Here is a 57,671-nt window from a genome sequence, read left to right on the forward strand (position 1 = left end):
AATTTGTGCAATTTATAATTTTGAACTATAGGTTATCGAACAGATCTAATGAAAATAATAATATTTATAAAATAAAAGAACATACAGAATAAATCTATTGATGAAGAGCTATGCTTTTTATCAGTTCATCTGTAAGTGATTTTATAGTATCACATAACTTGTCAACTACAGCATTTAATGTCTTGAATATCCTGTTATCAGACCTCCTTTTTTCTTATTTCAGATTTGTTCAATGGTATGTGCTATTATAATGTTTCTGGTGTTTTTAAATCTTTTGATTTATGCCAGGCCGCTCCATCACAGACTATACTGTAGATTTCAGATAGTTAATTCACAAAAACGTTAATATTATCTGTATTGCAGTTGGGTATAACTAAAGCATATCTGTCCTTATATAATGGTAGGGAATGCTAGGTCTGAACTTGTTGCTGCACCAGACTGGTAACTTTGTTTAGACTGCTCAATCACTTTATCATCTATTTTCTTTGGATATCTGCTTCTAGGATTAAAAACTCTGTGTATCCGTCAATGCTATGCCTAACTAGTTGAATATATGCCTATGCCTCCTTTATTTCATTTGTGCTTAACAATTTACCTTTTTCTTTCTATTCTTCGAACTGTTTCAGATATTTAAATGTCATATTTTTATATTTTCACTCTTTGGCTTGTTCACAAGCTCCTTGTATTCTTTGATCTGAAAATATACTTATCCATTTGTTCACAACTTTATGATGGAAATCTAAAATTTAAGCTATTTCCTTATTCTTTTAATTGTCCATATCTCTTATATCTTCATTTTTTTATAATTATTCTTATTTCATATGCTTTTGCCATTTTCATCACTCTATTATTTTATACCTCATTATTTTTAGTTAGTTTAATGGAGTTTAATACAAAGGACTTAGTATTCACATAATTTTCTTAGAATTTCTCTCACATTTTTCCTGTTTTGACTATGTATAATTCTATATTTAGGCGTAAATACCATATGATACTTACACCTCTATTTAATATGAGAAAAGCTGTTAGTTTTATTAGTCATATAAATACTTTCCTTTTATTAATAGCAGCTTGAACAACTGTATTATAAAGGATGGTGTATTTTGTTACAACATATTATACAATCTATATTGTCAAAGAAAAAATCTAATTTTGCACTTATTTAAATACGTGATATAATAACAATATATATTCCAAGAATTGGGAGGGAAAATGAATAAAATACTGGAAGAAGAAAATGAAAATTATGAAATAAAGGCTATTCATAAGGATATTGTGGAAAAGGTCGAAAAAATGATGCCAGAAGAGGAAGTTGTATATGATTTGGCTGATTTTTTTAAGATACTAGGAGATACAACTAGAATGCGAATATTAAGTGCCTTATTTCAAGAAGAAATGTGTGTATATGATATTGCAAATCTTTTGAAAATGACTCAATCTGCTATTTCGCATCAGCTAAGAGTTTTAAAGCAGGGAAGATTTGTTAAGTATAGAAAAGAAGGAAAAATTGTGTATTACTCGCTGGAAGACGATCATATAAAGCATATCGTGGAACAGGGGATGACACATATTTTAGAAAAGAAATAAATTTATTTGTAAATCAAATAATTTTTCTATACAAACAATTTTAAATGTGTTATAATTACAAAAAGTAGACAATTGTAAATATAAAAATTGTAATTAAATTATTTTAAAAAACAAATTCTTCAATTATAGTTATTTTATTTAAATCTTATTTTTATATGAAGTTGTAGTATTTTAGTTTTTTAAGTAATGAGAAGTTATTTACAAATATTTACAATTAGCAAAATTATAATTAAAATGAAGGAGAAGGAATAATGGTAGAAATAAAAAATAAAGTAACATTCAAGGGAAATCCTGTAACTCTTGTGGGAACCGAAGTAAAAGCTGGAGAAACAGCACCAGATTTTACAGTTTTATCACCAGAATTAAAGGAAGTAAAATTAAGTGATTATAAAGGAAAGGTTGTTGTAATAGCAGTATTTCCATCAGTTGATACTGGAGTATGTGCTTTACAGCTGGCTAGATTTAATCAGGAAGCAGCAAGTTTTGGAGATGATGTTCAACTACTTACAATCTCGGCTGACCTACCATTTGCATTAGGAAGATATTGTGCAGACAAAGGAATTAAAAACGCTTTAACGGCTTCAGACCATAAAGAGTTAGATTTTGGAACAAAATATGGATTTGTAATAAAAGAATTAAGATTATTGTCAAGAGGAACTGTTATTGTAGATAAAGACGGAATTATTAAATATGTAGAATATGTAAAAGAAGTTGGAGAACATCCAGATTACGAAAAAGCGTTGGAAGTAATAAAAGAGCTAACTAAATAAAAAAATAAATGGAGCTAAACTTATAATAAAGAGTTTTCTCCATTTTTTATTGCTTTAATTTTATAAAAAAATATCCCAATCAATGACTGGAATACTTCTTTCACCTTTTTTATTATCTTCCAAGTTGCTGCTGTCTTTGCTGTATAATACGTTGCTGCTCAATCGCACTAGGAGTTTTTACGAGCGTTACTGCCACCTCTGTTGGCTGTCCATTTCTATATACAGTTAATTTTATATTTTGTCCAACTTTTTTAGCGGCAATTTCTCCAACAAATGCACCCGCAGAGTTTACTTCTTTTCCATCAACAGCTGTAATAACATCATTTTTAGCTATTCCTGCCGCCGCGGCTGGACTATTTGGCACAACATCGACTATGAATACTCCATTTGAAGATTTCAGATTAAGGGCTTTTATTTTGTCTTGATTTAAATTTCCCATAGACACGCCAATGTATGGTTTTTCAAATTTACCATTTGCGATAATTGAATCTTTGACTGTCATTGCCAAGTTTGCCGGAATAGCAAATCCGATTCCTACACTTCCTCCACTTTGTGAATAAATCGCAGTATTTACTCCGATAACTTTTCCTGTTATGTCAATTAACGGGCCTCCACTATTTCCCTGATTGATAGCAGCATCTGTTTGAATAAAGTTTTCTATTTCTTCAATTCCAAGCGAGCTACGTCCTGCAGCACTTACAATTCCAACTGTCATCGAGTCGTTCAATCCCAATGGATTTCCAAAGGCTATTGACCACTGTCCGATTTGGATTTGATCTGAATTTGCGAATTCTAACGGTTTAAAAGTCTCGTTTGAATCAATTTTCAGTACAGCGATATCAACTTCTGGTGAAGTTCCTACAAGTTTTGTACGGTATTCACGTCCATTTGAGAATTTTACATAAATTTCATCTGCACCGTCAATAACATGATTATTTGTAACAACATATCCATCCTTTGAAACAACGAATCCTGAACCTAGTGACCCTGATTCACGTTTTTCCTGTCCTCCAGAACGTCCAAAAAGCATTTCTTCCAGCGGATTATACGTATTTACTATAACAGTTTTTTTAGTTCTGATATTTACAATTGAATCCTTAACGCTGTTATGTACACTTACAAAAGCATCCTGTGTCTGTACGGCATTTTTAGTGTACTTTTGCAAATCTTCCTGAGAAATTGTCTTTTGCTGCTCAGTATCCGCTGTATTATTTTTATTTTCTACGTTATTTCCAGTCTTGTTGGAACAGCTTAAAATTAGAAATAACATTGAAAATAAAGCAAATTTTTTATTTCCCTTTTTTATAAAATTTATTTTTTTCATATTTATTTACCTCATTTCTAGTTTTACAATAAACTTATTTTTAAAATTTTTTTAGAATTAATCTCAAACTCTTGACTCTTCCAGTTTTTATGAGTTTGCTTACTACAGGGCTGGGTATATTTTAGTGAATAAAAATTTATTATTCTTATGATTTTTATTTGAATTTCATTTATTAAACCATATTTTTTGCAAATTCATAAATAACCTGCTATGCTTATTGTCTTTTTCCCTATAATATGTTATCCTATACTCAGTAAAAATTAAATAAAATATATAAAATCAAGGAGAAAAATTAATAATGTTCAATAATTTAGGAGACAGATTTAAGGATATATTCAAAAAAGTCAGCGGACAGGGAAAATTGACGGAAAACAATATGAAGGATGCTTTGAGAGAAGTAAGACTGGCATTGCTTGAAGCGGATGTAAATTACAGCGTGGCTAAGAACTTTGTGGCAAAGATTCGGGAAAAGGCATTGGGAGAACAGGTTATTAGCGGGGTTAATCCTACACAGCAATTTATCAAGATTGTAAATGATGAACTTGTGGAAGTGCTTGGAGGTTCAAATGTCTCGATTGCTAAAGCTGATAAAAATCCTACTATTGTAATGCTTTCTGGACTTCAAGGAGCTGGGAAAACTACGTTTTCTGGAAAATTGGCAAAGCATTTGAAATCGAAAGGGGAAAAGCCATTTCTGATTGGAGCAGATGTTTATAGACCTGCTGCGAAAAAGCAATTGAAGGTATTAGGAGAGCAAGTGAAAGTTCCTGTATTTACGATTGATGAAAGTACAGATGCGGTGGAGATTGTAAAACAGGGAATTGAGGCTTCAAAAAATGAGCATGCCACTTATGTGATTATTGATACAGCGGGAAGACTGCACATTGATGAACAGCTTATGAATGAACTGCGAGATATAAAGGACAGTTTTAATCCTAATGAAATTCTGTTAGTAGTTGATGGAATGACTGGACAGGATGCGGTTAACGTGGCAAAAGAGTTTAATGAACAGCTTGATATTACTGGGGTTGTGCTTACAAAACTGGATGGAGATACTCGTGGAGGGGCTGCCCTTTCAGTAAAGGAAGTTGCAGGAAAGCCAATTAAATTTATAAGTGAAGGGGAAAAACTGGATGATATCGCACCATTTCACCCAGACAGGCTTGCCTCACGTATTCTTGGAATGGGAGATGTTGTTTCACTTGTAGAAAAGGCGCAGGAAGCCATTGATGAAAAAGAAGCCAAGAAAATGGAAGAGAAATTTAGAAAGAACCAGTTTGACTTTGAAGATTTTTTAAAGCAGTTTAAAATGATAAGAAAAATGGGATCAATTGCTGGAATTATGAAAATGATACCAGGAGTTGACACTAGCATGATTGACATGGGAATGGCTGAAAAGGAAATGAAAAAGGTCGAAGCAATCATTTTTTCAATGACAGTTCAGGAAAGACGTGATCCAAAACTTCTAAAAAATGGAAGCCGTAAAATGAGAATTGCCAAAGGAAGCGGAGTTCAGGTAAATGATGTAAATAAATTGATAAAGCAGTTTGAACAAATGAAACAAATGATGAAAATGTTCAACAGTGGCGGTATTCCAGGACTTGGTGGAGGATTTATGAAGGGAAGAAGAAGATAGAAATATAATATCAACTAAAATTCTTTATAAAACTGAAAAAAATAAAAAAGGAGAGACACAAATGAAAAAGTTAATTTTAGCACTATTTATTATTTTTGGAACACTTTCGTTTTCAGCTTTTGACAAAGTTGTAATTGGAGTTATTAATGACAATTATGAAAGTCCAATAATATCAGGAACAATAAATAGAGGAGGACTTGCAAATCTTCTTTTTGGAATGAAAAAGGATGGAGATTTTGCAAAACAGATGTATCAAAACCTTTCAGGAGCAGATAAAGTTGAGTTTATTATAGAAAAGCACGATGAATCTGCACTTGTAAGTATTTTGAAGTTATTTGAAAAAAACAAATACAAAGGACAGGTAGAAGTTACAGAAGTAGCGGCATCAGAAAATAAAAATATTCGTCAAATTACTACAAAGAATGGATGGAATTATAACATTTATACTTTTACAAGAGAAATTCCAGGAACTATAAAAATTTCAGATAATGATATAAATAAAGGGGAATTTATAGAAGATTTATTCCAAAAAGCAAAGAAAGAATTAAAATAGAGTATTTAATGATTTAAAAAAGAGCAAGATTTCTATAGATGCTCTTTTTTATTATAAAATTTTATTTATAAATTTAAAAAAATACTTGACCTTTTTACGTTATGTGATATACTGTAATTATAAAAGGTATAAGAAATAAAAAAGGAGCTGATTGGTATGAAAAAATTAATTTTAGTAGGATTTTTAGCATTTGGAGTATTAGGATTCTCAAGATTTGTTAAAGAGTGTCATGTTACAAGCAAAACAAGTAAATCTGTAACTTGTAAAAGCAATGAATCAGAAAAAACATTTCAATTTACAAGTGGTAGATTATCTTCTGTTTCAAGTGGTTATACTTATAAAATTTATTTTCAAGGTAATGGATATAGAGGATTACGTTTAACTAGTGCAAAACTTCTTGCAGATTAAAAATAAACTATAAAAATTTTAAATCAAACTCAAAAGCTATTATGACAGTATCCGTCAAGCCCTAATTAGTTTAGTCTTCATTTTTTAATTTTATAGGGTTTGAGAATAGAATAAAAACTCTAAGTATTTTATGAACTTGGAGTTTTTTATTTGTAAAAAACAAATCTGAAAAAGGCGTCCTATTCTATCCAAATATTAATTTCTTTAAATTTTGAAAAAGTTTGAAAATATATAAAAAAGTGTTGGATTATTCTAACTTTTTTAGTATAATAAATTTGTATAATTTTAGTAAAAAAGGAAAATATAATGAAAAAAGGTATCGGAAAATCACATAGTAAAATCATATTAATTGGAGAACATTCTGTCGTTTATGGTTATCCTGCCATTGCTATCCCACTAAAAAAGATTGAAATTGAATGTGTAGTTGAAGAAGCAAAAACTAGCTTTTTTTATAACAAGACAGACACTCTTTCAGTTGCAGTTTTTACTGCATTAAGACATTTAAAAAAAGAAAATGCAAAAATAAAATACAAAGTAGTTTCCCAAATTCCACCCAAACGTGGTATGGGATCTTCAGCTGCAGTCAGTATTGCTGCAATCAGAGCAGTATTTGACTATTTTGAGGAAAATCTGGATGATGAATTACTGGAAAAACTAGTTCATACGGCTGAAATTGTGGCTCATAAAACTCCAAGCGGGCTAGATGCCAAAACGTGCCTAAGCGATAAAGCCATAAAATTCATAAAAAATAAGGGATTTTCTTACATTGACTTAAATCTTGATGCATATCTTGTAATTGCAGATACGGGCATTTATGGAAATACTGGTGAGGCAATTCAGAATGTGAAAAATTTAGGAAATAAAGCTGATATTTCTTTAAAGAAACTAGGTGAATTGACAGATGAAATAACTAAAATCTTAACTAAAAATATTGAATCCAAAGAAGAAAAAGTTGATAAAATAGGAAAAATTATGACAAAAGCGAATACAGAACTCGGAAACTTGAATATAACCATTGAAAAAACAGATTTATTTGTAAAAACAGCAATCGAAAATGGAGCAAGTGGAGCTAAAATTTCTGGTGGAGGATTAGGAGGCTGTGTAATTGCACTTGCTAAAAATCTGGAAATTGTAGAAAAAATAAAAGATGAATTGTTAAAATGTGGAGCAGAGAATATTTGGGTGGAGAAAATTTAATAAAAAAAAGGAGTAAAAATGGTAAAAGTCAAATCTTATGCTAATATTGCGATTGTAAAATATTGGGGAAAAAAAGATGCAGAAAAAATGATACCTTCCACAAGCAGCATCTCTCTTACCCTTAACGATATGTTTACAGAAACAGAGATGGAATTTATAAATGATGAAGATATTAAAATTGCAGTTGAAAAAGAGATAAAAAGTGAAAATTGTAAAGATAAATTTGGGGATATGACAGATTTGTTTTATTTGAATGGAGAATTGCAGGATAGTGTACATACAGAAAAGATTAGTAAAGTTGTGGATTTATTCAGGAAAAATAGAAGTCAGAAGGTAAAAATTTCTACAACAAATAATATGCCGACAGCTGCTGGCCTTTCTTCCAGTTCGAGTGGTTTATCGGCTGTAATAAAGGCTTGTAATGAACTTTTTGGAAAAAGCTATACGCAATCTGAACTTGCACAGATTTCAAAATTTGGTTCTGGTTCATCTTCGAGAAGCTTTTTTGGACCTGTTGCGGCTTGGGATAAGGATACTGGAGAAATTTATGAGGTAAAGACAGATTTGAAACTGGCAATGATTGTGCTTGTGCTGAATGAAAATAAAAAGGAAATTTCAAGCCGAAATGGAATGGAACTTTGTGCAAAAACTTCGACATATTTTGACGAGTGGGTAAAACAGTCTGAAATTGACTTTATAAATATGAAAAAATATCTTGCTGAAAATGATTTTGAAAAAGTAGGAACTTTGACAGAAGAGAATGCTCTTAGAATGCACAAGACAACTGAAACTGCAAATCCTCCGTTTACATATTTTAATCAAAAAACTTATGAAGCAATGGATTTTGTAAAAAATTTGAGAAATAATGGGGAGAAATGTTATTTTACAATGGATGCGGGGCCTAATGTGAAGGTACTTTGTCTGGAAGAGGATTTGGAAAAATTAGCAGGAATTTTTGAAGAAAAGTATAAGATTATTGTGAGTAAGACTGTGAAATTATAATTGTGAAAATTATAGTAAAACTGCTTTAAAACAAAACTCAAAAGTTATGACTATTTTACTCAAACCCTAAATTTTATATAATTTTTAGTAGTTTAATTTTAAGTAGGTTTGAGTATAATTTGAAATTGAAAATAAAAAAATTATGATAATTCCTAAAATTGTTTGATTTTATCAGTTTAATATTGAAAGAGTTAAGATATATTTTGGAAAGGATTTTGAATAATGGATAAATCAAGAAAATTTGATATAGTTATAGGCATATTATTTGGAATTATGACAATAATTTTAATTTATTTATTTTTTAGTAATAATATATTTTTTATGTGGGCATTTCAGCGGCACCGTAATATACTAAGCTGGTATATTAGACCACTATTTATTATTCCAATAATCTGGAGTGCATACAAAAAGAGGTTTTCAGGAATTTCAATTTCTATTTTTGGTCTGTCTACGAGTATGTTCTGGTTTCCAAAGCCAAATATAACTAATCCTGAAATTGTAAAATTTTTAAATTTTGAAGCAAATTATTTGAAAAGTGGATGGACAATAGATAAAATTGTCCTACTTTTTACTGTTATAATTTTTTTTGTTTTTATAATAGTTTCAACTTGGACAAAAAACTGGAAATTACTTTTATTAATTTTAATAGCAACTGCAATTCTTAAAATATTTAACAGCTACCTTTTAACTGGCAATAGTGCATTGTCAATGTTAAAGCCTGCAGTTGTTGGATTAATTGTCTGTGTGATAGCTGTATTTGTCTTAAAAAAGAAAAACTAATGAAAAAGGAGGAGAAATTGTGGGATATATAAAAATACTTGATGAAAAAGTATCAAATATTATTGCCGCTGGGGAAGTTGTGGAAAATCCTGCTTCAATGATTAAGGAGATGATTGAGAACTCGCTGGATGCGAAGGCTACAATGATAAAAATTGAGGTTTTTAAAGCTGGAACAGATGTTAAAGTGAGTGATAACGGGATTGGGATGGATAAGGACGATACACTTTTGTCAGTGGAGCGGCATGCTACTTCTAAGATTAAGGAAAAGGAAGATGTTTTTAACTTAAATACTTATGGATTTCGTGGAGAGGCTCTGTCATCTATTGCGGCGGTGTCTAAGCTTATGATTACTACACGTTCTGAAAATAGTCCTGTAGGATATAAGATTGGCTGTTATGGCGGAGTTGTAAGAAAATTTGAGGAAGTTTCGAGAAATGTCGGGACAGAGATGGAAGTCAGGGATTTATTTTATAATACGCCTGCCAGACGGAAATTTTTACGAAAAATGTCAACAGAATATGGTAAAATCAGGGATATTGTACTAAAGGAAGCACTTTCAAATAGTAATGTGGCATTTTCGCTGGAACTAGATGGAAAAAGTACGATAAAAACAAGTGGAAAAGGTATTGAGAATGCAATCCTCGAATTATTTGGAAAGTCAGTTTTGAGAAATTTGAAAAAATTTGAATATGGATATTTAGGTAACGTAGAAATTTTACGAAGTTCAAAGGACTTTATGTTTACTTTTGTAAATAACCGATATGTAAAGTCAGCAACTATTGAGCGTGCTGTTATAGACGGCTATTACACTAAACTAATGAAGGGAAAATACCCATTTGCAATTATTTTTTACAATACTGATCCAAAGGAAATAGATGTAAACGTTCATCCATCCAAAAAGATAATAAAATTCTCAAATGATAAAATCGTTTATAATGAAATAAAATCAGCAATTGATGACTTTTTTTACTACAATGACAGGGAAAACTGGCAGCCCAATATTGACCTGATAAAGAAAAATATTAACATTAACGAGAATGTCTCTGTGGAAAAGGATGATTTGTTTTCTGATGACGTTTTGAAGGGGGAAAATCAAAAAGTTATAAGTTTGGAAACTTTTGACGGAAAGGTTTTAGAAAATACTAAAAATTTAAATGAGGAAGATAATTTTTCAGTAGATAATTTTAATGAAAATGATAAAAATTCTGAGTTTTTTGATAGTTCTAAAAATATGAGTAATGATAGTTTTTCAAAAGGTGAAAACTTTACAAAAAACAAAAATGAAAATGATTTAAGTGTTGATGAAATATGGAATAAGATGAATGATAATTCAAAAATGACTGTGGAAAACAATGTGGAAAACTTTAAGAAAAAAGATGAATATTATACTGAAACATGGGATAAAAGAAGTGATTTTGAGAATTATAAAAATACTAGTGAATATAGAAATTTTGATACTATAAATGAAAATACTGAAAATGAATCCCGTTATAAAGTCGGAACGTTTGAAAAACATATCGGAAAGCAGTTTCATTATGATATTCTAGGGCAGATTTTTGACACATATATTCTTGTTCGCAGAGATGATGAATTGGAAATTTATGATCAGCATATTATTCATGAAAGAATTTTGTATGAAGAGCTAAAGGATAAGTTTTATAATAAGAAAATTGAATCACAGCATTTATTATTGCCGCTAAAAATGGAAGTTACACAAATTGAAAAAAATATTATTTTTGAAAATGTTGAAATTTTTAGAGATTTTGGATTTGACATTGATGAATTTTCAGAAGATGAAGTTGTCATTCGTGCCGTGCCTGCCTTTGATTTTCGAGATAGCATTGAAAATGTATTTTTACAGTTACTTATGGATTTGAAAAATGAAGTTGAAATAAAGGATTTGCGGGAAAATATCATTATTTCGATGTCGTGCAAAGGAGCCGTGAAGGCTGGACAAAAACTTGATATGTTTGAAATGCAGAATATGGTTCGAAGGATTCACGAAGTTGGCAAATATACGTGTCCGCATGGACGTCCAATTATTGTAAAACTTTCTAGAAATGATTTGGATAAAATGTTTGGAAGAAGAAAATAAAGGTAAAAATTGAGAAATTTAGTAAAAAAATGAAAAAACTTTTGACAATAAGGAAAAAATATGATAAGAATTAATGTAGTGTGTATTGGAAAAATAAAAGAAAAATATATAAAAGAGGGAATAAATGAATTTTTAAAAAGGTTATCAAAGTACATTAAACTCGAAATTATAGAACTTGCTGAAGAAGATGATAACAAAGGTATTGAAAATGCAATAAATTCTGAGACTGAAAGAATAATAAATGCAATCTCAAAAAAAAGTTATTCATACAATATTTTACTTGATTTAAAAGGAAAAATGTTTGATTCAGAAGAAATGGCACAAAAAATTGAAGAAATTTCTATGATAAGCAGTGAAATTAATTTTATAATAGGCGGTTCAAATGGTGTAAATGATAATTTACGAAAAATTGTGGATTTCAGATTATGTTTTTCGCCAATGACTTTTCCACATCAACTTATGCGATTAATTTTAACAGAGCAACTATACAGATGGGTTTCAATTAATAATAATATAAAATATCATAAATAACGGAGGGAGATTATGTATTCTGCTGGGGAAGAATTTGAAAAAATCAATAATGAGGGTGACGTTGAAGGATATACGTGCCTTTCAAATATTACGGTAGGAGATAAGGAATATTTAGTTTGTGACGATGAAACAGGGGAAAAAAAGGTTTTTTACTATGACAGTATCGAAGAGGAACTGTATGATTTGGATGAAGATGAGGAAGATCAAGTTCTTGAAATATGGAATGATGAATATTATGGATCTGACAAGGATTACATGTATTGGAACGAAGATTTTGGAGAATATGATAAAAATGAAAATGTGGATGGAGAATTTGATGAAAGAAATTTTGATTCACTAAATGATGATAATGATGAAAATGAATTTTTTGACAATGAAGACGAAGATGATGAGGATTTATCTGAATTTTTAGATGATTTTTTTGATGATGAAGATGAAAATGAATAAAAACCAAATATTTAAGGAAAAAAATGAAAATAAAAATAAAAAGTTTGGATAAATTTAAAGAAAATTATGAAAAGTTATTTGAACTGGAAAAAATAATAATTGTTGATGAAAAAAAAGAATATCATTACAAAGATGAATATGGAAAATGTAAGATTGTTGATAAAATTGATTCCATTGAAATTTACCGACACGGTGAAATCAATTTCAAGCAGATATTCAAAAAAGATAAAAATACTTCGTTTACTTTCATTACAACAAAATTTCGTGGGAAATATGAAATTTTTACAAAAAAATTTGAAAAAGAAAATGGAAAAATAATGCTGGAATATGATATAATAGACGGTAATGAGGTGATAAATAGTATAAATTTAGAAATACAAATGTTAGATAATTAAAAAGCAGAAAGGAAAAATAGATGAGCAATCAAAACCACAATGATAATGGTATTATAAAAGAAAAATTAAAAAAAGTAGAAGAACTGAAAGAAATAGGAATTGAACCGTATGGACGAAAATATGAAAAATTAAATGATATTGCAGAAATAAATCAATATGATGAAACTTGTGATAAAGTATTTAAAACAGCCGGAAGAATCGTTGCCTTTAGAAGAATGGGAAAAAATGGATTTGGACAAATTCAGGATCCAACTGGAAAAATTCAATACTATGTAAAAAAAGATGAAGTTGGCGAAGAACAGTATGAAATTTATAAAAAAATGGGACTTGGGGATTTTATTGGACTTGAAGGGAAACTTTTTAGAACTAATACTGGAGAATTGACTTTAAGGGTAGATTCTTTTGAGGTATTATCTAAAAATGTACGTCCGCTTCCAGAAAAATTTCATGGGTTAACTAACATCGAAACTCGTTACAGACAAAGATATGTGGATCTTGTAATGAACAGGGAAGTTATGGATACTATGAAAAAAAGATTCCAAATTATAAGATTTTTTAGAAGTTATCTTGAAAAACAAGGATTTACAGAAGTGGAAACTCCAATGATGCACCCAGTTGCTGGAGGGGCTACAGCAAGACCATTTGTAACACACCATAATGCACTTGATATGGAGCTGTTTTTGAGAATAGCACCTGAATTATACTTAAAAAGACTGCTTGTAGGTGGATTTGAAAAAGTATTCGAAATAAACAGAAGTTTTAGAAATGAAGGAATTTCAATAAAACACAATCCAGAATTTACAATGATGGAACTGTATCAGGCTTATGCTGATTTTAATGATATGATGGACTTGACAGAAGATTTGATTTCAAGCTTGACATTTGAGCTTCATGGTAAATATGAGATTGAATATGAAGATAAGACTATTAATATGGCAAAGCCTTGGAGACGTGTTACAATGAAGGACATTGTAAAAGAAACAACTGGATTTGATTTTGATACAGTTAGCAGCGATGAAGATGCTATAAATAAAGCAAAAGAAATGAATATTCCGCTAGAAAAAGACAAAACTTATACAAAATATGGAATTTTAAACTTGATATTTGAAGAAAAAGTCGAGGGAACTTTATTAAATCCGACTTTTATTACTGAATATCCAAAAGAAATTTCTCCACTTTCAAAAAACCAAAAAGGTGAAACTGAATGGGTAGACAGATTTGAGTTATTTATTTCAGGAAGAGAGTTTGCTAATGCTTATTCAGAATTGAATGATCCAAGAGATCAGAAGGAAAGATTTGAAGAACAGGTCAAATTAAAAGAAGCTGGAGATGATGAAGCACAAGGAATGGATTTAGACTATATCCGTGCCTTAGAATACGGAATGCCGCCAGCAGGAGGACTTGGAATAGGAATCGACAGATTAGTTATGCTACAGACAAATTCTGCTTCAATTAGAGATGTTATTTTATTCCCAACTTTAAGAAAAGAAGATATTGAATTATAATTTAAATAAAGTAAACAAAAAAACTCTAGGTTTAAAAAACTTAGAGTCTTTTTATTATAATCTATTAAAGAGATAATTAATTAGTCATCTCCTTCAGAATCATCATAATCTGAAGAATCGTCTTCAGAAGAAACAAGAGTAGCCTTAGTTAGACGTAACCCTTTGTATCCATTTCCTTCAAAATAAATTTTGTAAGTAGATCCTTTTGAAATTGAAGATAATTTACCACTTGTAAATTGAAAAGTTTTTCCAGATTCCAAACTTTCACAAGTTGCTCTTCCTTTGGCTTTACTAGTAACTTGACATTCATTTACAAATCTTGAGAATCCTAATGCTCCAAATGCTAAAAATCCTACTAGAATTAATTTTTTCATGCTAATCAGCTCCTTTTTCATTTTATATGATACTGTTTTCTATCATAGTATACCATATTATTTAAAAAAATCAAGTATATTTAAAAAATAACCAATTTATTAAAAAAAATAGCTTTTAGGAGACCTTAGAATTTGCAAGTTAATGTATATTTATGACAAGTTTCATCTAGTAAAAGCCATAGATGAAATTTCTAAGAGTGATAAGAAAATATTAAAAAATCTTTACAGATGGCTTTAAGAAGATAACTTTACAGAACTTAAAAATTTTTATGAAAAGGAGAATGTTTAATGAAGAAAGTTCTGAAGGAATATCATAAAGTAGAATGATTAAAAAAATTTAATTTCTTTTATAACTATTCTCATATTTTTTGCTCTGTCTTTGTGGAATACAAAATTTTATTTTTGAATTTGAACTAAGATAAAAAAAAGTAAAAAATCGTTAAAAATTGTTATAATGTAATAAAATTATTTTAATATTTTTACTAAAAAAGGAGCGGATTTATGAAAAAAAATAAATATAAATTATTAATTCTAGCTAGTATTACGGCATTTTCTATTATTTCATTTGGATTATCTAACAAAAATATGACTAAAACACCTTCAAAACCTGATACTGAAGAAACATCCAAAAAAACTGGTCTTACAATTTCAAAAGCAGAGCTAGATATTGTAGCTGAGAAAATTTTTAAAAATGAGGCTGGTGGAAAAAAAGATGAGCTTGTGTACTGGAATACTGGAGAGAATTTTCCATCACTTGGGATTGGGCATTTTATTTGGTATAAACAAGGGCAGAAAGGGAGATTTGAAGAAAGTTTTCCGCCACTTGTAGCTTATTACAAGGCTCATAATGTGAAACTACCAAGAATTATGGAAGAAAATAAGTATTCGCCGTGGCAGAGCAGAGATGAGCTTTTTAGATTAAAAAATGCTCGAAATAAGGATATTGCAGAATTAACAGATTTTCTTTATAATACGAAGGATATTCAAGTTTCTTTTATTTTTGAGCGTCTTGAAAATTCTTTGGAAAAAATGCTTGAAATTGCTGATAATCCAGAAAATGTAAAAAAACAATTTTATCGTGTTGCAAAATCTCCAAACGGTCTTTATCCTTTAATTGACTATGTTAATTTCAAGGGAGAAGGAACTACAAGAACAGAAACTTATAAGGGTGATGGCTGGGGACTTCTTCAAGTTCTGGAAAATATGAAAGGGACTGAAACTGGAAAAGCGGCTCTTATAGAATTTAGCAATTCTGCAAAATTTGTCCTTGAAAGACGTGTAAAAAATTCTGATCCTGAAAAAAATGAAAAAAAATGGCTAGCAGGATGGTTAAATCGTTGTGATACATATAAAAATTAATTTTATTCGGAAAATAACTTAGCAAAAGTACTTAAAAAAAGGATTAAGCCGAACTGAGAAGTTTAAAAGTTTTTATGCATAACCTATATAGATATCTTTTGAATTAAATTATAAATAGATAGATAGTCTAAATTTTTATATTCAAATTTAATATAAGTTTAGGCTATTTTTATTTATTTTTTATTACCTTGAATTCCTTAAATATATTATATTTAAAGAACTGTTATTTATCCATAAAAAAAATTAATAGTAAAAAAATATTTTTATAAATAAATTTGCTTGCAAATATTACTATATATAAGATATAATATACATATATAAAATTTTAGCGAAAGGAAGCGAGTATGAAAAATATTTTAAAGTTTTTAATTAAAAGAATCGCAATGGGGCTTGTAACGTTGTGGCTAGTTATTACTATTACATTTTTTCTGATACATATGTTACCTGGTGATCCGTTTCAAAGTGAAAAAGCGATTCCACCTAAAGTAAAGGAAAATCTAATGGCAAAATACCATTTGGATCGTCCACTTGGGGAACAATATGTTGAATATCTAAAAAACATAGCAAAAGGAGATTTGGGAGCATCCATGAAAGTTCGTGGAAGAACTGTTAATGATGTTATTAACAAAAGTTTTCTGACATCTGCAGATTTAGGAGCAAGATCTATTATATTTGCACTAGCTCTTGGAATTCCGCTTGGAATTATTGCAGCTCTTAAAAGAGGAAAATTTCAAGATAGACTTTCAATGATTGTTGCAATAATTGGAATATCCGTTCCAAGTTTTGTATTGGCAGGACTTATGCAGAAGTATTTTGTTGACGTGCATAACGGTATTTTAATTGATAAATTTAATCTGCCTCTTGTAAGAATTTTGTTATCTGGATGGGACAGACCTGAGAAAAAAATATTGCCAGTTATTGCACTTGGACTTTACACAGTGGCATTAATTGCACGTTTATTAAGAGATAAAATGATAGAGGTAATGGGTCAGGATTATATAAGACTGGCTATTGCAAAAGGAGTAAAACCCAAAAATATAGTATTTAGACATGCTTTAAGAAATGCAATTTTACCAATTATTACAATAATGGGGCCAACAATTGCGGCAGTTCTTACAGGATCGTTTGTAATTGAAAAGATGTTTTCAATTCCTGGATTAGGAAAATATTTTGTTGACAGTATCAATGACAGGGATTATACAATGGTACTTGGAGTTACGGTATTTTATGCAATATTCCTAATCGTTATGATGATACTTGTAGATATTGTGTATGTTTTAGTTGATCCTAAAATTAAACTTGGAAAAGGAGATGAGGTATAGTGGCAGAAAATATAAAAAAAATTATAACTGAAAATGATTATATCCCAATACCTGAAGACTTTCAAATTGTAGGTCCCGACACCAATCAAAGCGAAGTAATCTACAAACCAAGTTTAACATTCTGGCAGGATGGATGGAGAAGATTCAAGAAAAATAAATTAGCTTTGTCATTTTTGGGAATAACTCTTGTTTTCTTGTTTTTAGCAATATTTGGACAAAGTTTGACAAAATATTCTTATAGAGCTCAAGATTTATCAGCTAAATTTCTAAGTCCAGCAAAAGGGCTTGCAAAAGGACATTATTTAGGAACTGATAATTTAGGACGTGATTTATTTGCAAGACTTTCACAAGGGATAAGAATTTCAATGGAATTATCTTTGATAACAGCTGCAATCTGTGTTGTTTTCGGAACAATTTATGGGGCTGTATCAGCATATTTTGGTGGGATTATTGACACGATAATGACTAGAATTGTAGAAATATTATTAATTATTCCATCAATGATTTATATAATCTTGTTAATGGTTGTAATGGGAAACAGTGTAAAAACAATAATTATCGCAATGTCTCTTACAAGATGGTTAAATTACTCACTGTTAGTACGTGGAGAAGTCCTAAAAATAAAGGAAAATGAGTTTGTATTAGCTTCAAAATCACTTGGTGGAAACTTTTTATGGATAACTCTAAAACACTTAATTCCAAATACATTAAGTGTAATAATAATAAGACTTACAACAGATATACCAAACATTATCTTTACTGAAGCATTTTTAAGTTTCATTGGGCTTGGAGTACCAATTCCACAGGCTTCACTTGGAAACTTGGTATTTGATGGTTTCGTAAATATGACTTCGTATCCATATTTATTCATTATTCCATCAGTTGTAATTTCATTAATTACATTGGCATTTAATATAGTTGGAGATGCTTTAAATGATGCATTGAATCCAAAACTAAGAGATTAAAAATTTAAAAATTTTATAAAAAACGTCGTGATTTTTTGGAAATAAAATTGACTGTTTGAGCGAAGTTTAACGTAGCGAGTTTCAATTTTGTTTTCAAAAAATGCTTAGATAAGTCAGGGATAGTGCGTAGCACTTTCGCCATTCTCTTTAATATGCTGTTATTTAAATATGTTAAAATAACTATTATTGCGAAATAAAGGGAAATGGCGATTGATACCCTTGCTTAAATAAATTAAATTAATAAATTCAATAAAGAAAAAATATTTATTAATCAAAAAGGTTTTTATCTAAGTTTTTTTTATATTTTAAAATATATAACAATCCATATTAATACAGAGAGGATTAGAGAATGGGAAAAAAATTATTAGAAGTAAAAGACTTGAGTGTTTCTTTTAATACATATGCTGGGGAAGTTCAGGCTCTTAGAGGTATTAACTTTTCTGTGGATCGTGGAGAAACACTTGCAATCGTTGGAGAGTCTGGTTCAGGGAAATCAGTTACTGTGCAAACGATTATGAGATTGATACCAATGCCGCCAGGGGAAATAAAAAATGGAGAAATTCTTTTTGATGGGGAAGATTTGGTAAAGGCTTCTCCAGAAAGAATGAGAGAACTTCGTGGCGGAAAAATAGGAATGATATTTCAAGACCCTATGACATCGCTTAATCCAACAATTAAAGTTGGAAAGCAGATTATGGAAGGGATTTTAATTCATAAGAATGTAACAAAGGAAGAGGCAAAGCAGCAAGCTGTTGAAATGCTTAGAAAAGTTGGAATTCCTAAACCAGAAGAAAGATTTCATCAATATCCACATGAATTTTCTGGGGGAATGCGTCAAAGAGCAGTTATAGCCATTGCACTTTCGTGCGAGCCAGACTTGTTAATCTGTGATGAGCCAACAACGGCTTTGGATGTTACAATACAAGCACAAATTCTAGATTTAATAAATGAACTGAAAAAAGAACTGAACATTGCTGTAATACTTATAACGCATGATTTAGGAGTAGTTGCTGAAACTGCCGACAGAGTAGTTGTTATGTATGCTGGAGAAAAATTGGAAGAAGCTCCTGTAAGAGAATTATTTAAAAATCCAAAACATCCATATACTTGGGGACTTTTGAAATCATTACCAAGACTAGATATGAAAATTGGAGAGAAACTGGCTTCTATTCCAGGGACTCCGCCAGATTTATTAAAACCGCCTGCAGGAGATCCATTTGCAGCACGTTCTGAATACGCAATGAAAATTGACTACGAAAGAAAACCTCCTATGATTGATTTAGGAAATGGACACCTTGTAAAATCTTGGCTTTATGTCGATGGTGCTCCAAAAGTAAAATCTCCTTTTGAGCAGGAAGCAAATAACAGAGAAGAGGAGGGGAAATAATGTCGTCTAATGAAATCAAAAAAGAAAAATTAATAGAAATGAAAAATTTAAAAAAATATTTTCCAATGAAAAAAAGACAAGTATTAAAGGCTGTAGAAAATGTTACAATGGACATTTACAAAGGTGAAATCCTAAGTCTTGTAGGAGAATCAGGTTCTGGAAAGACTACACTTGGAAGAACTGTCAGCAGACTTTATACAAAGACAAATGGAGATATTTTATTTAATGGAAAACCTATAGAAGGTTACGGAAGAAAAGAATTCACAAAAAAAGTTCAGATGATATTCCAAGATCCGCAGGCTTCCCTTAATCCAAGAATGACTGTTGGAGATATTATTGCCGAAGGGATTGATATTCACAAACTAGCAGCTTCAAAACAGGAAAGAATGGAAAAAGTTTACAGCCTTTTGGAAATTGTTGGACTAAACAGGGAGCATGCGAGCCGTTTCCCTCATGAATTTTCTGGAGGACAAAGACAGAGAATCGGTATTGCAAGAGCATTAGCCGTTGATCCAGAAGTGTTAGTGTGTGATGAGCCAATTTCAGCTCTGGATGTGTCAATTCAGGCACAAGTTGTAAATTTATTAAAGGACTTGCAAAAAGAAAGAAATTTGACTTTACTATTTATCGCACATGATTTGTCAATGGTAAAATATATTTCAGACAGAGTAGCAGTTATGTATCGTGGAAAAGTAGTAGAACTGGGAACTCCAGAAGTTGTTTACAGCAACCCTGTTCATAGCTACACAAAGTCTCTTATTTCCGCTGTACCAATAGCAGATCCTGATTTCAAGAAAACATCAAAAATTGATATGGATGAATCATATTTAAGAAGTCCAATGGGAGATGCTTCTGAAATAGGTATTATCCCTGAAACTCCTGAATTAACTGAATATAAGCCAGGACACTTTGTGGAAACTTCTTTCTTAAAGGAAAAAGGACTTATTTAAAAAATATTTTAATGTTTCAAAATAATTTATTTATAAAAAATCAAAATTTTAGAAAGGAAATATCAGAATTATGAAAAAAAGTTTTTTAGTATTTTGTTTACTTATATCAATGTTTATCATCTCTTGTGGAAAATCTGGCAATGATGGTAAATCAGCAGCATTTAACATTGAAGCTGAACCAACATCTTTAGATCCCCAAGTTTTAACTGATATCAGTGGATTTATGGTTACAAATATGACTTATGAGCCACTTGTAAGGCTAAATGAAAAAAATGAAGTTGTTCCTGCTGGAGCTGAAAGCTGGACTAAATCAGAAGACGGAAAAGTATGGACATTTAAAATCAGACAAGGAATGAAATGGAGCAACGGAGATCCTGTTACAGGAAAAGACTACTTTAACGGAATCAAAAGAGGAATCGATCCTAAAACTCGATCTGAATATTCAATACTTACTTTCTACATTGAAAATGCAGAGAACTTTAATAATGGAACTATAAAAGACTTTGGACAAGTTGGAGTAAAATTAAAAGACGACTATACACTTGAATTTACTTTATCAAAACCTGCACCATTCTTTATAAAAACATTAATTATGCCAGTTTACTTCCCAGTTAATGAAAAAGCATTGGCCACTAATGGCGAAGCGTACGCAACTGAAGCTGATAAATCAATTTATAATGGGCCATTTATAATGGAAGAATGGGAACATAATAGTAAAGTTGTTATGAAGAAAAATCCTAATTACTGGAATGCTCAAAATATAAAATTAGACACTCTTACAGCAACAATTGTAGCAGATCTTGATGCCGCTACAAATTTCTTTGAAAATAAAGAGTTAGATTTAACAAGAATTTCTGTAGAAAAGATGGAAAGTTACAAAGGAAAACCAGAATTACATACAGTTCCTGATGGAAGAGTATACTATTTTGGATTTAATCGTTCAAATCCTGTGTTAAAAAATATAAAAATTAGACAGGCATTATCTCTTGCAATAGATAGAAAACAGCTTGTTGACAGTGTTCTAAACGGAGTTGGACTTCCTGCTTCAGGAGTTGTTGCACTTGGAAACGCTGGAGAAAAAGGTGACTTTAGAAAAGAAGCTGGAGATTTATTTGCACAATTCTCAAACATTACTCCAAAACAGTTGTTTGATGAAGGATTAAAAGAATTAAATATTACTCCTGCACAAGTTAAGTTAAAATTAACTGTTGACGAAAAGGGAACTGGTAAAAAAGAAGCAGAATTTTATCAAGCTCAATGGAAAGAAAAATTAGGAATTGATGTAGAAGTAGAAGTTCTGACTACTAAAGAAAGAATTGCACGTGCAAAAGCTGGAGAATTTGATATAGTAAGATATGGTTGGGGACCTGATTATGCAGATCCTATGACTTACCTTGAAATTTTCCACTCAAAATCAAAAGATCTTAATTTTGCTAAATATTCAAATCCTGAGTATGACAAATTAATTGACTTGGCTAAAGTTAACCAAGATAATAAAACTAGAATGGATGCGATGAAAAAAGCAGAAAAATTACTATCAGACGACTTTACATATTCAGCACTTTACTATCAAGTAGGGGTATATTTAATAAATCCTAACTTAAAAGGTGTTGTTTTACGTTCAGTTGGAGATTCTGTAGACTTTTATAGTGCTTATATCACAAAATAATTTTAATTTACTAATTTAATACGCCAAAAGAAAGGGTGAGTGCAAGTATGAAGAAAATATTACTAATCTTTACAATATTACTGGCTTTCGTTATTTCCTGTGGAAAAGGTGAAGATTCTGAAACATTAAAGCTCAACTTAAAAGAAGAAGGGAAATCTTATGATCCACAGCTTGCAAATGATTCAACGGGAGAATTTGTGGATTCACTTATTGCTGAAACATTAACAAGACAGGCAGAAGATGGAAAATCTATTCCTGGTGTGGCAGAAAAATGGGAACACAACGAAAATTCAACAGTGTGGACATTCCACTTGAGAAAAAATGCAAAATGGAGCAATGGTGATCCTATTACGGCAAAAGACTTTAGAGATGGTTGGGTTAGAGCATTAAAACCTGAAACAGCAGGAGAATATGCAGACAAATTATTTTACATAAAAAATGCTGAACAATTTAATGCAGGAAAAATTAAAGATGAAAATCAGCTTGGTATAAAGGTTATCGATGATTACACACTAGAAGTAACATTGAACAATCCTCTTACCTACTTTGATTCGATTGTAAGAATTCAGACTTATGCTCCTCTAAACAAAAAATTCTATGATAAAGTAGGAGAAAAATATATGACATCTCCTGAAACATCAATTTCATCAGGTGTATATATAATAAAATCTTGGACAAGAGATTCAGAAATTGTATTCGAAAAAAATGAAAACTACTGGAATAAAGATAACATCAAATTAAAATCTATAAAGATGTTATTTATAAATGATCCTAATGCCAGCGTAAATGCTTTTAAAAATGGAGAAATTGACTCAACAAACATCTCTATTGAGCAGGCTAAGGAATTTAAGAATGACAAACGTAAACTGCTTACAAAAGATGGTTCTGTCTGGTATATGACATACAACATGAAAAATAAAGTTCTTGCGAACAAAAAAATTAGACAAGCTTTATCACTTGCTGTAGATAGAGAAAAATTAATTACAGATGTACTTGATAATACAGGAGAAGCTGCTTACACTTATACAACAAAAGGTGTTGGAATCAACGGTATTTCAAAAGATTTCTCTGAAGAAGCAGGAAAAATTTTCCCAGCTTACAATCCACAAAAAGCAAAACAATTGCTAGCAGAAGGATTAAAAGAGCTAGGGTTACAAAAATTGCCTGATTTGACAATGATTTTCAATGATTCTGGAAATAATAAGGTTATTTCTGAGTATATTCAGGAAAGTTTAAGAACAAATTTAGGAGTAAACCTTAAAATTGAAGGAATGACATTCCAATCAAGACTAGATAAAATGCAACACAGAGATTATGAAATTGCTCTTGCAGGTTACAACGGAGATTATAACGATGCAATCACTTACTTAGATAGATTCCTGACAAAAGATGGAAACAATTTTTCAGATTACTCTAACCCTCGTTACGACGAACTTGTGAAAAAAGTTAAAAGTTCTGGAAATCAGGAAGAAAGAGTTAAGAATATGATTGAAATGGAAAGAATAATTGCAGAAGATATGCCTGTGGGACTACTTTACTATAGACAAAATACAAAATTATTGAATCCAAGAGTTCATAACATTGTATTTAGTCCAATAGGAAAAGATTTCGTTTTGGATAATACTTATATAAAATAATAAATAAAATTGTTTAATTTTGAAATTATTCAATAAATTTAATATAAAATTTTGAAGGAGAAAACTGTTATGAAAAAAATATTAGCTATGTTAATGATGCTGATTTTCGTTATTTCTTGCGGGAAAAGTGGCGGAAATAGCAAAACGTTTACTTTAAATTTGACGGATGAGCCAAAATCTATTGATCCACAAATTTCAACGGAAATAATGGGAGGAACTGTTGATGATCTTTTAACGGAAGGATTGACTAGAAAAGGGAAAAATGGAACATTTGAGCCAGGACTTGCTAAAAGCTGGGATAAATCAGCTGATGGATTAAAATGGACATTTCATTTAAGAGATAATCTAAAATGGAGCAATGGTGATCCAATTACTGCCCAAGACTTTAAAAATGGATGGCTTCGTGCATTAAAACCTGAAACAGCTTCTGAATATGCATATATGCTTTATCCAATAAAAAATGCAGAAAAATATAATAAAAAAGAAGGAACTGCAGAAGAAGTTGGAATAAAAGTTATCGACGATAAAACTTTGGAAGTAGAACTTGGAACTCCAGTTCCATATTTTGACAGCCTTGTAGCATTCAAAACTTACATGCCATTAAATCAAAAATTCTTTGATGAAACAAAAGATTCATATTTTACAGAATCTGAAAAAACAATATCTTCAGGTGCCTACACAATGGAAAGCTGGACACATGGCTCAGAAATAGTATTCAAAAAAAATCCTAATTACTGGGATGCACCTAATGTAAAAGTTGAAAATATTGTGTACAAAATAATAACTGATAATAATTCAGCATTAAATGCATTTAATAACAAGGAAGTAGATGTAACTTCAATTACTGCTGAACAAGCAAAAAGATTTAAAGATGATCCAAAAATGGTTTCGAGTAATGATGGATCAGTATGGTATTTGCTATTTAACTTTAACAATAAGACGTTAGCAAATGTAAAAATCAGAAAAGCTCTTCTTATGTCAGTTGACAGAGAAGGTTTAGTAAAAAATGTATTAAATGGATATGGAACAGCAGCAAAAACTCTTGTTCCAAAAGGAATAGGAATAAAAGGATTAAATGACAAGGACTTTACAGAACAAGTTCCTACTTCAACATTAACATACAATCCTGCGGAAGCTAAAAAATTATTAGCAGAAGGACTGAAGGAAACAGGAGCAGCAAAATTCCCTGATATGTCTATGTTAATTAATGAAAGTGGAAATAATAAAGTTATTGCAGAATACATTCAAGAACAATTAAGAAAAAATTTAGGTATTGAATTAAATCTGGAAATAATGACTGCTCAAGAAAGATTCTCAAGAATGAAGCAAAAAAACTTTGACTTAGTTCTTGCAGGATGGTCTGGAGATTATCCTGATGCAGTCACTTACTTAGATTTGTTTGAATCAACAGGTGGAACTAACTATGGTTCATATAAAAACCCTCAATATGATGCTTTAGTTAAGACTGTCAGAGGAACAGCCGATCAAAATGTCAGAATTCCTGCACTTGTTAAACTTGAAGGAATAATTGCAGAAGATTTACCAGTTGGTGTGCTTTTCCATAGAGAAAAACAATATCTAGTTAATGAAAGAGTTCAAGGTCTTGGATTTGTTGCAATTGGTGGAGAATATTATTTTGGAAATCTATCATTGAAATAAGTTAAATTATGGGGGTAGTATGTTACCCCCCTCTATTTAATAATCTAAATTTTTGAAAAAACATTTAAAATAGGAGGAAATAAATTAATGAAAAAGCTGTTTTTAATATTGACATTGCTAATGTTTGTGCTTTCGTGTGGAAGTAAAAATGGAAGTAATGGAAATACATTTACATTAAATATAGTAACTGAACCATCGTCAATTGATCCGCAAATAACAACAGACGTTCCTGGTGGAACTGTTGATGAATTAATTTTAGAAGGTCTTTTAAGAAAAGACAAGACTGGTAAATCTGTTGCTGGAATTGCTGAAAAATGGGAAAAATCAGAAGACGGACTTGTTTGGACGTTCCATTTAAGAGACGGTGTGAAATGGAGCAACGGAGATCCTGTTACTGCAAAGGACTTTAAAGCTGGATGGCTTCGTGGATTAAATCCTGACACAGCAGGAAGTAATGCAAGTATGTTATTTGTAATAAAAAATGGAGAAAAATACAATGCTAAAAAAGCTTCAGAAAATGAAGTTGGAATAAAAGTTATTGATGATAAAACATTACAAGTAACTTTGGAAGCACCTACTCCATATTTTGATGATTTAGTTACGTTCAAATCATTTATGCCGTTAAACCAAAAATTCTACAACGAAGTAAAGGATAAATACTTTACAGATGCTGAATACACAATTTCAAACGGTCCTTACACTATGGAAAGCTGGACTCACGACTCAGAATTAAAATTCAAAAAAAATCCTAACTACTGGGACGCATCTAATGTAAAAACTGACAATGTCGTATTAAAAATAATCGCTACAGATTCAGCTGTTAATGCTTTTAAAAACAAAGAAGTTGATGTAACTGCTATAACTTTTGAACAAGCAAAAGAATTTGCTGGAAAACCAGAACTTGTAAAAGCTGATGATGGTGGAATTTACTACTTGCTATTCAACACAAAAGAAAATGTATTTAAAAATGCAAAAGTAAGACGTGCAATAACTATGGCAATAAATAGAGATGAACTTATAAACAAAGTTCTTGAAGGCTCTGAAAAAGCGACTAAAGCATTCACTCCAACTGGAATTGGACTAAACGGAATTGCAAAAGATTTCGCACAGGAAGTTACAACTGACCAGCCTAAATTCAACGTTGAAGAAGCTAAGAAATTACTAGCAGAAGGACTTAGAGAAGAAGGATTAACAGAACTTCCAAGATTTGAAATTTTATTTAATGACACAGGAAGCAGAAAAGCCATTGTTGAATACATTCAAGAAAACTTGAGAAATAACTTGGGAGCAAATGTCGAACTGGATGTTGTAACAGGTAAGGAACGTGTTGAAAGAACTAAAAAACGTGACTATCAAGTTGCTCTTATGAACTGGACTGGAGATTTCCTAGATCCTATCACATATTTAGATTTATTTGACAGCACAAATGCAAACAACCGTGGAGATTTCAAAAACGCAAGATATGACGAATTAACTAAAATTGTAAAAAGCTCTGCTGATCCAAAAGTAAGAGTTCCAGCAATGCTAGAAATGGAAAAACTTATCTCTGAAGAGCAACCAGTTACAATCTTATTCCAAAAACAAAAACTTTACTTAGTAAATCCAAAAGTTAAAAATCTAGGATTTGTATCAATTGGTGGAGAGTTCTTTATAAGAGATGTTGTAATGAATTAACTTAACATAAGGGCATCACACTACATGCCCTTACAATTTTGATTTAGTAATTATTTTAATTAAATTAATGACCTATAGATGTATAATAAAATTCAACAAATTTAATACTAAACCTCGTTTAAAAATGAAAATTATATCTTAAATTACTTGAAAACATTAAGTTTATATCCTTTATTAGAAAAGTTTGTAATAAATTCGTTATTTAAATGGAGGTTAGTATAAAGTAAATTAGTGAATATCTTAATAAAAAGGAATATAATTTTATGAAAAATAAATTTATCCTGCTGGACAGAGATGGTGTAATAAATGTAGAAAAATCATATTTATATAAAATCGAAGATTTTGAATACGAAAAAAATGTAATTAAAGGACTTCAGGAATTACGTGATTTAGGCTATAAATTTGCGATTATAACAAATCAAGCGGGAATTGCAAGAGGATATTATACAGAAGATGATTATTTAAAATTACAGGATTTTATTGAAAAAGATTTGTTAAAAAATGGTATAAAAATTGAAAAATCGTACTTTTGTCCGCACCACCCAAATGTTGAGGGTAAATATGGAATTGAGTGCAGTTGTCGAAAACCAAATACGGGAAATTTTGAACTTGCAATAAACGAATTTGATATTGATGTTAAAAATTCTTTTATGATAGGCGATAAGATAACTGATTTGATTCCTGCAGAAAAACTGGGTATTACATCTATTCTAATAAAAACAGGGTACGGCTTGAAAAGTTTAGAAGAACTTAAAGAAACAGGATTAAAGCCTATGGTTGTAAATGATATTCTAGATTTTTCAGAAAAATTGAAAAATAATAAAAAATAAAAAATAATTAAAAAAGGGCATTAATAAAAATAGAATGTCCTTTTGTTTTATTCTATTTAATTAGAAGAAGCTGCCATTTGTGACAGCTTTAAATTTAATTTATGAGTTCCTTCACTTAGAAGTAACGGAACACCTAAATTTAATTTTTAATAAAATAGCTTGATTGAATATAATATTAACATTTTTTTTAAAATTTGTCAAGAAGTTTTTTTTTATTTAGAAAATTAGAAAATTTTAATAAAGTAAAAAATTTGAAATATACCTTGAAATGTGATAAAATAAATAAGTTTATTGAAATATGCTGTAGACATTTTAAGATTAAATTAGTAAATCTAAATGAAATTGAAATAAAATCAGATAGTTCTTTAAATTTAATTTTAAAGTGATTTTACCATGTGTTTTGATAAATATGATTTTAGTAATCAAAAATAAATAGAAAAATAAGAGATGTGTTTTATTATATATTCATTCTTCTTAATGCTAGATTGTCAAAAGCTAGAAAAGTAGAATTTTATAAAATAATGCAATCTCTAAACTTGGTTTTAAATTAGCTTTATTAAAGCTATCTTTTATTTATTTAGAGAACTGGAAAGAGAAAGCAATGAAAAAAAGATTGGATGTAATCCTTGTGGAGAAAGAATATTTTGAAACACGAGAAAAGGCAAAACGGGAGATAATGGCAGGAAATGTTATTGTAAATGACCAAGTTGTAACAAAGGCTGGAACAATATTTAAAGACAACGGTGAACTGAACATCCGTATAAAAGATAAATTGAAATATGTAAGCCGTGGTGGATTAAAATTGGAAAAAGCCATAAAAACTTGGGATTTGGATTTTAGTGATAAATTGGTGCTTGATATTGGAGCGTCTACAGGTGGATTTTCAGATTGTGCATTGCAAAATGGAGCAAAGCGTGTATATAGTGTTGATGTTGGTAAAAACCAGCTTGATTGGAAACTAAGAAATGACTATAGGATAGTCTCGCTTGAAGAAATGCATATAAAAGACTTGAAAGAAGAAGATATTGAAAACCAAAAGGTTGATTTTATTGTAATAGATGTATCTTTTATTTCCCTAACGAAAGTGATTCCCTATTTCGAGAAGTTTCTTGCTAAAGATGGAAAGGCTGTAATGCTAGTTAAGCCACAATTTGAAGTAGGAAGGGAGAAAATTGGAAGAAATGGTGTTGTGGAAAATGAGGAATATCACGATGAAGCCATAAAAAAAATAATTCACTTTTCAAAAGAATATGGATACGAGCTAATTGGCGTTGAAGATTCTCCAATAAAAGGGGCAAAGGGTAATAAGGAGTTTTTAATGTTGCTAAAATTTCCGTAAAAAGTAGTTTTAGTAAAAAAACAGCAAAATACATGTTTAAAATTAAATGCAAAAATTTATTATAAAAATATATTTTTATAATTGTTAAAATACATTATTAGGAGGAAAAATGAAAAAGAACAAAATAATGCAGGCAGTATTAGGACTTATATTGGTAAGCATGCCTTTATTTGCAGCTACCACTATAATAAAAACAACAAGAAATGACAAGGATACAAGTGCCGGATATTCAAAAGACACAACAGAGCTGAATAGAATTGTGGATGTAATTAATATTATTGAAAACAACTATGTTGGAAAGGAAGAAACTCCAAGCAAAAAGGAACTTTATGAAGGAGCAGTGGCAGGAGTTGTAAGCAGACTTAAAGATCCTTATTCAGAATATTTGTCTAAAGCCGATTTAGCAGATTTTTCTGAAGATATGGAAGGAGAATATGTTGGGGTTGGAATGAGTATAAGTAAGAAAAAGGGAGAAGCTCTTGAAGTTGTTTCACCATTTATCGGAAGTCCAGCTGAAAAAGTCGGAATAAAAATAAAAGATAGAATTATAAAAGTTGACGGGAAAGATATCTTGCCGCTTACAGCCAATGAAACTGTAAAACTTCTGAAAGGTAAGGAAGGAACAAAAGTTGATGTAGAAGTAGTTAGGGAAGGTAAAAAAGAACCAATGAAATTTACATTGACAAGAGCTAAAATTAAACTGGAAATGGTTGAAAGCAAAATGCTTGAAAATAATATTGGTTACGTAAGCCTTTTAAGATTTGGAAATCACGTTGGAGCAGAAGTTGAAAAAGCAATTAAGGATTTACAATCTAAAGGAATGAAAGGATTAATATTGGATTTACGTTCTAATCCAGGAGGTTCATTACAAGAAGCACAAGATATTTCTTCACTTTTTGTAAAAGAAGATTTAATCGTTTACTTAAAGTATAAAAATGGACAACAAAGAAATTATAACAGAACTTCAAAAAATCTAGGTAATTTCCCATTAATCGTATTAACAAATAAAGCAAGCGCAAGTGCTTCTGAAATTGTTACAGGTGCAATTAAAGATTACAAACGTGGTACAATCATTGGAGAAAAAACATTTGGAAAAGGGATCGTTCAGCAAGTTATACCTTTGAGAACAGAAGATGCCATAAAACTTACTATTGCTCAATATTTTACACCAAAAGGGAACTACATTCATGAAAAAGGAATTGAGCCTGATATAGAAGTAAAAATGGAAGAGCTGCTTGCATTAAAAGGGTATGCAAACGACAGTGAACAAGCTAGAAAAAATAGAGAAAAAGAAATAGAAGATATTATTATAAAAGATAAAGGTAAAGAAGAAGCGGCTAAAATTATTTCAGCTGGGGATGTTCAACTAAAAAGAGCAATCGAAGAAATGAATAAAAAAATAAGTGGAACAGGAAAAAGAAAATAACCGTTATCAAAATTAATAAAAGAAATTAAAAATAGGAGAAATATATGTTTTATGTTGTTGGTACGCCAATTGGAAATTTAGAAGACATAACTTTTAGAGCAATAAAAGTTTTGAAGGAAGTTGATTATATTTTTGCAGAAGATACAAGAGTCACTAAAAAACTTCTTTCTCATTATGAAATCGAAAAAACGGTGTACCAATACCATGAACATAATAAACTTCATCAAATTACAAATATTATTAATCTTTTAAAAGATGAAAAAAAAATTGCACTTGTAACAGATGCTGGAACGCCGTGTATTTCAGATCCAGGCTTTGAGTTAGTAAATGAAATTTTAAAAGCAGGAATAAAAGTCGTTGGAATACCAGGAGCTTCATCAATTGTAACAGGTGCAAGTATTTCAGGGCTGGATATGCGAAGAATGGCATACGAAGGCTTTTTACCAAAGAAAAAAGGTAGACAGACACTTTTCAATAAATTAAAGGAAGAAGAACGAACAATTGTAATTTTAGAATCCCCCAACAGAATTTTAAAAACTTTAAAAGATATAAAAGAATATCTGGGAGAACGTTACGTTGTAATTACAAGGGAACTTACCAAAATCTATGAAGAAATAATCCGTGGAAATGTTTCTGAAATTATAGAAAAGTTAGAAGAAAAGCCAATTAAGGGAGAAATTGTTTTATTTATAAGGGCAATAAATGATGATGGTATTTATTTAAAAAATTAATAAAAATATATTTTTTTATGTTTTGTTGTTAATAAATATTTTTTCTATAATTTATATGTTTTTTCTTTTTTATAAAGCAAAGGGGAACAGTCGCCATCCCCTTTTATTTCGTAATATTAGTTATTTCAATTTCTTCAAATTATAATATTTGAAGATTTTAGCGAAAGTGCTACGCACTAATCTCGCCTTGTCTAAATATTTTTTGAAAACAAAAATTAAGCAAAATTTCGTTAATAGAAAAAGAATTGTTTGAGATTTTTGAATATAATTTGAATTGTAATTGTTTATAGAAATGAAATAATTGTTATTAAAAATCGAGTTTTTTTTTCTGTTATAAGAAAGTTTTGCGTAAAGCCAGAGTGCAGAGGTATAGCGTCTGATACCTCTGCGTTAAAAAAACTAATATAAATAAAATAAGAAAATAATTATTAATAAAAATAAATTGAAATAAAAATAAAAAATAATATGAAAAATAGATAGAAAAGGTTAATAATATTGAGTTTTTATCTTTAATTTTAAAATTAACCTTAATTTTAGGATTAAAAATAAAAATTTAGAGAGAAAATGGAGAAAATGAAAGAATGAATATAAACTGGTATCCAGGGCATATGAAGAAAACAAAGGATTTAATTGTTGAAAATCTTAAGATAATTGATGTTGTTATTGAGATTTTAGATGCAAGGATTCCGATTTCTAGTAAAAATCCAGATATTTCAAAGCTGGCAAATAATAAGAAAAAGATTATTGTTCTGAACAAAGTGGATTTGATTGATAGCAAGGAATTAAAAAGTTGGGAAGATTATTTTTTGAAAAATAATTTTTCTGATTATTTTGTAGCTTTGAGTGTAGAAAAAGGGACTAATTTTAATGAACTACGAAAAATTACAGATAAAATTTATGCTGAGAAATTGGAAAAAATGAAAAAAAAAGGACTTCGTAAAACTGAAGTAAGAGCTATGATTGTTGGGATTCCTAATGTTGGGAAGTCTAAATTTATTAATAAATTTGTGAATAAAAATAAAGCAAGAGTTGGAAATACTCCAGGATTTACACGTGGAAAGCAATGGATAAAAATTGATGAAAAATTGGAATTGCTGGATACACCAGGAGTTTTATGGCCAAAGTTTGAAGATGATGAGGTAGCTTATAATTTAGCGATTACTGGCTCAATAAAGGATAATGTATTACAATTGGAGCATGTTGCAATTAAATTTTTAGATAAATTAAAGGATTTGGGAAAAATTGAAAATCTTGTAAAAGTGTATAATTTGGAAGAATATATAACTAATGAGGAAATTTTGGGATTGGAAAACCATAAGATACTGGAAATTTTGGAAAAACGGCTTGGTGTTTCTAAAAATGATGAACATAATTATGAAATTATTTCGAGAAGACTTATGAAAGATTATAGAATGGGGAAAATAGGCAAGTTCTTCTTGGAAATCCCTAAAAATTAGCAGATAAGAGTTTTTTTATTTAAATTGAAATAGAACTTATATAAAAAATAATAAGAGATAGAATAAAAAATGATTATTTGTGTGAAAATTTATAGTAGCCTAAAAAAATTTTAAGAGAGTAAAAATAAAATTGAAATAAGGCTTTATTATAGAAGGAGAAATATAAAAATGAGAATTGGAATATTTACAGATACATACAGACCTCAAGTAAATGGAGTTGTAAGTTCGATTATGACACTTGAGAAGGAGCTTAGAAAGCTGGGACATAAAGTGTACATTATTACTACGACTGATCCAGATGCACCTCAAGTTGAGCCTAATGTTTTACGAATACCAAGTATGGAATTTAAGCCGTTGCCACAGTATAGACTGGGAATGATTTATTCTTCAAAAATAATAAAAAAGATAAAGCGGCTGGAATTAGATATTATTCATTCACAGACAGAATGGGGTGTAGGAACATTTGCGAGATTTGCTGCAATTAATCTTGAAATACCGCTTGTTCATACATATCACACGTTATATGAATATTATACACATTATATTTTTGGTTCGAGATTTGTTTCAGCTGGGAAAAAGATTGCAGCTGCGATTAGTAAATTTTATTGTGAAAAATGTAATGGACTGATTGTACCAACAAGGAAAGTTGAAGATATTTTGTATTCTTATGGTGTTGACCAGACAATGAACATTATTCCAACTGGACTGGAATTGGATAAATTTTATCGTGGAAATTATTCCGATGAAGATTTGGAATTTATGAGAGAAAATTTTGGAATAGAGAAAAGTGATTTTCTTTGTGTGTATATCGGGCGGATTGCCGAAGAAAAAAGTATTGATTTGTTAATTGATATGTTTTCTAAAATTAAGGATGAAAACTTTAAATTTATGATTGTTGGGCGTGGGAGAATTTTGGATGACTTGAAGAAACAAGCTGAGGATCTTGGTATTTCAGATAGAGTTATTTTTACAGGGGAAGTGCCACATGATAAAGTTGCTGCCTATTATCAAATGGGGGATGTATTTCTAAATGCGAGCATATCGGAAACGCAAGGACTTACATTTGTTGAGGCAATGGCTGCTAAAACACCTGTTGTGGCAAGATATGACTTAAATCTGGAAGACTTGCTTGTAAAGAACGAAGCAGGGCTTGTTTACAGAACAGAAGAAGAATTTATTAATTCTATAATGCTTTTAAAAGAAGATAAGGAATTTAGAGAAAAAATTATCGAAAATGCTTTTGTCGCTTCACAAGATTACACAGCACAGAAATTTGGAGAACGAGTAGAAGCAGTTTACAAAAAAACAATAGAGGAGTATGATAGTCGTGAAAGTTTTACTATATTCAGAGGGGAAAAGTTCCTTCAGCAAATCCGGCGTTGGACAAGCCTTAAATCATCAGGTAGAAGCCCTTGGAGCAAATAATATTGAAGTTACGCAGAATCCTGAAGATAATTATGATTTGGCACATATAAATACTGTTGCACTAAAATCTTATGAAGTATTAAAACAGGCAAAGAAAAAAGGGAAGCCTGTAATTTATCATACACATACAACTTATGAAGATTTTCGAGGAAGTATAAAAGGAAGTTATGTTTTATCGCCAATTATAAAATTCTGGACAAAGAAATTATATAATGAAGCAGATTATTTGATTTCTCCATCAGAATATACAAAAAATCTTATAAAATCAAAATATTTAGAGAAAGAAAAAGAAATTAGAGTAATTTCAAACGGTGTAAATATAAATAAATTTAATAAAAATGAAGTTTTAAAAGAAAAATTTTTAAATGAATATAAATCAGTATATGACATAAATAAGCCGTTAATTATAACAGCTGGATTACCTTTTGAGAGAAAAGGGATAAAAGATTTTGTAAAAGTAGCACAGGAATGTAGTGATTATCAATTTCTTTGGTTTGGTTCGTCAAGCGTAAAGTCAATGCTTCCTGACAAAATACAGAAAATTATTGAAAATCCACCAAAAAATCTAATTTTTCCAGGATATGTCGATAAAGATATTTTAATTGGAGCATTTAGTGCTGCAAAAGCCTTTTTATTTATGACTTACGAAGAAAACGAAGGAATTGTGGTGCTGGAAGCGCTTTCAGCAAAATTACCGCTTGTAGTGAGAGATATTCCTGTGTATCAAGATTGGCTGGAAGATGGAAAAACTTGTTTTAAGGCTAGGACTAACGAAGAATTTTGCCAAAAAATAAGGAATATTGTGGAAAACAATGTGGAAAACTTGGATGGAATTACAGAAACAGCATACAGTATTGCTAAAGAAAGAGATTTATTAAATATAGGAAAAAAATATAAAGAATACTATGAGTATATATTGAATAAAAAAAAATAAATAACTTTTCGTAAAAAATCAATAAATTCAAAAGAGAAAACCGTTAGAATAAATAAAAATGGTTTTCTTTTTTATTTTGGGTATTTCAATTTACATCTATTAGCCTTTATCTCAATTTGTTTTTTATGTGATTCTCTATTTAATACTAATTCTCTTTTAAAAATAGTAATAAATTTTTATAATAGGATTGTTCAATAGCTAATACTATAGTAAAACTAGTTTAAAACAGAACTCAAAAATTATGACTATTTTACTCAAACCCTAAATTATATAATTTCTATCAGTTCAATTTTAAACGGGTTCGAGTATGTTTTCATTAAATAGTGAATGTTTAATAAATTACACTATTTTCTAATGAGAAATTAGTATTATATAAGAAAAATTTTATAATCATTGTGACTTTTAAAAAAATTTTGCTTTACAAAATATTTGAATAGGAGTATAATATTTGTATAGCTAAAAGATATTAGTTAATTTAAAATATAGAGGAGATGATTGAAATGGCTGGAATAGTAAAAAATCAAGGTGGATTAGCTTTTAGTGGGGATAATTATAAAGTGGTGAAGGAAATTTTAGATTCAGGAGAAAAAATTCCTTTGCATAATCATGAAGGAGAAGATGTCATAATTTCAGTTCTGAAAGGAAAATTGGAAATACATTTGAATGATGATGAAATACATACTTTAGTGCCTGGTGATATCATTGGTTTTGATGGGAAGAATCTTGTTAAGGGTACTGCATTGGAGTATACAGAATTTAATGAAACGCTTATAAAAAAATAATCTTTACAAAATTAAAAAAATATAGTATAATATTTTCATATACAAATTAAAAGATTAATAACTATGAATATTTTACTATATAATAAAAAAATGTATTTTAATATAATAATATGTATGAATTTGTAGAGTTTATTTTAGAATTAATTGAAAAAATTTTATATGTAAGCTCATTTTAAAGTAAATAAATTGAAAAAATGAGATTACATGCTAGAAAGTCGAATAATCTTATTCGGCTTTTTTCTTTAAAAAATATTTATTTTTGGAGGTCTTGGAATGAAAAAAATTAAATTATTGCTAGGAGTTTTATTATTGCTGATTTTAGCCGTATCTTGTGGAAATAAAGCGAATGCTGGGAAAAAAAGGGTTATAAAAGTAGGGACAGATGGAGTTTATGCACCATTTTCGTTTAAGGATGAAAGTAACGGGAAATTGACAGGGTATGATGTTGAGGTTATTCAGGAAGTTGGAAAAAGAATAAATGCAGATATTGAATTTACAACTGTTCCTTGGGATAGTATATTTCTAGGGCTAGAGTCAAAAAGATATGACATTATTGCCAATGAAATTGAAAAAACTAAGGAAAGAGAAGAAAAGTATATTTTTTCTGATAAATATTTAGTTTCAGCTGCTCAGATTATTGTAAAAGAGGGAGAGAATAATATAAAGACTTTAAAGGATCTGGAAGGTAAAAGAGTAATTTCAGCAGTTGGAAGCAATTATTCAAAAACTGTTGAGGAATATAATAAAACGGCTGCTAAAAAGATAGATCTTAATTATTTTGATGGCGGAATTACATTGACATTGGTAGAAATAGCACAAGGAAAAGCGGATGCAACATTGAGCGACAGACTTGTGGTAAGTTACTATAAAAAACAGCAAGGAGATAAAGTTCAGCTGGTAGGGGAGCCTTTGAGTACAACTCCGACATTTTTCTTATTTAGAAAAGATAGCGAAGAATTAAGAAATGAAGTGAACAAAGTACTTGCTGAAATGAGGGCTGACGGAACGCTTGCTAAAATATCAGAAAAATGGTTTGGCGGAGATTATACGAAATAATTTATAAACAGGAGAAAAGTAATGAATAATAATGTACCTTTTTTAAACTGGGGATTTATGGTAAGAGCGATTCCAGAAATACTGAAAGCATTGCCAATGACTTTGAATATTGCGATTGTTACGATGATATTTTCGCTGATACTTAGTTTTTTTATTGCACTTGTGAGAATAAATAAAATTCCTGTGCTGACAAGGCTTGCTACAATTTATGTGTCCTTTATAAGAGGGACACCTCTTTTAGTTCAGATTTACCTTGCCTATTATGGATTGCCTAAAATATTAGATTATATACATTTAAAGTATGGATTTAATATAGATGTGAATAATATTCCTGCTATTATCTTTGTTTACGTAGCATTTATTTTAAATGTATCGGGTTATCTGTCAGAAACATTCAGGGCGGCAATTCAGTCGGTGGATAAAGGGCAAGTTGAAGCTGCATTGTCTATTGGAATGACAAAATGGCAGGCAATGAAAAGAATTGTACTTCCGCAGGCGATTATAATAACTTTTCCTAATTTTGGAAATACTTTTATAAGTTTGATAAAGGATTCCTCACTTGCTTTTTCAGTTTCAATTGTGGAAATGATTGGAAAGGCAAAAATAATTTCAGCTTCAGGACTGGATATTTTTGAAGCATATATCGTAGTTTCAGGAATTTACTGGGTTGTTTGTATAATTGTGGAAAAAGTAATGGGAATTGTGGAAAAGAAATTGAGAGTAGGTGGACTGTAAAATGATAAAGGTTGAAAATCTAAAACTGTCTTTTGGAAAAAATGAAGTTTTGAAAGGAATAAACTTTAAAATAGAAAAAGGACAGGTAATAAGCATTATAGGACCGAGTGGATCGGGAAAATCAACATTTTTACGAAGTCTTAATTTTCTTGAAACAGCTTCATCGGGAACAATAACTTTTGGAAACGAAACATTTGACTTGAGTAAAATAAATAAAAAAGATATAAACAGGCTTAGAAAAAATACGACAATGGTTTTTCAGAATTATAATTTATTCAAAAATAAAACTGCTTTGGAAAATGTAATTGAAGGTCTTTTGATTGTAAAAAAAATGAATAAGAACGAAGCAACAGAAATTGGATTGAAAATGCTTGAAAAAGTAGGGTTAAAAGATAAAGCCGAATTTTACCCAAATCAGCTTTCTGGAGGGCAGCAGCAAAGAGTGGGGATTGCAAGGGCGGTTGCGATGAGTCCAGAGGTAATTTTGCTTGATGAACCAACTTCGGCACTTGATCCTGAACTTATTGGAGAAGTTCTGAAAGTTATAAAAGATATGGTAAAAGAAAATATGACAATGATAATCGTTACCCATGAAATGCAATTTGCAAGGGAAGTTTCTGATTATATTGTATTTATGGATGGTGGAACAATCGTAACAGAAGGGAAGCCAGAAGAAATTTTTATTAATTCGAAAAATCAACGGTTACAAAATTTTCTGAAAAGGTATTCTGAAAGTGAAACTGAGATTTATTCAATATAGAAAGTAAAAAAATTTTTAAAAAACATCAAAAAATAGTAACAAAAAAAATCTCTAAATAAAAATATTTGGAGTTTTTTTTTCACATGTATAATGGACATGAGCTTTCGCTCTACATTTGTAATAACTGATTTATTTAGCTAATATCAGCCTAAGTCTGAGCATAAAGGAGCTACCTTTATACTTCTTAAACTCTATCAAATGATAGTTAAGATATACTGGAATTTCACCAATAACAACAACAAAGCATTCAGAATTTGGTATTCATAATTTAATCTGGTGGATTTTTGCCGTTGTAACTTTAACAATCAATTATAGTGACTTATTCAGTTCACATCAACCACCTAACAGATTTTGATTATTCCTTATAGTTTCTTGAGCTATCACCCTCAAGTCTTTTAAGGTTATTTTCCACAGGAACGTCTATTGAATCTGCCTAATCCAATTAAAGTGCTTTAATCTTCTATCATTACAAATATGCTTATAACTTAATCTTGTGAATGTATACACTCGTTGATTAATGTCGCCACTTTATCAAAAGCCTACATATTCAGTATCCCAAATAATTCAACTCATTTTCCGCTATAACCTCAGCAACTATGCTCTTAGTTTCTTCACTGAGTTATGTCATAAATAAATTATACCTTATAAAACTATTGTTTTCAAATATTATATTTTAAATTTTAAAAAAATTTTTTATAGTTTTTTAAATAAAAAATATATGTATATACAAAAATAATTCTTTACAAATAAAATTTTTTATAGTATAATATTTTTACATACAAATATAAGAGGTAAAAAAATAGAATATATAATAACATTCTTAGAAAGGAAATACAAAAATGGACTTTAATTTTATAATAGAAAATATTCCTAAATATTTAGAAGCAATGAAATTGACTGTGATTATAGGAATTTTTGGAATTATATTTTCAATATTGATTGGAATAGTTTGTGCATTGGTGCTTTATTATAGAGTTCCAGCTGTTAGGCAGATTGTGGGAATTTATATTGAGCTTTCGAGAAATACTCCACTTGTAATACAGTTATTCTTTCTGTATTTTGGGCTTCCCAAAATTGGAATTACATTTAATTCGCATATTTGTGCTGTGATTGGATTATCTTTTCTTGGCGGAAGTTACATGTGTGAGGCATTTCGAAGCGGATTGGAGTCGGTTACAAAAGGGCAACGGGAATCTGGATTAAGTATTGGGCTTACAGAATCACAGCTTATAACTAACGTGATATTGCCACAGGCATTTACAGTTTCATTTCCCGCGATAGCGGCAAATATAATATTTCTTTTGAAAGAAACTTCAGTAATAGGGATTTTGGCTTTAATGGAACTGATGTATCTGACACGGGATTTGATAGGGCTTTATTATAAAACGAATGAAAGTCTGTTTATGCTTGTTGCAGCATATTTGATTATTATTTTACCAGTTTCGTTTATTTTAACAGTAATTGAAAGGAGAATAAGATATGCAACTGTCGGGAATTGATGTTATTTTTAAAGGAGTCAATTTGCAAAGGCTTATGGGTGGGCTTATTGTAACGGGACAAATTGCTCTTGTTTCCATAGTATTTTCAATATTGTTCGGATTAATTCTAGGAATAGTTATGACTTCAAAAAATAAGATTATTTATGGAATATTGAAGTTTTATCTGGAAAGTATGAGAATCATTCCCTTGCTTGTGTGGCTGTTCATAATTTATTTTGGAGTTGCAAAAGGCTTTGATTTGCATATTGATTCAGAAACTACGACAATAATAGTGTTTGTGATATGGGGAACAGCTGAAATGATGGATATTGTGAGGGGAGCTATTATTTCTCTTCCAAAAATTCAAGGGGAAAGTGCAAAGGCTTTGGGGCTTGATACAATTCAGGTTTATAGATATGTGCTGCTTCCGCAGGCAGTAAGAAGAATTGCACCTGCAGCGGTAAACCTTATAACAAGAATGATTAAGACAACTTCACTTGCGATTTTTATAGAAGTTGCAGAAGTTCTAAAAATAGGACGGCAAATTATAGAGTTTTCAAGCAGGAAAAATCCGATGGCACCATTTTGGGTGTATCTGTTCATATTTTTTCTATATTTCATAATTTGTTATCCAATTACATTATTATCAAAAAAAATGGAGAAAAAATGGGCTGTTTAAAAAATAAAGGAAACGGAGGTAAGCAAAATGGCAGATTCAGAAGTTTTATTGGAACTTTCTGATATAAAAAAAGAATATAAAAAAGGCATACCCGCACTAAAAGGAGTTTCACTTTCAGTAAATAAAAGCGAGGTTGTAGTAATACTAGGGCCTTCTGGATGTGGAAAAAGTACACTTTTAAGGTGTGTAAACGGACTTGAAGAAATTCAGTCTGGAGAAATAAAATTACAAGGAAATGTTATTAATAAAGATAAGACAAAATGGCATTTAATACGCCAGAGAATAGGAATGGTTTTTCAAAGTTACGAATTATTTGACCATATGACAGTTATGCAAAATCTTCTGTTAGGACCACTTAAAGTACAGAAGAGGGATAAAAAGGAAGTTACAGAACAAGCAGAAAAATTGCTCGAAAGAGTAGGGCTTCTGGATAAAAAGAACTCATATCCAAGAGAACTGTCAGGAGGACAAAAACAAAGAATAGCAATTATAAGATCACTATGTATGAATCCAGAAATAATGCTGTTTGATGAGGTTACAGCGGCACTTGATCCTGAAATGGTAAGAGAAGTGCTGGATGTAATGCTGGAACTGGCAAAGGAAGGAATGACAATGATAATCGTTACTCATGAAATGGAATTTGCTAAAGCAGTTGCGGATAGGATAGTATTTATGGATTCTGGAGAAATCGTTGAAACAAATTATCCGCTGGAATTTTTTAGAAATCCAAAAACTGAAAGAGCTAAGAAGTTCTTAAATATATTTAATTTTGAAAAGAAAGATAAGGTGGAATCAGCTTTGTTGATATAAATAAAAAATTTAGTAAAACAATTTAGTGAATGCTAATTGTTGAAGGGAGAATAAAAGTATGAAAAAATTATTAGGATTTAGAAAATTGAATTTATTGGCACAGATATTGATTGGTGCGTTATTAGGAATTTTGGTTGGACAATTATTTCCGTCGTTTGCTAAAGAGTTAAAAATACTGGGAGTGCTGTTTACAAGTTTAGTTCAGATGGTTATTGTACCGCTTGTATTTCCGTTAGTTGTTCTGTCAATAGTTACAATGAAAAATACTAAAAAGTTTGGAAATCTTGCATTCAAGACATTTTTACACTTTTTCTCAATTACAACGTTAGTAATCACGCTTAGCCTTATTTTAGGGAAAGTAACAGGAATTGGTGCAAATATAAAAGCTGGAAGCATTTCCACAGAAGCTATTAAAGATGTTGCTTCTAATATTAATTTGAGCGATTTTTTAACATCAATTGTCCCTAAAAATGTATTTACAGCATTTGCAGATGGAAATCTTTTACCAGTTATATTTTTTGCAGTATTTTTGGGAATTGCCTTAATTGCTGTTGGAGATGACAATAAACCTGTTATAACATTCTTTGAATCTTGGATAAAGGCTATGTATAAGATTGTAGATTATGCCATTGCATTTGCACCTGTGGGAGTGTTTGGGCTGATTGCAAGCAATGTGGCGAAAACTGGACTTGGAGATTTGTATTTGTTAGGACAGTTTGTACTACTTCTTTATGTTGGATACTTGGCAGCTCTATTAGTTGTATTTCCGATTATTGCATACATATTCAAAGTTCCTTATTTAAAATTATTATCAAATATTAAGGATTTGGTACTAATAGCTTTTACAACAGGAGGTTCTGCAGTAGTTTTACCTACACTTCTTGAGCGTAGTGAAGAAAATGGAATATCTGAATCAGTTTCAGCTTTTGCTACACCGCTTGGATATTCATTCAATCTTATTGGAGCCTGCATTTATATAAGTTTATCGGTAACATTTATAACAAACTTGTACTCAACTCCGCTTACATGGGGACAATTAATACCGTTAATATTATTTTTGACAATAATTACAAAAGGAATTGCAGCAGTCCCATCTGGAGCATTAGTTGTACTGCTTGCGACTGCAACACAGCTTAATTTACCTGCAGAGGGTATTGCCCTGATTGTATCAGTTGACTTTTTGGCAAATGCTGGACGTACAGCGGTAAATGTAGTTGGAAACACGCTTGTTCCTGCAATTATTGAAAAAACTGCAGAATATGAAGTTGTGGAAACAGAGGAAGTATATGCTGGGCTTCGAGAAAATGCAGCTGTAGCTGAATAAACTTTAAAAATAAAAATAGAAAGGATGAAAATATGTCAAAAGTATATATAATTCATGAAAATATGGATTGGACAAGACATCTAACTGCAAGGCTGGATGAATTGTCAGTTCCTTATAAAGAACTGGATTTATCAGAAGGAATATTAAATATAGGAAAAGAACCTGAAAAAGGCGTGTATTATAATAGAATGAGCGCTTCTTCACACACAAGAGGGCATAGATATGCACCAGAATTAACGGAGCAAGTCTTAACATGGCTGGAAAACAAAGGAACAGAAGCAGTTCGTGTAATTAATGGGACATCTGCTATAAATCTTGAAGTGAGTAAATTGAAACAATACATCTTACTGCAAAAGACAGGGATAAATACTCCAAAAACATTGGGAGCTGTGGGAAAAGATCAAATTTTAAATGCTGCAAAGGAACTTGACACATATCCTTTTATCATAAAGCACAACAGAGCTGGAAAAGGTCTTGGGGTAAGACTTATAAGAAGTTATGAAGAACTTGGCAATTATGTAAATGGAAATGATTTTGAAGATTCTGTTGATGGAATAAGTTTGATTCAGGAATATGTGAAGCCTGTGGATGGACATATCATAAGAGCTGAATTTATAGGTGGAAAATATCTCTATGCCGTAAAAGTTGACTCAAGCGATGGATTTGAACTATGTCCAGCAGATTCGTGCCAGATAAATGATAAATTCTGTCCTGTAGGAGAAGAAGCGGCAGAAAAATCAAAATTTAGAATTATTGAAAGATTGCCAGAAAATCAAATTGAAAAATATGAAAAATTTTTGAAAGAAAACCACATAGATGTGGCGGCAATAGAGTTTATCATAAATGAAAACAACGAAGTTTTTGTTTATGACATAAATACAAATACCAACTACAATGCCGACGCTGAAAAAATAGCTGGAAAATATGCTATGTTGGAACTAGCTAAATATTTAAAAAATGAATTGGAAAAATTAGGATAAGAAATTACAAAAATATTAAATAAACTTGGAGGTAATTATGAAAAAGAATTTTGAAAGGTTTGTAAAAATTATTGCAATCTTAGTTTTAGGAGTATTTGCAATAAGCTGTGGAAAAGGTGGAAAAGGAAGCGCTGAACCAGGATCAATTGAGGCAATAAAAAAAGCAGGAAAAATAAGAATAGGAGTATTCGGAGATAAGCCGCCATTTGGATTTGTTGATGAAAATGGGAAAAATCAAGGATATGATATTTATTTGGCAAAAAGACTTGCTAAAGATTTATTAGGCGACGAAAATAAAATAGAATTTATCACATTAGAAGCTGCAAACAGAGTGGAATATTTATTATCAAATAAAGTTGATATTATTCTAGCAAACTTTACAGTAACAGACGAAAGAAAACAAAAAGTTGATTTTGCAAAACCTTATATGAAAGTGTCGCTAGGAATTGTTTCACCAGAAGGTGCTCCAATAAAAGATGTGAAGGAGCTGAAAGGTAAAAAATTAATAGTTAACAAAGGAACAACAGCAGAAATTTACTTTACAAAAAATCATCCAGATATAGAATTATTGAAATATGACCAAAACACAGAAACATTTAACGCATTATTAGATAAAAGGGGAGCTGCACTTGCACACGATAATACTCTAGTATTTGCATGGGCAACAGAAAATCCAGGATTTGTTGTGGATATTAAACAGTTAGGGGAACAGGACTACATTGCTCCAGCTGTAAGAAAAGGGAACAAAGGACTGTTAGACTGGCTAAATACTGAAATAGATGCTCTTACTAAGGAAGGATTCTTTGAAAAAGCATATAAAGCAACTCTTGAGCCTGTTTACGGAAATAAAGTTGATCCAAAAACAGTGATTATCGAAAATAAATAGACTAATTAAATAATAAATTTATAAAAATAAAAAAGTAAACTGCTTCAGAATATTGAGGCAGTTTTATTTATGTTATAAAATTTCATTTACTGCAATTATGCTCTAAGATTGTGTTTTTCTATATTTCCTAGCAATTATCAGTAAAATTGCACAAGTTAGAAATAATATTGAAAATTCCATAATCATAAAATTTTGTCTAAAAGTAAAAATTGCTATAAATGAAATAGTTAAAATTCCTAAAATTTTTGAAAAATCCTTTTTGTTTAGACGCTTTTCTTTGTCCAGATAAATACCATTTGCGAATAACATTAAGTAAAAGCCTGTATATCCAAAAATGTAAAAAAGTGCCAAAAAAGTTTTATTCGGTTCTTGCCCAACTAAATTCCAAGAGGAAATTATAATTCCTAAACTAATTAGCAGGAAAAAATGTGAATACATCAGCACCAATCCACGTGTTACCGGATGATGGTTTATCATTTTGTTTATCAAGATTGTATATGTTCCAAATAGTGAAAATATTGCAATTAAAGCGATAAATGGATAAATTGTAAAATGCTTTATATCAAAATATTTTGCAATCCCGACAATCATTTCTCCAAAGAACAAAATTGTCAATAATTCAAATCGTTCTTTTAAATGTCCAAACTTAGCAACATTGTTGTCAAATTCAATTTTGTAAATTACAGGAAGAAAAACTCCTGAAAAGTTTGCAATTATAAGAAGTATTGTTCCAATATAAAAATTTACGAACAGACTGACCATAAGCAATGAACTAACGATTAAAAGAATATTTCTAGCATTAACAGCTTCTTTTTCGCCAAATTCTTTTTTCATTGCTTGACAGTGATACAAAAATGCTACACTCAAAGCCATAATTAACATTGAAATTGTAAAAGGATAGTAGGCTTGACTCCAATCTGCTAAAAAAGAATTAGACAAATAAATCGCTGCCGTCATATTTACACACATAGTCATAATTTCACGAAAGTTAAACGTCCCAAATCTATTCAAATAGTTTGTCATATACAACCATTCTTGTAAGACAACGAGCGATGCTAATACAAAATTAAAAAATGTCCAAGGCTCAATCACTCCGTGATGAGGATGATGAATAATTCCTGATATTTTCAAAATAGCATAAACAAATATCAAATCATAAAAAAGTTCGATATTTTCAACTTTTCTTTCTTTAATTAAACTCATTTTTTCATCTCCTTGCTTTAATTTTTTTGACTTTTGAAATTTCCTGTTCAGTTAAAATATTTAATTTTGAGGAATAAGTCCCAAAGATTTTTCAATTTTAATTGTTCTGTCAACATCTTTTTTGTAAGTAATACCTAACTTATAGTAATGATTTTCTTTCATTTTCAAAAAACTCCATCCGTAATCTTTTTTCTCAATTACTAGATACTGTCCTTTCTCATTGGATAAAATTGCCTTTATTTTAGGTTCTTCTATATTATCTCTCCTCTTATAATCCCACAAAATCTCAAAATAATTTGTAGAATCCCAAATCCATTTTTTCACATCTTCTGTATTTTCAAGTTTTTTCCCATTTACATAAAGTTCCTTACTATTTGAAATAATTTTCCTAATTTCTTTTAAATCCCTAACATAACTTGGTAACTGAAATATATTTATGTTAATTAGAGTTATTACAATTAAACAAGCTGATACACAGCCCATCTTTAAATAAAAAATTTTCTTTCTTAACTTCTCTTTTTGCAAAGTTTCCTCAAAATCTCCAGTTTCTTCATTCTCTTTTTCATAAACATTTACAAAATCCTTTTTTGTTTCCAAATAAAACTTCAAAATTCCAAAAATAATTATTAACCAAATAGATATAATATTTTTATTAATTTTTAAAAATCCTATTATAATGGGAATAATTACATACATTAAACTATTCAGCAAAGTAAACAGGTATCTTTTTATCTTTTCCCTTTTTATTTCATACTCATCATAAACATACATATTTTTAATCTCCTAATATTAAAAATCGTCTTTTAACATTTTACAATATTAACAAAATTTTTTCAAATTAATTGATAAAAAACTTTTTTTATGGTATAATTATTTTGTAAAAAGTAATCATGTGTATATTAAAAATTTGACGACAGAAGCCAGTTTGATTTAAGCTGGCTTTTTGTATTATAATTTGATATAATTATTTGGGTTTTCGTCAAAAACCTTAATATACCATGATTGGGGGTGAAACTGTCATGGAGCGTGATATAATTTATATCATAATTCAAATTGTAGTTGTCTACTATTTTTTAAGTAGAGGATAACACCCCAAAAATGAAAAAATACTTTTCCCCTGCAGATATTATTTGCAGGTTTTTTTTTGCAAAATTTTTTCATTATGTTGTTGTAAAATTTGATTCAAAATGTTATCATGAAATAAAGAAATTATTGAAAATTAATTATATAAATGAAATAAAGGAGAGAGTTCTTATGTTATATCCAATGAAGTTTAAAAAATTTTTTGTGGAAAAAGTATGGGGTGGACGTGAATTTGAAACAAAATTAGGAATGAAATTGCCTGAAGGCAAAAAAATTGGAGAATCTTGGGAAGTGTCAGCACATCCGCATGGAATGGGAATTGTCGAAAATGGTGCTTTAACTGGACAAAGGCTAGATGATATTTATAAGAAATATAAAGGGGAGCTTGCTGGAAAAAAAGTTTATGAAAAATATCAAGATAAATTTCCACTTCTTATAAAATATTTGGACGTAAATGACAGACTTTCTATCCAAGTGCATCCAAGTGATGAAGTTGCCCTAAAAAAACACAATGAATTTGGGAAAAGTGAATCTTGGTATATAATGGAGGCAAGTGATGATGCAACTTTAATTATGGGAATGAAGCCTGGTATCACAAAAGAAAAATTCTTGGAAAAAGTAGAAAAAAATGATTTTGACGGACTATTTAAAGAAAAAACTGTTAAAAAAGGTGATTTTATTGATATTACACCAGGAACAGTCCATGCCTCATTAAAAGGAAGCGTACTTTTTGCAGAAGTTCAGCAGAACTCAGATGTAACTTATAGAATCTATGATTTTGATAGAATTGATGAAAATGGTAAAAAAAGAGAACTGCACTTACAGGATTCTGCTGATGTAATTGATTTTGGAAAAGAAGTGGAAATTAAAAATACTGATTTTGATGATTCTGAAAATGGGAAAGATATTTTGAGAAAACATATTATAAAAAAAGAATATTACTCAATTGATAAATTAAAATTTTCTGATTCTTTTGAAGATGTGAACAATGAAAGCATGACAATTTATTCAATATTGGAAGGAGAAGGAAAAATTGTATGGGGAGAAAACGAAGGGCTTTCAATTAAAAAAGGAGAAACAGTTTTAATCCCTGTTGGAATTAATATAAAAACTATTGGAAGCTTTGAAATTTTAAGGACTGTAATTTAAGTAGATGAAGGCAAGAATTCTAGTTTACTTTTTAGGTAAAATTGGATGATTTGCCTTGTTTTTTTAGTTGGAATATGATATTCTAATGTTATACTAATATTGTTTTATAGTTAAATAATATATAATGTTTTGAAAATATATATTAAATTTTTACTTTAGTATATTTTAGTTAATAATTGTTTTTCTATTTATATTTATAATTCATTTTAACGTAAGGGCATCGACATCATGCCCTCTTTCATAATAACAGTTATTTGAATACTTAACTGGCTACCTCTTAGAGCTAATGGCGAAAAGTTCTATGGACTACCCTTCTTGACGTAAAATTTTCTTATAAAAGAAAAATAGAACTCATTTTTAAATATAGGTTATTTTAATATGAATAAGTATATATAATTTTAAATAATTTATAAAAGTTTAAACAACTATTTTTCTTCTGACGAAATTTTGCTTAATATTTTTTACTAAACTATTTGTTTATTAAATTAAAAATGCCTAAACGAGCTGGGATTAAAAAGGTATGGTAATTATTTCCGTTTGCCCTAAAAAAGTATAAAGAAATATAAGAAAAATATTTATTGATAAAAAAATTTATAGAGTTTTTGAAAAAATAATTGAAAGAATAGGAATTAAGAAAAGTGAAAAAAAAGATTTTGTTAATTGGAATAATGCTTGGAATTTCATCTTGTGGAATTGTTGGCGGAGTTGGAAGTGTAGTTGGAGGAACTATAAAAGCTGCAGGTGGAATTACTGGAGCGGTTATTGGGACAACTGGTAAATTGATTGGAGGTATTATTGGTGGAAAAGATGGAGAAATAAAGGCCAAAAATACAAAATATAAATTTTCAGATGCAGAAGTTGAAATAACAGGCAATAAGACTATTGTTACAGGGATTTTAACACATAATGGAGTAACAAAGAGAAATTTAACTATTGAGATTCCATGTTTTGATGAAAATGGAGCAAAAATTGGAGATGCAGTTGATAATATAAGTTCGCTTGGAAAAGATGAAAAATGGGAATTTCAGGCAGTTCTTAATACAAATGAGACAAAGACTTGCAAGTTGAAGGATACTTATGTTTATGAAGGAAGTATAAATACAACTATTGAAAATAATGATGGTTCTGAAAATATAAATAATATTGATAAAGAACAAAAATAAGAATTGGAGGAAACGAATGATGACAGGAATTATTGGAGCTGTAATTGAAGAGGCTGAGGCAATAAAAAAGGAAATTAAGGATATTAAAGAAAATATTATAAACGGAATATCGTTTTTTACTGGGAAATTTAATGATAAAGATGTTGTTTTTGTACAGTCTGGAATTGGGAAGGTAAATGCTGCGATTACTGCTACTTTATTAATTGAGAAATTTGGTGTAGATGAGGTAATTTTTTCAGGAGTTGCAGGATCGTTGGATGAAAGACTGAAAGTTGGAGATGTTGTTATTGGGCGAGATGTTGTTCAACATGATGTTGATGCTACAGCATTTGGTTATAAAATGGGACAGATTCCTCAAATGAAGGAGTGGGCATTTGAGTCAGATAAGGAACTTATTGAAAAAACTGGAAATATAACTGATTTTGAACATCAGATATTACTTGGAAGAATTTTGACTGGGGATCAGTTTGTGAGTCAAAAAAAAATAAAAATTCAGCTTGGAAAGGATTTTGAGGCACTTTGTGTGGATATGGAAAGTGGAGCTGTAGCTCAGGTTTGCACAAGATTAGGTGTAAAATTTTTGATAATCCGTTCAATTTCAGATTCGATTACAGATGATTCCGGAATGGAATACACAAGTTTTGTAAAACTTGCAGCGGAAAATTCTAAAAAAATATTAAAAGAGATTGTTTAATAAAATAAAAAGTTGAAAGAAGGGAGAAAAAATGAGTTTTCGGTTAAATCCGTTTAAAGTAATGAGAGCAGTTGGAATTGTTGCAGTTGTTACTTATGGTATAGTGCTTGCAACAGGCTATAAAAAGTCAAAAGAAACTACGACTGAAAGCGTTACAAAAGAGATGAAAATTAGAAATAAGGATTTTTACAATTCTAAAGACTATAAAAACAATTTGACTTTACCAAATCAGGTTGTGGAAAATAATAATGAAACAGTCACAAAAGAGCTTGAGCAGGCAAAAAGCTCACAGCCAATTAATTTACAGCAAGATCAAATAGCAATTAATCCAAAAAACGTTTCATCACAATCACAAACAAATGTAAAAATAACTAATGATGCCAAAAAGAAACAGGAAGAAACAAAACTGGAAGTTAAAAAATTAGAGCAGAAAAAACAGGAAGAGGCAAAAATTGCTGAGCAGAAACGTCAGGAAGAAGCAAGAATAGAAGCTCGTCAAGCTGAAATAAGAAAACAGCAGCAGGAGGCAGCTAGAAAGGAACAGGCAAGAGTAGAAGCGGCAAAACAGCATGCTAAAGAAGAGGCAGCAAGAAAAGCAAGGGAAGAAGCCAAAAAAAATCAGATAAAAAGCGGATCTAAAAAGTACATTCAGGTAGCTTCGGTAACTTCGGAATCTTCAGCAAGAGAAATAGCTAAAAAGCTAGGTGGGAATTTCTATTATAAAAAAACTTCAGTAAATGGAAGAACAGTTTATGTAGTGATGTCAAATATGACAGACAACCCGAATACTTTAAAAACTATGGAAAATCAAGCTAAGAAAGCAGGAAGTGGCTATATGATCCGTTCTGTTGGGAAATAATAGCTAAAAAATTTAAGAACAGGAATAAAATAAAAATATATGAAAAAAAATTATAAAGGAAACATTTCTCCAAAAGAAATCGTAAATGAAATAAAACTATCTAAAAATATTATTTTAACAGCGCATATTAATCCCGATGGAGATGCATTAGGCTCGCTTTTGGCATTTTATTTTATGATAGATGATTTTTGCAAAAAAAATAATATGGAGAAAATGATAAAAATCGTTGTTGATGATAAGTTGCCTAAGTATATGCGACATTTTGAAGATACAGAATTGATTTGGAGCTATGAAAAATTTAGTGATGAATTTAAGCATAATTTTCAAAATGATGAAAAATTTGACTTGTTTATAAGCTTAGATTGTGCAAATAAGGAAAGATATGGAAAGGCTATAGAAATAAAAAAACTTAGTAAAAAATCTATAAATATCGATCATCACATTAGCAATACTGAACATGCAGATTTTAATTATGTGGAAGACATTTGCAGTACAGGGGAGCTTTTGTATCAGTTTTTAGAGATTTTTGAGATTGAGCTGAGAGAGAAAATCGCTAAATATATGTATCTTGGAATAATTAATGATACTGGTAACTTTAGGCATGACAATGTTACAGAACATACTTTTTTTGTATGTTCCAAGTTGATTGGAGCAGGTGTTAATAATCACAAGATTGCTAATATTATTTTTGAAGTTAGTGAAAAAAAAGTTGGATTTATTGGTGAGCTTTATAAAAATAAAAAAATTAATGAGTATTATAAGTTCATAAGCTACTATTTGACACAGGAAAAAATGAAAAAGTTAAGTATTGAAAAAGATGATACAGATGGTGCGGCAGAAATGCTTTTAAAGATTGAAGGAATGGAACTTTCACTATTTGTAAGAGAAGATGTTGATGGTTCATTAAAAGGAAGTTTTCGTGCAAATGATAAATATAACGTAAATAAAATAGCTTCAATTTTTGGCGGTGGAGGACATATAAAAGCCGCTGGTTTCAAGACAAATTTATCTTTTGAGGAAATTTTGGAAAAAACATATCAAGAACTTGAAAAATAAATTTAAATAAAAATCTTTATTTAAGAAAGGAGAATTTTATGTATGATTTTAATATGTTTAATTATCTTAAAATAAAGGGATTTTCAAATGCTCAGCTTGCGGAAAATTTTCAGCAAATTGAAAAGGCAAATCAAAATATTAATGAAATTCTTGACAGTAATCCAAATGCTGTTCTAAAAAAAATAAAATATACTTATCTGGATGAGGAAAAAACAGATTTGCAATTCGATATTAAAATAGAGGTAGTGAATAATTAATGGAAAAGAAAATACGAAAAATAATAATAATTTTATGTTTTGGAATGTTAATAAGCTGTTCATCAGTTGGAAAAAGAGTTGTACCAGATTCGGCGGTTGTATCGAGGGATACTGTTGTTAGCAATAGCATTGAAGAGGTAAAGAAAAAATTTAATGAGGCAGTTGGAGCTCAGCATGTTGGATTGTATAAAAAAGGATTTAGAAATTGGAAGGTTATTTTATATGGTTCACAAGCATATTACCAAGTAATCGTTGCAGAAGATGGCAAAATTGTTTCAAGTGAAAGACTTGAATATAAATAAAATAAAAAAGGGAGTTTTTGTATATTCTCCCTAAGTTTTTAATCTAAAATTATATTTATTCATTATCTTCAATTTTATTTTTGGAATTTTCTAAATCGTCAAAAACATTGATAAGACTATCAGAATCAACCTCATAATACATACTGTCATTATAATAATCATCAGTCTTGAAATTTGCAAAGCTTTTAATTTCATCAATTTCTTCATTCTGAATATTGTCTTCTTCGGAAATATCATCTGAAATACTTTGAGAAACGTCAATATTGTGAGCTTCGTTAATAGCGGCTCCATCTATTTCTCCACCTGCGATCTCATTTTCTATAGAATCGGGAATATTGATCGTTACGTCACTAGAAATCATTTTTTCACTTTCTGAAACAGTTTCTTCAGATTCTAGCTGTTCATCAGTATCATTATTAAGTTGGAAAAGATTATCAAAAAATATAAAGAAGTCGTTAATTGCAGAACTTTCTTTTTCAGTTTTTAACATAAGAATAGTTCCTTCGAGTAGAGCTATCAGAAGTCTTGCCGTTGTTTCTGGAACGATATCATCGTATTTTTCAGGAAAAGAATATTTTAAAGTAGTTATAAAAAAAGAAAATCTAAGTTCTATTTTTTTATAGGATTTTACAAGTTCTTCACGTATATTATTTTTTAAATCTGCTAGCTCTAAAGCTAAATTTCCAAGCGGGCTTCCACCATGAAACTTGTTATTTACAATATTTTCAAAATATTTTTCAAAAAAATAGTGAAATTTATGGATTGATAAGTCATCTACATTGCTGTTAAAGAAGTTTATAAGATTTTCAGTATGATACTTTATAACAGCAATAAGCAATTCTTCCTTGCTAGAAAAAAACTTGTAAAAAATATCGTTAGGCATTTCACAAGCCTTAAAAATATCCGTTAATTCAGTGTTTTTATAGCCTTTATAATAAAAAAGTTTTGCACTTTGCTGTATTATAAAATTTTTATTATATTCTTTAGTCATTTAAATTTACCTCTTTATAGTATTTTAGATATATTTTATAATTTAATTTGAGGATTGTCAACAAAAAATAATTAAAAAATAAATAAAAGGATGTGATTTTATGAAGTACAATTTTGATGAAATTATTGATAGAAAGAATAATCATTCTGTGAAATACAATGAACTTTTAAGAAAATTTGGAGTGGATGATGTAATTCCGCTTTGGATTGCGGATATGGATTTTAGGACAGCACAGCCTATAATTGACGCTCTTGAAAAAAAAGTTCAGCACGGAATTTTTGGTTATGTTTACCGTCCAGATGAATATTTTGAGTCGTTTGTAAACTGGCAGAAAAGAAGATTTGGATGGGAGCCAAAAAAAGAACTGCTTAGTTTTAGTATAGGAATTGTACCAAGCCTTGGAGCATTGGTTCAGATTTTTTCTGAAAAAGATGATAAAATATTAATTCAGACACCTGTTTATTCAGAATTTTATGATATTAATGAAGATAATGCAAGAGTTGTCATTGAAAACAGGTTTATTGAAAAAAACGGAGAATATTCACTTGATTTAGAAGATTTGGAAAATAAATTAAAGGAAAATCCCAAATTATTTATTTTGTGCAATCCTCACAATCCCCTAGGGCACGTATGGACTCATGATGAACTGGAAGCAATTGGAAATTTATGCATAAAATATAAAGTTCCTGTAATTTCTGATGAAATTCATGCTGATTTGACCTTGTGGGACAATAAACATATTCCGATGGCAAGCATTTCGGAAGAAATTAGACAAAATACAATAACTTGCACTTCTACTGGAAAAGCTTTTAATCTTGCAGGACTTCAAAGTGCAACAATTATTTTCAATAATTTAGATGTAAAATCAAAATTTGACAAATTCTGGAAAGATCTGGAAGTTCATAGAAACAATCCTTTTAACTTGGTTGCCACAATTGCTGCATATTCTGACGGTGGCGAAGAATATTTGAAACAGTTAAAGGAGTATCTGGAAAACAATATTTTATTTTTAAGTAATTTTTTCAAGGAATATATTCCAGAAATTATACCAAATATTCCACAGGCAACATATCTAGTATGGCTAGACTGTCGAAAATTGTGTGAAAAATTTGGATTTAATCAAGAACAGCTGGAAAAATTTATGCTTACAAAAGCAAAACTTGGACTAAATGAAGGACGTGTTTATCAGAAGGGGCTGGAAGGATTTATGAGGCTGAATGCCGCTTGTCCTAGAGCAGTTTTGGAAAAGGCTCTTAATCAGTTGAAAGATGCTATTTTAAAGGAAAAATAAGAAATTTACCTTTCAATATTGTTTATACAAAAACTTACAAAAAAATAATATAATTAAAAGAAATTATTAAATTATTTCTATTTATCAGCTTGTATAATGAAAATGTATGGTTATAACAGTATAAATATTAAATTGCTTAAAATATAACTTGAACCCCCTTCAAAATAGAACTGATAAATCAAATAATCTTGGAGTCTGGGTAGAATCATAATTTTTGAGTTCGGTTTTAAAGTAATTTTTACTATAGATTAGAGGAGGTGCAATTTTATGGAAAATATTAAGGAAATTTATTTTGCTGGAGGATGTTTCTGGGGAGTAGAAAAATTTTTCAAGATGGCTCCGGGTGTTGTTGAAACAACAGTAGGATATGCCAATGGACAGACTCTTGATACAAGCTATGAAATTTTGAAAATGACAGATCATGCAGAAACGGTGCATATAAAATATGATAATAATATAATTTCCTTAAATAAACTTCTGGACTATTATTTTTCGATAATCGATCCTACAAGCATTAACAGACAGGGGCTTGATGAAGGTCGTCAATACCGAACTGGAATTTATTATGTTGATAAGAAGGATCTAGAAACAATAAAATCAAAAGTAGACAGCGAACAGAATAAATATTCAAGAGAAATACAGGTGGAAGTAAGACCATTGAAACATTATATTTTAGCTGAGGATTACCATCAGAGTTATTTAGATAATAATCCTGGAGGCTATTGCCACATTGATCTGGAAAGTGCGATAAAAATTTTTGGAAAGAAATAAAAAAATTAACATATCAAGTCGAGGAAACTCGGCTTTTTTTGTTAAAAAAATTTTTTAGAAATTGCTATTGACTTTAAAAAAATGTGGGGTATACTATTGTTAGCAAAAAGAAAACAGTATATACAATTTAATAACATTTTTTTAGGAGGGACAATTATGTCAAAATTAGATGAAATCACAAGAGAATCTTGGATTTTGGGGACATTTCCTGAATGGGGAACTTGGTTAAATGAGGAAATAGCTGAAACAGTAGTAAAACCAAAAACTGTAGCAATGTGGTGGCTTGGAAACATGGGACTTTGGATAAAAACAGAAGGAAATGCGAATATTGCAATGGACATCTGGGTAGCAACAGGTAAAAGAAGTCAAAAAAATAAATTAATGAAACCTAAACATCAACATCAAAGAGCAGTTGGATGTGTAGCTTTACAGCCGAATTTAAGACTTACGCCTTGTGTTATAGATCCTTTTGCAATAGAAGGTCTTGATGCATTGCTTGCAACACATTCACATAGTGATCATATAGATGTAAATGTTGCAGCGGCAGTTGTAAAAAATTGTCCAGAAGCAAAATTCGTAGGACCAAAAACATGTATTGAAATTTGGAGAAAATGGGGAGTGCCTGAAGATAGGCTGGTACAAGTAAAACCAGGAGATGAAATTACAATAAAAGATGCAAAAATAAAAGCATTGGAATCATTTGACAGAACTATGCTTTTAACAGTTGCTGAAGATGTAACATTAAAAGGAAATTTACCGCCCGATATGGATGAAATGGCAGTAAACTATCTAGTTGAAACAACAGGTGGAAATATTTACAATGCAGGAGATTCGCACCATTCAAACTATTTTGTAAAACATGGAGATGAAAATAAAGTAGATGTGGCATTTGTAGGATATGGAGATAATCCAAGAGGAATGACAGATAAATTAACTTCTTCAGATGTGCTAAGAGTAGCTGAAGAATTGAGAACACAAGTTGTTATACCGCTTCATCACGATATTTGGTCTAACTTTATGGCAGATCCGAAAGAAATAACATTATTGTGGAATTATAGAAAAGATAGAATGAAGTATGAATTTAAACCATATATATGGCAGCCTGGAGGGAAATTTGTATTCCCTGATAACAAAGATGATATGGAATATATGTACAGAAGAGGATTTGAAGACGCATTTACAATAGAACCTGATTTGCCATTTAAATCATTCTTATAGGAAAATTAAATATATGGAAAAATATTTGATAAAATGAAATTATTAAAAAAATATATAAAGGAGAAAAATCATGAATTTATTAATGGCAATTGGAACATGGTTTGGACAAAATATTTTAACTAAGCCAGAATTTTTTGTAGGTTTACTGGTTTTTGTTGGATATTTGTTCTTAGGTAAAAAAATATATGAGGCAGTTGGAGGGTTTATTAAGGCAACTGTAGGATACATGATATTGAATGTCGGTGCAGGAGGGATAGTAACAACATTTAGACCAATACTGGCGGCATTAAAGACTAAATTTCAATTAAATGCGGCAGTTATAGATCCTTACTTTGGATTGCAGGCTGTGGATGAAGCAATAAAAAATATTATTGAACAGGATTCATCTAAATCTAATTTGGCAGCAGCAGTTATGATGGCACTCCTTATAGGATTTGTTATAAATATACTATTAGTGTTATTTAGGAAATTTACTAAAGTAAGAACATTATTCATAACAGGGCATATTATGCAGCAACAGGCTTCTACAGCAGCTTGGATGATATTCTTCCTGTTTCCTCAGTTCCAAAATATAAAGGGAGTAATATTAATAGGAATTTTTGCAGGAATATATTGGGCAGTTGGATCAAACTTATCAGTGGAACCAACTCAAAGATTAACAGAAAATGCTGGATTTGCGATAGGACATCAGCAAATGTTTGCTATATGGGTAGCAGATAAATTGGCACCAAAAATAGGAAATCCTAAAAAGAAACTGGATGATTTGAAATTGCCTA

General features: G+C 30.1%; 55 protein-coding genes (1 of these 55 running past the window's edge). 50 read left to right on the forward strand and 5 right to left on the reverse strand.

Going from position 1 to position 57,671, the window contains the following annotated elements; genetic code table 11:
* Positions 1-1,212 precede the first annotated feature (1,212 nt).
* Both HMPREF1552_RS06810 and tpx read left to right on the forward strand, forming a co-directional pair.
* Positions 1,213-1,587: a metalloregulator ArsR/SmtB family transcription factor gene (locus HMPREF1552_RS06810; RefSeq protein WP_021744402.1), complete on the forward strand. Its 375-nt coding sequence runs from the start codon at positions 1,213-1,215 to the stop codon at positions 1,585-1,587.
* A 251-nt stretch (positions 1,588-1,838) separates the two neighbouring features.
* Positions 1,839-2,357: a thiol peroxidase gene (gene tpx, locus HMPREF1552_RS06815; RefSeq protein WP_021744403.1), complete on the forward strand. Its 519-nt coding sequence runs from the start codon at positions 1,839-1,841 to the stop codon at positions 2,355-2,357.
* A gap of 112 nt (positions 2,358-2,469) precedes the next feature.
* On the opposite strand, the gene HMPREF1552_RS06820 is transcribed toward tpx, so the two are convergent.
* Complete coding sequence (locus HMPREF1552_RS06820) at positions 2,470-3,681, reverse strand: S1C family serine protease (RefSeq protein WP_021744404.1); 1,212 nt, start codon at positions 3,679-3,681, stop codon at positions 2,470-2,472.
* 298 nt (positions 3,682-3,979) lie between these two features.
* Here HMPREF1552_RS06820 and ffh point away from each other — a divergent pair, with 298 nt between their 5' ends.
* The 11 genes from ffh to lysS all read left to right on the forward strand — a co-directional run bounded on the left by ffh (position 3,980) and on the right by lysS (position 14,230).
* A complete protein-coding gene (gene ffh / locus HMPREF1552_RS06825; RefSeq protein ID WP_021744405.1) occupies positions 3,980-5,317 on the forward strand; it encodes a signal recognition particle protein in 1,338 nt (445 codons plus the stop codon).
* A 61-nt stretch (positions 5,318-5,378) separates the two neighbouring features.
* On the forward strand, positions 5,379-5,870 hold the full coding sequence (locus tag HMPREF1552_RS06830) for a hypothetical protein (RefSeq protein ID WP_021744406.1): 492 nt from the start codon (positions 5,379-5,381) through the stop codon (positions 5,868-5,870).
* A gap of 156 nt (positions 5,871-6,026) precedes the next feature.
* The gene (locus HMPREF1552_RS06835) at positions 6,027-6,278 is read left to right on the forward strand and encodes a hypothetical protein (RefSeq protein ID WP_021744407.1); all 252 of its coding nucleotides are present in this window, start codon (positions 6,027-6,029) and stop codon (positions 6,276-6,278) included.
* A gap of 306 nt (positions 6,279-6,584) precedes the next feature.
* Entirely contained in the window at positions 6,585-7,475 is an 891-nt protein-coding gene (gene mvk, locus HMPREF1552_RS06840; protein WP_021744408.1) for a mevalonate kinase, read from the forward strand.
* Between the two features lie 18 nt (positions 7,476-7,493).
* On the forward strand, positions 7,494-8,477 hold the full coding sequence (mvaD, locus tag HMPREF1552_RS06845; protein WP_021744409.1) for a diphosphomevalonate decarboxylase: 984 nt from the start codon (positions 7,494-7,496) through the stop codon (positions 8,475-8,477).
* Positions 8,478-8,699: 222 nt separating this feature from the next.
* A complete protein-coding gene (locus tag HMPREF1552_RS06850) occupies positions 8,700-9,257 on the forward strand; it encodes a hypothetical protein (RefSeq protein ID WP_021744410.1) in 558 nt (185 codons plus the stop codon).
* A gap of 19 nt (positions 9,258-9,276) precedes the next feature.
* Complete coding sequence (gene mutL / locus HMPREF1552_RS06855) at positions 9,277-11,352, forward strand: DNA mismatch repair endonuclease MutL (RefSeq protein WP_021744411.1); 2,076 nt, start codon at positions 9,277-9,279, stop codon at positions 11,350-11,352.
* Positions 11,353-11,412: 60 nt separating this feature from the next.
* Complete coding sequence (locus HMPREF1552_RS06860) at positions 11,413-11,883, forward strand: 23S rRNA (pseudouridine(1915)-N(3))-methyltransferase RlmH (RefSeq protein ID WP_021744412.1); 471 nt, start codon at positions 11,413-11,415, stop codon at positions 11,881-11,883.
* Between the two features lie 12 nt (positions 11,884-11,895).
* Complete coding sequence (locus HMPREF1552_RS06865; protein WP_021744413.1) at positions 11,896-12,330, forward strand: hypothetical protein; 435 nt, start codon at positions 11,896-11,898, stop codon at positions 12,328-12,330.
* A gap of 23 nt (positions 12,331-12,353) precedes the next feature.
* The gene (locus HMPREF1552_RS06870; protein ID WP_021744414.1) at positions 12,354-12,725 is read left to right on the forward strand and encodes a DUF1934 family protein; all 372 of its coding nucleotides are present in this window, start codon (positions 12,354-12,356) and stop codon (positions 12,723-12,725) included.
* Between the two features lie 20 nt (positions 12,726-12,745).
* The gene (gene lysS, locus HMPREF1552_RS06875; protein WP_021744415.1) at positions 12,746-14,230 is read left to right on the forward strand and encodes a lysine--tRNA ligase; all 1,485 of its coding nucleotides are present in this window, start codon (positions 12,746-12,748) and stop codon (positions 14,228-14,230) included.
* 80 nt (positions 14,231-14,310) lie between these two features.
* Here the strand turns inward: lysS and HMPREF1552_RS06880 are convergent, their stop codons facing one another.
* Entirely contained in the window at positions 14,311-14,604 is a 294-nt protein-coding gene (locus HMPREF1552_RS06880; RefSeq protein ID WP_051311991.1) for a hypothetical protein, read from the reverse strand.
* A 501-nt stretch (positions 14,605-15,105) separates the two neighbouring features.
* Here HMPREF1552_RS06880 and HMPREF1552_RS06885 point away from each other — a divergent pair.
* The 26 genes from HMPREF1552_RS06885 to HMPREF1552_RS07010 all read left to right on the forward strand — a co-directional run bounded on the left by HMPREF1552_RS06885 (position 15,106) and on the right by HMPREF1552_RS07010 (position 44,858).
* On the forward strand, positions 15,106-15,963 hold the full coding sequence (locus HMPREF1552_RS06885) for a hypothetical protein (protein WP_021744417.1): 858 nt from the start codon (positions 15,106-15,108) through the stop codon (positions 15,961-15,963).
* 344 nt (positions 15,964-16,307) lie between these two features.
* Positions 16,308-17,285, forward strand: a complete 978-nt coding sequence (locus tag HMPREF1552_RS06890) for an ABC transporter permease (RefSeq protein WP_021744418.1) — start codon at positions 16,308-16,310, stop codon at positions 17,283-17,285.
* The gene (locus HMPREF1552_RS06895) at positions 17,285-18,250 is read left to right on the forward strand and encodes an ABC transporter permease (RefSeq protein WP_021744419.1); all 966 of its coding nucleotides are present in this window, start codon (positions 17,285-17,287) and stop codon (positions 18,248-18,250) included. The genes HMPREF1552_RS06890 and HMPREF1552_RS06895 overlap by 1 nt, the downstream gene beginning before the upstream one ends.
* 349 nt (positions 18,251-18,599) lie before the next feature.
* A complete protein-coding gene (locus HMPREF1552_RS06900; RefSeq protein WP_021744420.1) occupies positions 18,600-19,637 on the forward strand; it encodes an ABC transporter ATP-binding protein in 1,038 nt (345 codons plus the stop codon).
* Complete coding sequence (locus HMPREF1552_RS06905; RefSeq protein ID WP_021744421.1) at positions 19,637-20,587, forward strand: ABC transporter ATP-binding protein; 951 nt, start codon at positions 19,637-19,639, stop codon at positions 20,585-20,587. Before HMPREF1552_RS06900 ends, HMPREF1552_RS06905 begins: the two co-directional genes overlap by 1 nt.
* A gap of 70 nt (positions 20,588-20,657) precedes the next feature.
* Positions 20,658-22,256: a peptide ABC transporter substrate-binding protein gene (locus tag HMPREF1552_RS06910; RefSeq protein WP_021744422.1), complete on the forward strand. Its 1,599-nt coding sequence runs from the start codon at positions 20,658-20,660 to the stop codon at positions 22,254-22,256.
* Between the two features lie 47 nt (positions 22,257-22,303).
* A complete protein-coding gene (locus HMPREF1552_RS06915) occupies positions 22,304-23,893 on the forward strand; it encodes an ABC transporter substrate-binding protein (RefSeq protein ID WP_021744423.1) in 1,590 nt (529 codons plus the stop codon).
* 69 nt (positions 23,894-23,962) lie between these two features.
* Positions 23,963-25,552 (forward strand): peptide ABC transporter substrate-binding protein, encoded by a 1,590-nt coding sequence (locus HMPREF1552_RS06920; protein ID WP_039901358.1) that lies wholly within the window; start codon positions 23,963-23,965, stop codon positions 25,550-25,552.
* An 87-nt stretch (positions 25,553-25,639) separates the two neighbouring features.
* Complete coding sequence (locus HMPREF1552_RS06925; RefSeq protein WP_021744425.1) at positions 25,640-27,226, forward strand: peptide ABC transporter substrate-binding protein; 1,587 nt, start codon at positions 25,640-25,642, stop codon at positions 27,224-27,226.
* A 263-nt stretch (positions 27,227-27,489) separates the two neighbouring features.
* A complete protein-coding gene (locus HMPREF1552_RS06930) occupies positions 27,490-28,056 on the forward strand; it encodes a D-glycero-beta-D-manno-heptose 1,7-bisphosphate 7-phosphatase (RefSeq protein ID WP_021744426.1) in 567 nt (188 codons plus the stop codon).
* Between the two features lie 601 nt (positions 28,057-28,657).
* A complete protein-coding gene (locus HMPREF1552_RS06935) occupies positions 28,658-29,395 on the forward strand; it encodes a TlyA family RNA methyltransferase (RefSeq protein WP_021744428.1) in 738 nt (245 codons plus the stop codon).
* Between the two features lie 109 nt (positions 29,396-29,504).
* The gene (locus HMPREF1552_RS06940) at positions 29,505-30,821 is read left to right on the forward strand and encodes a S41 family peptidase (RefSeq protein WP_021744429.1); all 1,317 of its coding nucleotides are present in this window, start codon (positions 29,505-29,507) and stop codon (positions 30,819-30,821) included.
* A gap of 44 nt (positions 30,822-30,865) precedes the next feature.
* Positions 30,866-31,552, forward strand: a complete 687-nt coding sequence (gene rsmI, locus HMPREF1552_RS06945) for a 16S rRNA (cytidine(1402)-2'-O)-methyltransferase (protein WP_021744430.1) — start codon at positions 30,866-30,868, stop codon at positions 31,550-31,552.
* A 581-nt stretch (positions 31,553-32,133) separates the two neighbouring features.
* Entirely contained in the window at positions 32,134-33,009 is an 876-nt protein-coding gene (ylqF, locus tag HMPREF1552_RS06950) for a ribosome biogenesis GTPase YlqF (RefSeq protein ID WP_021744431.1), read from the forward strand.
* A gap of 168 nt (positions 33,010-33,177) precedes the next feature.
* Positions 33,178-34,434 (forward strand): glycosyltransferase family 4 protein, encoded by a 1,257-nt coding sequence (locus HMPREF1552_RS06955; protein ID WP_021744432.1) that lies wholly within the window; start codon positions 33,178-33,180, stop codon positions 34,432-34,434.
* Positions 34,328-35,368, forward strand: a complete 1,041-nt coding sequence (locus tag HMPREF1552_RS06960) for a glycosyltransferase family 4 protein (protein ID WP_231370759.1) — start codon at positions 34,328-34,330, stop codon at positions 35,366-35,368. The genes HMPREF1552_RS06955 and HMPREF1552_RS06960 overlap by 107 nt, the downstream gene beginning before the upstream one ends.
* Positions 35,369-35,868: 500 nt before the next feature.
* Positions 35,869-36,150 carry a cupin domain-containing protein gene (locus HMPREF1552_RS06965; protein ID WP_039901363.1) on the forward strand — a complete coding sequence of 94 codons (282 nt, stop codon included), beginning with the start codon at positions 35,869-35,871 and terminating at the stop codon, positions 36,148-36,150.
* A 273-nt stretch (positions 36,151-36,423) separates the two neighbouring features.
* Complete coding sequence (locus HMPREF1552_RS06970; RefSeq protein ID WP_021744435.1) at positions 36,424-37,206, forward strand: transporter substrate-binding domain-containing protein; 783 nt, start codon at positions 36,424-36,426, stop codon at positions 37,204-37,206.
* A 21-nt stretch (positions 37,207-37,227) separates the two neighbouring features.
* On the forward strand, positions 37,228-37,941 hold the full coding sequence (locus HMPREF1552_RS06975; protein WP_021744436.1) for an amino acid ABC transporter permease: 714 nt from the start codon (positions 37,228-37,230) through the stop codon (positions 37,939-37,941).
* A gap of 1 nt (position 37,942) precedes the next feature.
* Entirely contained in the window at positions 37,943-38,701 is a 759-nt protein-coding gene (locus HMPREF1552_RS06980) for an amino acid ABC transporter ATP-binding protein (RefSeq protein ID WP_021744437.1), read from the forward strand.
* A gap of 839 nt (positions 38,702-39,540) precedes the next feature.
* Positions 39,541-40,200, forward strand: a complete 660-nt coding sequence (locus HMPREF1552_RS06985; protein WP_021744438.1) for an amino acid ABC transporter permease — start codon at positions 39,541-39,543, stop codon at positions 40,198-40,200.
* Positions 40,181-40,858: an amino acid ABC transporter permease gene (locus tag HMPREF1552_RS06990; protein WP_021744439.1), complete on the forward strand. Its 678-nt coding sequence runs from the start codon at positions 40,181-40,183 to the stop codon at positions 40,856-40,858. The genes HMPREF1552_RS06985 and HMPREF1552_RS06990 overlap by 20 nt, the downstream gene beginning before the upstream one ends.
* A gap of 27 nt (positions 40,859-40,885) precedes the next feature.
* Entirely contained in the window at positions 40,886-41,668 is a 783-nt protein-coding gene (locus tag HMPREF1552_RS06995) for an amino acid ABC transporter ATP-binding protein (protein WP_006805538.1), read from the forward strand.
* A 58-nt stretch (positions 41,669-41,726) separates the two neighbouring features.
* Complete coding sequence (locus HMPREF1552_RS07000) at positions 41,727-42,992, forward strand: dicarboxylate/amino acid:cation symporter (RefSeq protein ID WP_021744440.1); 1,266 nt, start codon at positions 41,727-41,729, stop codon at positions 42,990-42,992.
* 32 nt (positions 42,993-43,024) lie between these two features.
* Positions 43,025-43,972, forward strand: a complete 948-nt coding sequence (locus tag HMPREF1552_RS07005; RefSeq protein WP_021744441.1) for a RimK family alpha-L-glutamate ligase — start codon at positions 43,025-43,027, stop codon at positions 43,970-43,972.
* Between the two features lie 37 nt (positions 43,973-44,009).
* Entirely contained in the window at positions 44,010-44,858 is an 849-nt protein-coding gene (locus HMPREF1552_RS07010; protein ID WP_021744442.1) for a cysteine ABC transporter substrate-binding protein, read from the forward strand.
* A 102-nt stretch (positions 44,859-44,960) separates the two neighbouring features.
* On the opposite strand, the gene HMPREF1552_RS07015 is transcribed toward HMPREF1552_RS07010, so the two are convergent.
* Both HMPREF1552_RS07015 and HMPREF1552_RS07020 read right to left on the reverse strand, forming a co-directional pair.
* Positions 44,961-46,061 carry a low temperature requirement protein A gene (locus tag HMPREF1552_RS07015; protein WP_021744443.1) on the reverse strand — a complete coding sequence of 367 codons (1,101 nt, stop codon included), beginning with the start codon at positions 46,059-46,061 and terminating at the stop codon, positions 44,961-44,963.
* Between the two features lie 60 nt (positions 46,062-46,121).
* A complete protein-coding gene (locus tag HMPREF1552_RS07020; protein WP_021744444.1) occupies positions 46,122-46,832 on the reverse strand; it encodes a hypothetical protein in 711 nt (236 codons plus the stop codon).
* Positions 46,833-47,315: 483 nt separating this feature from the next.
* On the opposite strand from HMPREF1552_RS07020, the gene HMPREF1552_RS07025 reads away from it, so the two are divergent.
* From HMPREF1552_RS07025 to HMPREF1552_RS07055, 7 genes are all read left to right on the forward strand, one after another.
* Positions 47,316-48,293: a type I phosphomannose isomerase catalytic subunit gene (locus HMPREF1552_RS07025; protein WP_039901373.1), complete on the forward strand. Its 978-nt coding sequence runs from the start codon at positions 47,316-47,318 to the stop codon at positions 48,291-48,293.
* A gap of 638 nt (positions 48,294-48,931) precedes the next feature.
* Complete coding sequence (locus HMPREF1552_RS07030) at positions 48,932-49,456, forward strand: FxLYD domain-containing protein (protein WP_021744446.1); 525 nt, start codon at positions 48,932-48,934, stop codon at positions 49,454-49,456.
* Between the two features lie 19 nt (positions 49,457-49,475).
* On the forward strand, positions 49,476-50,150 hold the full coding sequence (locus HMPREF1552_RS07035; protein ID WP_081686578.1) for a 5'-methylthioadenosine/adenosylhomocysteine nucleosidase: 675 nt from the start codon (positions 49,476-49,478) through the stop codon (positions 50,148-50,150).
* Between the two features lie 31 nt (positions 50,151-50,181).
* Positions 50,182-51,009 (forward strand): cell envelope integrity protein TolA, encoded by an 828-nt coding sequence (locus HMPREF1552_RS07040; RefSeq protein ID WP_021744448.1) that lies wholly within the window; start codon positions 50,182-50,184, stop codon positions 51,007-51,009.
* A 39-nt stretch (positions 51,010-51,048) separates the two neighbouring features.
* Positions 51,049-52,065, forward strand: coding sequence for a bifunctional oligoribonuclease/PAP phosphatase NrnA (locus tag HMPREF1552_RS07045; protein ID WP_021744449.1), 1,017 nt, complete (start codon positions 51,049-51,051; stop codon positions 52,063-52,065).
* A gap of 38 nt (positions 52,066-52,103) precedes the next feature.
* The gene (locus HMPREF1552_RS07050; RefSeq protein ID WP_021744450.1) at positions 52,104-52,322 is read left to right on the forward strand and encodes a hypothetical protein; all 219 of its coding nucleotides are present in this window, start codon (positions 52,104-52,106) and stop codon (positions 52,320-52,322) included.
* On the forward strand, positions 52,322-52,624 hold the full coding sequence (locus HMPREF1552_RS07055; protein ID WP_021744451.1) for a hypothetical protein: 303 nt from the start codon (positions 52,322-52,324) through the stop codon (positions 52,622-52,624). The genes HMPREF1552_RS07050 and HMPREF1552_RS07055 overlap by 1 nt, the downstream gene beginning before the upstream one ends.
* A 55-nt stretch (positions 52,625-52,679) precedes the next feature.
* Here the strand turns inward: HMPREF1552_RS07055 and HMPREF1552_RS07060 are convergent, their stop codons facing one another.
* The gene (locus tag HMPREF1552_RS07060) at positions 52,680-53,615 is read right to left on the reverse strand and encodes a TetR/AcrR family transcriptional regulator (protein ID WP_021744452.1); all 936 of its coding nucleotides are present in this window, start codon (positions 53,613-53,615) and stop codon (positions 52,680-52,682) included.
* A 100-nt stretch (positions 53,616-53,715) separates the two neighbouring features.
* Between HMPREF1552_RS07060 and HMPREF1552_RS07065 the strand changes: the two genes are divergently transcribed.
* The 4 genes from HMPREF1552_RS07065 to HMPREF1552_RS12920 form a co-directional block, all read left to right on the forward strand.
* Positions 53,716-54,906 carry a MalY/PatB family protein gene (locus HMPREF1552_RS07065; RefSeq protein ID WP_021744453.1) on the forward strand — a complete coding sequence of 397 codons (1,191 nt, stop codon included), beginning with the start codon at positions 53,716-53,718 and terminating at the stop codon, positions 54,904-54,906.
* 267 nt (positions 54,907-55,173) lie between these two features.
* Positions 55,174-55,677 carry a peptide-methionine (S)-S-oxide reductase MsrA gene (gene msrA / locus HMPREF1552_RS07070; RefSeq protein ID WP_021744454.1) on the forward strand — a complete coding sequence of 168 codons (504 nt, stop codon included), beginning with the start codon at positions 55,174-55,176 and terminating at the stop codon, positions 55,675-55,677.
* A gap of 156 nt (positions 55,678-55,833) precedes the next feature.
* Positions 55,834-56,895, forward strand: coding sequence for an L-ascorbate 6-phosphate lactonase (gene ulaG / locus HMPREF1552_RS07075; RefSeq protein ID WP_039901369.1), 1,062 nt, complete (start codon positions 55,834-55,836; stop codon positions 56,893-56,895).
* Positions 56,896-56,965: 70 nt separating this feature from the next.
* Positions 56,966-57,671: the 5' portion of a PTS transporter subunit IIC gene (locus HMPREF1552_RS12920; RefSeq protein ID WP_021744456.1), read on the forward strand. 215 nt of this gene lie beyond the right edge of the window; the window shows 706 of its 921 coding nt (coding positions 1-706); its start codon is at positions 56,966-56,968; its stop codon lies beyond the right edge, outside the window.

The sequence above is a fragment of the Leptotrichia sp. oral taxon 879 str. F0557 genome, assembly GCF_000469385.1.
Classification (GTDB): Bacteria; Fusobacteriota; Fusobacteriia; order Fusobacteriales; family Leptotrichiaceae; genus Leptotrichia; species Leptotrichia mesophila.

What these genes read in the sequence shown, in the direction of transcription:
- HMPREF1552_RS06810 (WP_021744402.1), top strand. Translation starts at nt 1,213, where the DNA reads ATGAATAAAATACTGGAAGAAGAAAATGAAAATTATGAAATAAAGGCT.
- tpx (WP_021744403.1), top strand. Translation starts at nt 1,839, where the DNA reads ATGGTAGAAATAAAAAATAAAGTAACATTCAAGGGAAATCCTGTAACT.
- HMPREF1552_RS06820 (WP_021744404.1), bottom strand. Translation starts at nt 3,681, where the DNA reads ATGAAAAAAATAAATTTTATAAAAAAGGGAAATAAAAAATTTGCTTTA.
- ffh (WP_021744405.1), top strand. Translation starts at nt 3,980, where the DNA reads ATGTTCAATAATTTAGGAGACAGATTTAAGGATATATTCAAAAAAGTC.
- HMPREF1552_RS06830 (WP_021744406.1), top strand. Translation starts at nt 5,379, where the DNA reads ATGAAAAAGTTAATTTTAGCACTATTTATTATTTTTGGAACACTTTCG.
- HMPREF1552_RS06835 (WP_021744407.1), top strand. Translation starts at nt 6,027, where the DNA reads ATGAAAAAATTAATTTTAGTAGGATTTTTAGCATTTGGAGTATTAGGA.
- mvk (WP_021744408.1), top strand. Translation starts at nt 6,585, where the DNA reads ATGAAAAAAGGTATCGGAAAATCACATAGTAAAATCATATTAATTGGA.
- mvaD (WP_021744409.1), top strand. Translation starts at nt 7,494, where the DNA reads ATGGTAAAAGTCAAATCTTATGCTAATATTGCGATTGTAAAATATTGG.
- HMPREF1552_RS06850 (WP_021744410.1), top strand. Translation starts at nt 8,700, where the DNA reads ATGGATAAATCAAGAAAATTTGATATAGTTATAGGCATATTATTTGGA.
- HMPREF1552_RS06860 (WP_021744412.1), top strand. Translation starts at nt 11,413, where the DNA reads ATGATAAGAATTAATGTAGTGTGTATTGGAAAAATAAAAGAAAAATAT.
- HMPREF1552_RS06865 (WP_021744413.1), top strand. Translation starts at nt 11,896, where the DNA reads ATGTATTCTGCTGGGGAAGAATTTGAAAAAATCAATAATGAGGGTGAC.
- HMPREF1552_RS06870 (WP_021744414.1), top strand. Translation starts at nt 12,354, where the DNA reads ATGAAAATAAAAATAAAAAGTTTGGATAAATTTAAAGAAAATTATGAA.
- lysS (WP_021744415.1), top strand. Translation starts at nt 12,746, where the DNA reads ATGAGCAATCAAAACCACAATGATAATGGTATTATAAAAGAAAAATTA.
- HMPREF1552_RS06880 (WP_051311991.1), bottom strand. Translation starts at nt 14,604, where the DNA reads ATGAAAAAATTAATTCTAGTAGGATTTTTAGCATTTGGAGCATTAGGA.
- HMPREF1552_RS06885 (WP_021744417.1), top strand. Translation starts at nt 15,106, where the DNA reads ATGAAAAAAAATAAATATAAATTATTAATTCTAGCTAGTATTACGGCA.
- HMPREF1552_RS06890 (WP_021744418.1), top strand. Translation starts at nt 16,308, where the DNA reads ATGAAAAATATTTTAAAGTTTTTAATTAAAAGAATCGCAATGGGGCTT.
- HMPREF1552_RS06900 (WP_021744420.1), top strand. Translation starts at nt 18,600, where the DNA reads ATGGGAAAAAAATTATTAGAAGTAAAAGACTTGAGTGTTTCTTTTAAT.
- HMPREF1552_RS06905 (WP_021744421.1), top strand. Translation starts at nt 19,637, where the DNA reads ATGTCGTCTAATGAAATCAAAAAAGAAAAATTAATAGAAATGAAAAAT.
- HMPREF1552_RS06910 (WP_021744422.1), top strand. Translation starts at nt 20,658, where the DNA reads ATGAAAAAAAGTTTTTTAGTATTTTGTTTACTTATATCAATGTTTATC.
- HMPREF1552_RS06915 (WP_021744423.1), top strand. Translation starts at nt 22,304, where the DNA reads ATGAAGAAAATATTACTAATCTTTACAATATTACTGGCTTTCGTTATT.
- HMPREF1552_RS06920 (WP_039901358.1), top strand. Translation starts at nt 23,963, where the DNA reads ATGAAAAAAATATTAGCTATGTTAATGATGCTGATTTTCGTTATTTCT.
- HMPREF1552_RS06925 (WP_021744425.1), top strand. Translation starts at nt 25,640, where the DNA reads ATGAAAAAGCTGTTTTTAATATTGACATTGCTAATGTTTGTGCTTTCG.
- HMPREF1552_RS06930 (WP_021744426.1), top strand. Translation starts at nt 27,490, where the DNA reads ATGAAAAATAAATTTATCCTGCTGGACAGAGATGGTGTAATAAATGTA.
- HMPREF1552_RS06935 (WP_021744428.1), top strand. Translation starts at nt 28,658, where the DNA reads ATGAAAAAAAGATTGGATGTAATCCTTGTGGAGAAAGAATATTTTGAA.
- HMPREF1552_RS06940 (WP_021744429.1), top strand. Translation starts at nt 29,505, where the DNA reads ATGAAAAAGAACAAAATAATGCAGGCAGTATTAGGACTTATATTGGTA.
- rsmI (WP_021744430.1), top strand. Translation starts at nt 30,866, where the DNA reads ATGTTTTATGTTGTTGGTACGCCAATTGGAAATTTAGAAGACATAACT.
- ylqF (WP_021744431.1), top strand. Translation starts at nt 32,134, where the DNA reads ATGAATATAAACTGGTATCCAGGGCATATGAAGAAAACAAAGGATTTA.
- HMPREF1552_RS06955 (WP_021744432.1), top strand. Translation starts at nt 33,178, where the DNA reads ATGAGAATTGGAATATTTACAGATACATACAGACCTCAAGTAAATGGA.
- HMPREF1552_RS06960 (WP_231370759.1), top strand. Translation starts at nt 34,328, where the DNA reads ATGATAGTCGTGAAAGTTTTACTATATTCAGAGGGGAAAAGTTCCTTC.
- HMPREF1552_RS06965 (WP_039901363.1), top strand. Translation starts at nt 35,869, where the DNA reads ATGGCTGGAATAGTAAAAAATCAAGGTGGATTAGCTTTTAGTGGGGAT.
- HMPREF1552_RS06970 (WP_021744435.1), top strand. Translation starts at nt 36,424, where the DNA reads ATGAAAAAAATTAAATTATTGCTAGGAGTTTTATTATTGCTGATTTTA.
- HMPREF1552_RS06975 (WP_021744436.1), top strand. Translation starts at nt 37,228, where the DNA reads ATGAATAATAATGTACCTTTTTTAAACTGGGGATTTATGGTAAGAGCG.
- HMPREF1552_RS06980 (WP_021744437.1), top strand. Translation starts at nt 37,943, where the DNA reads ATGATAAAGGTTGAAAATCTAAAACTGTCTTTTGGAAAAAATGAAGTT.
- HMPREF1552_RS06985 (WP_021744438.1), top strand. Translation starts at nt 39,541, where the DNA reads ATGGACTTTAATTTTATAATAGAAAATATTCCTAAATATTTAGAAGCA.
- HMPREF1552_RS06990 (WP_021744439.1), top strand. Translation starts at nt 40,181, where the DNA reads ATGCAACTGTCGGGAATTGATGTTATTTTTAAAGGAGTCAATTTGCAA.
- HMPREF1552_RS06995 (WP_006805538.1), top strand. Translation starts at nt 40,886, where the DNA reads ATGGCAGATTCAGAAGTTTTATTGGAACTTTCTGATATAAAAAAAGAA.
- HMPREF1552_RS07000 (WP_021744440.1), top strand. Translation starts at nt 41,727, where the DNA reads ATGAAAAAATTATTAGGATTTAGAAAATTGAATTTATTGGCACAGATA.
- HMPREF1552_RS07005 (WP_021744441.1), top strand. Translation starts at nt 43,025, where the DNA reads ATGTCAAAAGTATATATAATTCATGAAAATATGGATTGGACAAGACAT.
- HMPREF1552_RS07010 (WP_021744442.1), top strand. Translation starts at nt 44,010, where the DNA reads ATGAAAAAGAATTTTGAAAGGTTTGTAAAAATTATTGCAATCTTAGTT.
- HMPREF1552_RS07015 (WP_021744443.1), bottom strand. Translation starts at nt 46,061, where the DNA reads ATGAGTTTAATTAAAGAAAGAAAAGTTGAAAATATCGAACTTTTTTAT.
- HMPREF1552_RS07020 (WP_021744444.1), bottom strand. Translation starts at nt 46,832, where the DNA reads ATGTATGTTTATGATGAGTATGAAATAAAAAGGGAAAAGATAAAAAGA.
- HMPREF1552_RS07025 (WP_039901373.1), top strand. Translation starts at nt 47,316, where the DNA reads ATGTTATATCCAATGAAGTTTAAAAAATTTTTTGTGGAAAAAGTATGG.
- HMPREF1552_RS07035 (WP_081686578.1), top strand. Translation starts at nt 49,476, where the DNA reads ATGACAGGAATTATTGGAGCTGTAATTGAAGAGGCTGAGGCAATAAAA.
- HMPREF1552_RS07040 (WP_021744448.1), top strand. Translation starts at nt 50,182, where the DNA reads ATGAGTTTTCGGTTAAATCCGTTTAAAGTAATGAGAGCAGTTGGAATT.
- HMPREF1552_RS07045 (WP_021744449.1), top strand. Translation starts at nt 51,049, where the DNA reads ATGAAAAAAAATTATAAAGGAAACATTTCTCCAAAAGAAATCGTAAAT.
- HMPREF1552_RS07050 (WP_021744450.1), top strand. Translation starts at nt 52,104, where the DNA reads ATGTATGATTTTAATATGTTTAATTATCTTAAAATAAAGGGATTTTCA.
- HMPREF1552_RS07055 (WP_021744451.1), top strand. Translation starts at nt 52,322, where the DNA reads ATGGAAAAGAAAATACGAAAAATAATAATAATTTTATGTTTTGGAATG.
- HMPREF1552_RS07060 (WP_021744452.1), bottom strand. Translation starts at nt 53,615, where the DNA reads ATGACTAAAGAATATAATAAAAATTTTATAATACAGCAAAGTGCAAAA.
- HMPREF1552_RS07065 (WP_021744453.1), top strand. Translation starts at nt 53,716, where the DNA reads ATGAAGTACAATTTTGATGAAATTATTGATAGAAAGAATAATCATTCT.
- msrA (WP_021744454.1), top strand. Translation starts at nt 55,174, where the DNA reads ATGGAAAATATTAAGGAAATTTATTTTGCTGGAGGATGTTTCTGGGGA.
- ulaG (WP_039901369.1), top strand. Translation starts at nt 55,834, where the DNA reads ATGTCAAAATTAGATGAAATCACAAGAGAATCTTGGATTTTGGGGACA.